The sequence below is a fragment of the Arthrobacter sp. BG5 genome, from assembly GCF_056680155.1.
Genome location: NZ_CM155268.1, coordinates 1927453 through 1983589 on the forward strand (window position 1 = coordinate 1927453; position 56137 = coordinate 1983589).

52 protein-coding genes (2 of these 52 running past the window's edge) are annotated in these 56137 nt (G+C 68.2%); 25 read left to right on the forward strand and 27 right to left on the reverse strand.

Features of this window, described 5'->3' with window-relative positions:
• The 7 genes from AC1MBE_RS08875 to AC1MBE_RS08905 form a co-directional block, all read left to right on the forward strand.
• Window positions 1-40, forward strand: partial view of a hypothetical protein gene (locus AC1MBE_RS08875; protein WP_479777420.1) — the final stretch only. The gene continues 458 nt to the left of window position 1, outside the view; the window shows 40 of its 498 coding nt (coding positions 459-498); its start codon lies off the left edge, out of view; its stop codon occupies window positions 38-40.
• A 115-nt stretch (window positions 41-155) separates the two neighbouring features.
• Window positions 156-767: a DUF305 domain-containing protein gene (locus AC1MBE_RS08880; protein WP_479777422.1), complete on the forward strand. Its 612-nt coding sequence runs from the start codon at window positions 156-158 to the stop codon at window positions 765-767.
• A gap of 133 nt (window positions 768-900) precedes the next feature.
• A complete protein-coding gene (locus tag AC1MBE_RS08885) occupies window positions 901-1608 on the forward strand; it encodes a FadR/GntR family transcriptional regulator (RefSeq protein ID WP_479777424.1) in 708 nt (235 codons plus the stop codon).
• A 70-nt stretch (window positions 1609-1678) separates the two neighbouring features.
• A complete protein-coding gene (locus tag AC1MBE_RS08890) occupies window positions 1679-2719 on the forward strand; it encodes an asparaginase (protein WP_479777426.1) in 1041 nt (346 codons plus the stop codon).
• Window positions 2720-2730: 11 nt separating this feature from the next.
• Window positions 2731-4146: an aspartate ammonia-lyase gene (locus AC1MBE_RS08895; RefSeq protein WP_479777428.1), complete on the forward strand. Its 1416-nt coding sequence runs from the start codon at window positions 2731-2733 to the stop codon at window positions 4144-4146.
• Between the two features lie 28 nt (window positions 4147-4174).
• Window positions 4175-5743: an amino acid permease gene (locus tag AC1MBE_RS08900; RefSeq protein ID WP_479777430.1), complete on the forward strand. Its 1569-nt coding sequence runs from the start codon at window positions 4175-4177 to the stop codon at window positions 5741-5743.
• A 157-nt stretch (window positions 5744-5900) separates the two neighbouring features.
• Window positions 5901-7229 carry an ATP-binding protein gene (locus AC1MBE_RS08905; protein ID WP_479777432.1) on the forward strand — a complete coding sequence of 443 codons (1329 nt, stop codon included), beginning with the start codon at window positions 5901-5903 and terminating at the stop codon, window positions 7227-7229.
• On the opposite strand, the gene AC1MBE_RS08910 is transcribed toward AC1MBE_RS08905, so the two are convergent.
• Both AC1MBE_RS08910 and gluQRS read right to left on the reverse strand, forming a co-directional pair.
• Complete coding sequence (locus AC1MBE_RS08910) at window positions 7226-7843, reverse strand: HD domain-containing protein (RefSeq protein WP_479777434.1); 618 nt, start codon at window positions 7841-7843, stop codon at window positions 7226-7228. The genes AC1MBE_RS08905 and AC1MBE_RS08910 overlap by 4 nt on opposite strands.
• Window positions 7844-7852: 9 nt before the next feature.
• Entirely contained in the window at window positions 7853-8749 is an 897-nt protein-coding gene (gene gluQRS, locus AC1MBE_RS08915) for a tRNA glutamyl-Q(34) synthetase GluQRS (protein ID WP_479777436.1), read from the reverse strand.
• Between the two features lie 330 nt (window positions 8750-9079).
• Between gluQRS and AC1MBE_RS08920 the strand changes: the two genes are divergently transcribed.
• The gene (locus tag AC1MBE_RS08920; protein ID WP_479782547.1) at window positions 9080-9538 is read left to right on the forward strand and encodes an Lrp/AsnC family transcriptional regulator; all 459 of its coding nucleotides are present in this window, start codon (window positions 9080-9082) and stop codon (window positions 9536-9538) included.
• 9 nt (window positions 9539-9547) lie between these two features.
• Here AC1MBE_RS08920 and AC1MBE_RS08925 read toward each other — a convergent pair whose 3' ends face one another.
• Window positions 9548-10003, reverse strand: a complete 456-nt coding sequence (locus tag AC1MBE_RS08925) for an Lrp/AsnC family transcriptional regulator (protein ID WP_479777438.1) — start codon at window positions 10001-10003, stop codon at window positions 9548-9550.
• Between the two features lie 105 nt (window positions 10004-10108).
• Here AC1MBE_RS08925 and AC1MBE_RS08930 point away from each other — a divergent pair, with 105 nt between their 5' ends.
• Window positions 10109-10765, forward strand: a complete 657-nt coding sequence (locus tag AC1MBE_RS08930; protein ID WP_479777440.1) for a LysE family translocator — start codon at window positions 10109-10111, stop codon at window positions 10763-10765.
• Window positions 10766-10790: 25 nt separating this feature from the next.
• Here the strand turns inward: AC1MBE_RS08930 and AC1MBE_RS08935 are convergent, their stop codons facing one another.
• From AC1MBE_RS08935 to AC1MBE_RS08955, 5 genes are all read right to left on the reverse strand, one after another.
• The gene (locus AC1MBE_RS08935) at window positions 10791-11756 is read right to left on the reverse strand and encodes a hypothetical protein (RefSeq protein ID WP_479777442.1); all 966 of its coding nucleotides are present in this window, start codon (window positions 11754-11756) and stop codon (window positions 10791-10793) included.
• 39 nt (window positions 11757-11795) lie between these two features.
• The gene (locus AC1MBE_RS08940; RefSeq protein ID WP_479777444.1) at window positions 11796-12296 is read right to left on the reverse strand and encodes a DUF456 domain-containing protein; all 501 of its coding nucleotides are present in this window, start codon (window positions 12294-12296) and stop codon (window positions 11796-11798) included.
• Window positions 12297-12390: 94 nt separating this feature from the next.
• Window positions 12391-13614: an NAD(P)-dependent malic enzyme gene (locus AC1MBE_RS08945; RefSeq protein WP_479777446.1), complete on the reverse strand. Its 1224-nt coding sequence runs from the start codon at window positions 13612-13614 to the stop codon at window positions 12391-12393.
• A 230-nt stretch (window positions 13615-13844) separates the two neighbouring features.
• Window positions 13845-14432 (reverse strand): TetR/AcrR family transcriptional regulator, encoded by a 588-nt coding sequence (locus AC1MBE_RS08950; RefSeq protein WP_479777447.1) that lies wholly within the window; start codon window positions 14430-14432, stop codon window positions 13845-13847.
• Window positions 14433-14560: 128 nt separating this feature from the next.
• Window positions 14561-15895, reverse strand: a complete 1335-nt coding sequence (locus AC1MBE_RS08955; RefSeq protein ID WP_479777449.1) for an MFS transporter — start codon at window positions 15893-15895, stop codon at window positions 14561-14563.
• A 103-nt stretch (window positions 15896-15998) separates the two neighbouring features.
• Between AC1MBE_RS08955 and rraA the strand changes: the two genes are divergently transcribed.
• The 3 genes from rraA to AC1MBE_RS08970 all read left to right on the forward strand — a co-directional run bounded on the left by rraA (window position 15999) and on the right by AC1MBE_RS08970 (window position 19866).
• Complete coding sequence (gene rraA, locus AC1MBE_RS08960; protein ID WP_479777451.1) at window positions 15999-16484, forward strand: ribonuclease E activity regulator RraA; 486 nt, start codon at window positions 15999-16001, stop codon at window positions 16482-16484.
• A gap of 155 nt (window positions 16485-16639) precedes the next feature.
• Window positions 16640-18292: an MDR family MFS transporter gene (locus AC1MBE_RS08965; protein ID WP_479777454.1), complete on the forward strand. Its 1653-nt coding sequence runs from the start codon at window positions 16640-16642 to the stop codon at window positions 18290-18292.
• Window positions 18293-18426: 134 nt separating this feature from the next.
• Window positions 18427-19866, forward strand: a complete 1440-nt coding sequence (locus AC1MBE_RS08970; protein ID WP_346958862.1) for a sugar porter family MFS transporter — start codon at window positions 18427-18429, stop codon at window positions 19864-19866.
• 84 nt (window positions 19867-19950) lie between these two features.
• Here the strand turns inward: AC1MBE_RS08970 and AC1MBE_RS08975 are convergent, their stop codons facing one another.
• A complete protein-coding gene (locus tag AC1MBE_RS08975; protein ID WP_479777456.1) occupies window positions 19951-21177 on the reverse strand; it encodes an MFS transporter in 1227 nt (408 codons plus the stop codon).
• A gap of 64 nt (window positions 21178-21241) precedes the next feature.
• On the reverse strand, window positions 21242-21739 hold the full coding sequence (locus AC1MBE_RS08980; protein ID WP_479777458.1) for a MarR family winged helix-turn-helix transcriptional regulator: 498 nt from the start codon (window positions 21737-21739) through the stop codon (window positions 21242-21244).
• Between the two features lie 256 nt (window positions 21740-21995).
• Between AC1MBE_RS08980 and AC1MBE_RS08985 the strand changes: the two genes are divergently transcribed.
• Window positions 21996-23462 (forward strand): amino acid permease, encoded by a 1467-nt coding sequence (locus AC1MBE_RS08985; protein ID WP_479777460.1) that lies wholly within the window; start codon window positions 21996-21998, stop codon window positions 23460-23462.
• Between the two features lie 159 nt (window positions 23463-23621).
• Here AC1MBE_RS08985 and AC1MBE_RS08990 read toward each other — a convergent pair whose 3' ends face one another.
• Genes AC1MBE_RS08990 through AC1MBE_RS09000 form a run of 3 tightly spaced genes read right to left on the reverse strand, consistent with a single transcriptional unit; the run spans window position 23622 to window position 27509 of the window.
• Window positions 23622-24770 (reverse strand): mannitol-1-phosphate 5-dehydrogenase, encoded by a 1149-nt coding sequence (locus AC1MBE_RS08990; RefSeq protein WP_479777462.1) that lies wholly within the window; start codon window positions 24768-24770, stop codon window positions 23622-23624.
• Window positions 24770-26722: a PTS mannitol transporter subunit IICBA gene (locus AC1MBE_RS08995; protein WP_479777464.1), complete on the reverse strand. Its 1953-nt coding sequence runs from the start codon at window positions 26720-26722 to the stop codon at window positions 24770-24772. Before AC1MBE_RS08995 ends, AC1MBE_RS08990 begins: the two co-directional genes overlap by 1 nt.
• Before the next feature lie 58 nt (window positions 26723-26780).
• Complete coding sequence (locus AC1MBE_RS09000; protein ID WP_479777466.1) at window positions 26781-27509, reverse strand: TetR/AcrR family transcriptional regulator; 729 nt, start codon at window positions 27507-27509, stop codon at window positions 26781-26783.
• Window positions 27510-27685: 176 nt separating this feature from the next.
• Here AC1MBE_RS09000 and ptsP point away from each other — a divergent pair, with 176 nt between their 5' ends.
• The 3 genes from ptsP (at window position 27686) to AC1MBE_RS09015 (ending at window position 30225) form a co-directional block, all read left to right on the forward strand.
• Window positions 27686-29371 carry a phosphoenolpyruvate--protein phosphotransferase gene (gene ptsP, locus AC1MBE_RS09005; RefSeq protein WP_479777468.1) on the forward strand — a complete coding sequence of 562 codons (1686 nt, stop codon included), beginning with the start codon at window positions 27686-27688 and terminating at the stop codon, window positions 29369-29371.
• A gap of 42 nt (window positions 29372-29413) precedes the next feature.
• Window positions 29414-29851 carry a helix-turn-helix domain-containing protein gene (locus AC1MBE_RS09010; protein WP_479777470.1) on the forward strand — a complete coding sequence of 146 codons (438 nt, stop codon included), beginning with the start codon at window positions 29414-29416 and terminating at the stop codon, window positions 29849-29851.
• Window positions 29852-29925: 74 nt separating this feature from the next.
• Window positions 29926-30225 (forward strand): hypothetical protein, encoded by a 300-nt coding sequence (locus AC1MBE_RS09015; RefSeq protein ID WP_479777472.1) that lies wholly within the window; start codon window positions 29926-29928, stop codon window positions 30223-30225.
• 24 nt (window positions 30226-30249) lie between these two features.
• Here AC1MBE_RS09015 and AC1MBE_RS09020 read toward each other — a convergent pair whose 3' ends face one another.
• Window positions 30250-31470, reverse strand: coding sequence for a PucR family transcriptional regulator (locus AC1MBE_RS09020; protein ID WP_479777474.1), 1221 nt, complete (start codon window positions 31468-31470; stop codon window positions 30250-30252).
• 244 nt (window positions 31471-31714) lie between these two features.
• Here AC1MBE_RS09020 and ald point away from each other — a divergent pair, with 244 nt between their 5' ends.
• Window positions 31715-32833, forward strand: a complete 1119-nt coding sequence (ald, locus tag AC1MBE_RS09025) for an alanine dehydrogenase (RefSeq protein ID WP_479777476.1) — start codon at window positions 31715-31717, stop codon at window positions 32831-32833.
• Window positions 32834-32909: 76 nt separating this feature from the next.
• Here the strand turns inward: ald and AC1MBE_RS09030 are convergent, their stop codons facing one another.
• The 6 genes from AC1MBE_RS09030 to AC1MBE_RS09055 all read right to left on the reverse strand — a co-directional run bounded on the left by AC1MBE_RS09030 (window position 32910) and on the right by AC1MBE_RS09055 (window position 41024).
• Window positions 32910-33992, reverse strand: coding sequence for a Gfo/Idh/MocA family protein (locus tag AC1MBE_RS09030; protein WP_479777478.1), 1083 nt, complete (start codon window positions 33990-33992; stop codon window positions 32910-32912).
• Window positions 33993-34120: 128 nt separating this feature from the next.
• Window positions 34121-35815, reverse strand: coding sequence for an ABC transporter family substrate-binding protein (locus AC1MBE_RS09035; RefSeq protein WP_479777480.1), 1695 nt, complete (start codon window positions 35813-35815; stop codon window positions 34121-34123).
• A 53-nt stretch (window positions 35816-35868) separates the two neighbouring features.
• Window positions 35869-38112: an ABC transporter ATP-binding protein gene (locus AC1MBE_RS09040; protein ID WP_479777482.1), complete on the reverse strand. Its 2244-nt coding sequence runs from the start codon at window positions 38110-38112 to the stop codon at window positions 35869-35871.
• Window positions 38109-39074 (reverse strand): ABC transporter permease, encoded by a 966-nt coding sequence (locus AC1MBE_RS09045; RefSeq protein ID WP_479777484.1) that lies wholly within the window; start codon window positions 39072-39074, stop codon window positions 38109-38111. Before AC1MBE_RS09045 ends, AC1MBE_RS09040 begins: the two co-directional genes overlap by 4 nt.
• 2 nt (window positions 39075-39076) lie before the next feature.
• Window positions 39077-40063 carry an ABC transporter permease gene (locus AC1MBE_RS09050; RefSeq protein WP_479777486.1) on the reverse strand — a complete coding sequence of 329 codons (987 nt, stop codon included), beginning with the start codon at window positions 40061-40063 and terminating at the stop codon, window positions 39077-39079.
• A 364-nt stretch (window positions 40064-40427) separates the two neighbouring features.
• The gene (locus AC1MBE_RS09055) at window positions 40428-41024 is read right to left on the reverse strand and encodes a TetR/AcrR family transcriptional regulator (protein WP_479782549.1); all 597 of its coding nucleotides are present in this window, start codon (window positions 41022-41024) and stop codon (window positions 40428-40430) included.
• Window positions 41025-41273: 249 nt separating this feature from the next.
• On the opposite strand from AC1MBE_RS09055, the gene AC1MBE_RS09060 reads away from it, so the two are divergent.
• The 3 genes from AC1MBE_RS09060 to AC1MBE_RS09070 all read left to right on the forward strand — a co-directional run bounded on the left by AC1MBE_RS09060 (window position 41274) and on the right by AC1MBE_RS09070 (window position 43756).
• Window positions 41274-41834: an NAD(P)H-dependent oxidoreductase gene (locus AC1MBE_RS09060; protein WP_479777488.1), complete on the forward strand. Its 561-nt coding sequence runs from the start codon at window positions 41274-41276 to the stop codon at window positions 41832-41834.
• Between the two features lie 132 nt (window positions 41835-41966).
• A complete protein-coding gene (locus AC1MBE_RS09065) occupies window positions 41967-43259 on the forward strand; it encodes an aminotransferase-like domain-containing protein (protein WP_479777490.1) in 1293 nt (430 codons plus the stop codon).
• A gap of 65 nt (window positions 43260-43324) precedes the next feature.
• Complete coding sequence (locus AC1MBE_RS09070; protein WP_479777492.1) at window positions 43325-43756, forward strand: universal stress protein; 432 nt, start codon at window positions 43325-43327, stop codon at window positions 43754-43756.
• A gap of 54 nt (window positions 43757-43810) precedes the next feature.
• Here AC1MBE_RS09070 and AC1MBE_RS09075 read toward each other — a convergent pair whose 3' ends face one another.
• The gene (locus AC1MBE_RS09075) at window positions 43811-45412 is read right to left on the reverse strand and encodes an AMP-binding protein (protein WP_479777494.1); all 1602 of its coding nucleotides are present in this window, start codon (window positions 45410-45412) and stop codon (window positions 43811-43813) included.
• 225 nt (window positions 45413-45637) lie between these two features.
• On the opposite strand from AC1MBE_RS09075, the gene AC1MBE_RS09080 reads away from it, so the two are divergent.
• The gene (locus AC1MBE_RS09080) at window positions 45638-45976 is read left to right on the forward strand and encodes a hypothetical protein (protein ID WP_479777496.1); all 339 of its coding nucleotides are present in this window, start codon (window positions 45638-45640) and stop codon (window positions 45974-45976) included.
• Window positions 45977-46030: 54 nt separating this feature from the next.
• Here the strand turns inward: AC1MBE_RS09080 and AC1MBE_RS09085 are convergent, their stop codons facing one another.
• The 4 genes from AC1MBE_RS09085 to AC1MBE_RS09100 form a co-directional block, all read right to left on the reverse strand.
• Entirely contained in the window at window positions 46031-47584 is a 1554-nt protein-coding gene (locus tag AC1MBE_RS09085; protein WP_479777498.1) for a dihydrolipoamide acetyltransferase family protein, read from the reverse strand.
• Between the two features lie 11 nt (window positions 47585-47595).
• The gene (locus AC1MBE_RS09090) at window positions 47596-48576 is read right to left on the reverse strand and encodes an alpha-ketoacid dehydrogenase subunit beta (RefSeq protein ID WP_479777500.1); all 981 of its coding nucleotides are present in this window, start codon (window positions 48574-48576) and stop codon (window positions 47596-47598) included.
• The gene (gene pdhA, locus AC1MBE_RS09095; RefSeq protein ID WP_479777502.1) at window positions 48573-49841 is read right to left on the reverse strand and encodes a pyruvate dehydrogenase (acetyl-transferring) E1 component subunit alpha; all 1269 of its coding nucleotides are present in this window, start codon (window positions 49839-49841) and stop codon (window positions 48573-48575) included. Before pdhA ends, AC1MBE_RS09090 begins: the two co-directional genes overlap by 4 nt.
• 148 nt (window positions 49842-49989) lie before the next feature.
• Window positions 49990-51108, reverse strand: a complete 1119-nt coding sequence (locus AC1MBE_RS09100; protein ID WP_479777504.1) for a histidinol-phosphate transaminase — start codon at window positions 51106-51108, stop codon at window positions 49990-49992.
• 59 nt (window positions 51109-51167) lie between these two features.
• On the opposite strand from AC1MBE_RS09100, the gene AC1MBE_RS09105 reads away from it, so the two are divergent.
• Window positions 51168-51596 carry a phage holin family protein gene (locus AC1MBE_RS09105; RefSeq protein WP_479777506.1) on the forward strand — a complete coding sequence of 143 codons (429 nt, stop codon included), beginning with the start codon at window positions 51168-51170 and terminating at the stop codon, window positions 51594-51596.
• Here the strand turns inward: AC1MBE_RS09105 and AC1MBE_RS09110 are convergent.
• Together AC1MBE_RS09110 and AC1MBE_RS09115 are read right to left on the reverse strand one after the other, a co-directional pair.
• Complete coding sequence (locus AC1MBE_RS09110) at window positions 51593-53062, reverse strand: hypothetical protein (protein WP_479777509.1); 1470 nt, start codon at window positions 53060-53062, stop codon at window positions 51593-51595. The two genes, AC1MBE_RS09105 and AC1MBE_RS09110, sit on opposite strands and share 4 nt — an antisense overlap.
• Complete coding sequence (locus tag AC1MBE_RS09115; RefSeq protein ID WP_479777511.1) at window positions 53062-53358, reverse strand: hypothetical protein; 297 nt, start codon at window positions 53356-53358, stop codon at window positions 53062-53064. The genes AC1MBE_RS09110 and AC1MBE_RS09115 overlap by 1 nt, the downstream gene beginning before the upstream one ends.
• Before the next feature lie 195 nt (window positions 53359-53553).
• On the opposite strand from AC1MBE_RS09115, the gene purB reads away from it, so the two are divergent.
• From purB to AC1MBE_RS09130, 3 genes are all read left to right on the forward strand, one after another.
• Window positions 53554-54996 carry an adenylosuccinate lyase gene (gene purB / locus AC1MBE_RS09120; RefSeq protein ID WP_479777513.1) on the forward strand — a complete coding sequence of 481 codons (1443 nt, stop codon included), beginning with the start codon at window positions 53554-53556 and terminating at the stop codon, window positions 54994-54996.
• Window positions 54997-55104: 108 nt separating this feature from the next.
• Window positions 55105-56001, forward strand: coding sequence for an endonuclease/exonuclease/phosphatase family protein (locus AC1MBE_RS09125; RefSeq protein ID WP_479777515.1), 897 nt, complete (start codon window positions 55105-55107; stop codon window positions 55999-56001).
• Between the two features lie 48 nt (window positions 56002-56049).
• A protein-coding gene (locus AC1MBE_RS09130; RefSeq protein WP_479777517.1) for a histidine phosphatase family protein crosses the window boundary here: on the forward strand, window positions 56050-56137 show its 5' end (the start). The gene runs 584 nt beyond the window's last position; the window shows 88 of its 672 coding nt (coding positions 1-88); its start codon is at window positions 56050-56052; its stop codon lies off the right edge, out of view.

Sequence of the window (56137 nt, forward strand, 5' to 3'; positions counted from 1 at the left end):
GACCCCGACGCCGAGTGAGCTGTCCATCAGCCGGACGTAAAGGGGACCCGTGCCGCGCTGAGGCGGCACCTCCGCCCCCCAACCGGGTGCGCGCATCTCATGCGGCGCACCGTCCGACGCCGGCGCCCGCCGGATTCCCAAAGGACTGATTCTTGATGAATAAAGCACTGTCATTTTCCGCCACCGCCCTTGCCGCCGTCATCGCCTTGAGCGGCTGCGCTGGCACCACGTCAGGCGCAGGCACCAGCTCCGGCGGCAGCATGCCCGGCATGGACCACAGCAGCACCGCCCCGAGCTCCGCGCCCGCAACCGCGGACCACAACGGCACAGACACCATGTTCGCCCAGGGGATGATCCCGCACCACGCCCAGGCCGTGGAGATGAGCGAGATGATGCTCAAGAAGCAGGGCATCGACGCCAAGGTGACCGCACTGGCCGGCCGGATCAAAGCTGCCCAGGGCCCGGAGATCGACCGGATGACCGGCTGGCTTCAGCGCTGGAATGAACCCACCCGAATGCCTGGCGGCCACGCCATGTCCGGCATGCTGAGCGACGACGAACTCAAGAAGCTCGACGCCGCCGCAGGCACCGAGGCGAGCAGGCTTTTCCTAACCCAGATGATCACCCACCACGAGGGTGCCGTCGAGATGGCCAACGCGGAGGTCCGCGGGGGCAAGGACCCGGAGGCGACCGGCCTGGCCAAGGACGTCGCGGCCTCGCAAACGGACGAAATCAAGGAAATGAAGGAACTGCTGGCCGGCCTCTAGACTCGCCGGCTGAGGCCGAACGGGCACTTGGGGCCCTCACCGCGCACTTTTTGGGCCCCAAGTGCCCGCTCGGGCGCCTTCCGACCGCGGGGGACGCTTGACAGTGCAATGTGACCTCTGCCATATTTGAAGTGTGAACCTGTCAGACAGCCGGACAGCCGGACAACCACTCGCCCGCCTGAGCGCGGCCGAAGCGGTCTTCAACGTCCTGCGCTCCGAGATCGAATCCGGCAAACTCGGCATCGGCGCCAAACTAAGCTCCGAGGCCACACTCGCCCAGCAGTACGGTGTCAGCCGCTCCGTGGTCCGCGAGGCCCTGCGTTCCTGCAACGCTCTGGGACTCACCGTCACCCGGACCGGGCGGGGCACATTCGTCGTCGCCGACCATGTGGCCAAAGACCTGGTCCTTGGCCAGTACTCCGCCTTGGATCTCACCGAGGCAAGGCCCCACATTGAGGTTCCTGCCGCCGGGCTCGCCGCGGAACGCCGCTCAGCCGAGGAACTGGACACCATGCGCGACATCGTCGCCGCCATGACCGCCGAGGACGACCCCGAAGTGTGGGTTGGCCTGGACTCGAATTTCCATGCCCTGATCGCGAAGGCCAGCCGGAACAAGGTCTTCGAGAACGTGGTCGCGGACATCCGCGAGGCCCTGGCCCATCAGTCAGAAACCCTGAATATGGTGGCGGACCGCCAGCACGCCTCCGATGAGGAGCACCGGCGCATCCTGGCCGCCATCGAAGCCGGCGACCCAGCAACGGCCCGCATCGCCATGAGCCAGCACCTGCACGCCGTTGGCCTTGCCCTCGCCTCGATTCTGCACCCCCGCGCCGAAGTGTGATCCCGGCCCCCGGGCCGGCTCCGCAACAGCAGCATGACCAGCAACGAACAACTCCACCGCTAAGGACGCAATGACTTCCCCTGCCGTCGCGCACATTCCGACTCCACCGGCCCCGGCGACGCTCCCGCAGCACGTCCCGCTCGCGGTCCAAACCCGCGACGGCCTCGCCGAGAGCGTCCACTACGGGTCGGCCATCGCCACCGCGGCGGACGGCCGGACCCTCCTGACCGCCGGCGAGCCGCTCGCCCCGTTCTACCCGCGCTCCGCCCTCAAGCCCCTGCAGGCCGTTGCCATGGTCCGCGCAGGCCTCGACCTCCCGAAGGACCTCCTCGCCCTCGCGGCCGCCAGCCACTCCGGCGCCGCCATCCACCGCGACGGCGCGCTGCGCATCCTCGAACTGCACGGCCTCAACCCCGGAGACCTCGAAAACAGCACCGACCTCCCCTACGGCGTCCGCGAACGCGAGGAATGGCTCGCCGGCGGCGGGCAGGCCACCCGGCTGGCGCAGAACTGCTCCGGAAAGCACGCCGCGATGGCCGCCACCTGCCTCGTCAACGGCTGGCCCGTCCGCGGCTACCTGGATCCGGCGCACCCGTTGCAGCAACTCGTGGCCCGGACCGTGGCGGAGCTGACCGGCGAGCAGCCGGAGCGCACCACCACCGACGGCTGCGGCACCCCGCTCTTCGCCCTCACCCTGCGCGGCATGGCCCGCGCCTTCGGCACGCTGGCCTCGGCCACGGGAACCGGCAGCGCGGAAGCCGCCGTCGCCAACGCCATGCGCCGCCACCCCGGGATGGTGGCGGGCGAGGACCGGGACGTCACCGCGCTGATGCGCCTGGTCCCGGGACTGCTCGCAAAGGACGGCTTCGAGGGCGTCCAGCTGGTGGGCCTGCCCGACGGCCGGGCCGCCGCCGTGAAAATCTCCGACGGTGGAGACCGCGCCCGGATGCCCGCCACCGTGCGGCTCCTGGCAGCGCTCGAAGTCGACACCTCTCCCCTGGCGCGCCTCGCCGCGGCCCCGGTGCTGGGCGGCGGCCGGCCCGTCGGGCTGGTGCAGGCCACCGACTTCCTCGCTTCCCCCGACACTTTCACCGCCCCCGACGCCCGCTAAGGACCACCGCCATGACCCCGCTCGACGATCCCGCCGCCTTCCGCTCCGAACATGACCTCCTGGGCGACCGGGACGTTCCCGCCGACGCCTACTGGGGTGTCCACACCCTCCGGGCCGTGGAGAACTTCCCCATCACCGGCCAGCCGCTGTCCTCCAACATGTACCTGGTCCGCGGGCTGGCCGCCGTGAAACTGGCCGCCGCCCGCACCAACCACGAGCTCGGACTGCTCGACGCCGAGCGCGCCCGGGCCATCGAGGACGCCTGCACCGACGTGATGAGCGGCAAACTCAGCGAGCAGTTCGTGGTGGACGTCATCCAGGGCGGCGCCGGAACGTCGTCGAACATGAACGCCAACGAGGTGATCGCCAACCGGGCCCTGGAAATCCTCGGACACCCGAAGGGCGACTACGCGCGGCTGCACCCCAACGACCACGTCAACCTCAGCCAGTCCACGAACGACGTCTACCCCACCGCGGTCAAGCTCGGCACGATTTTCGCCGCCCGGGAGCTGCTGGAAGCGCTGACCGAGCTGGAAGAGGCCTTCGCCGCCAAGGCGGTGGAATTCCGGACCGTGGTGAAGATGGGCCGCACCCAGCTGCAGGATGCCGTCCCCATGACGCTCGGCCAGGAGTTCGGCACCTACGCGGTGACGATCGGCGAGGACCGGCTCCGCCTGGCCGAAGCCGACCTGCTGATCCACGAGATCAACCTTGGCGCCACGGCGATCGGCACCGGCCTGAACGCCCCGCCGGGGTACGCGGAGGCCGCCTGCCGGCACCTGGCCGAGATCACGGGCCTGCCGCTCGTCACGGCGGTGGACCTGATCGAAGCCACCCAGGACGTCGGCGCCTTCGTGCACCTCTCCGGCGTGCTCAAGCGCGTCGCCGTGAAACTGTCCAAAATCTGCAACGACCTCCGGCTGCTCTCCTCCGGCCCGCGCGCCGGCCTCGGCGAAATCAACCTCCCCGCCGTGCAGTCCGGCTCCTCGATCATGCCCGGCAAGATCAACCCCGTCATCCCCGAGGTGGTCAGCCAGGTCGCCTACGAGGTGATCGGCAACGACGTCACCATCACCATGGCCGCCGAGGCCGGGCAGCTCCAGCTCAACGCCTTCGAACCAATCATTGTCCACAGCCTCCACAAGAGCATCTCCCACCTGGAAGCCGCCTGCCGCACCCTCACGGCACGCTGCGTCCGGGGCATCACCGCCAACACCGAACGGCTCCGCCTCACCGTGGAGCAGTCAATCGGCCTCGTCACCGCCCTCAACCCGCACCTGGGCTACGCCACCGCCACCGCAATCGCCCGGGAAGCCCTGGCCACGGGCAAGGGTGTCGCGGAGCTCGTGCTCGAACACGGGCTGCTCACCGCCGAGCAGCTCACCGAGCTACTTAGCCCGCAGCGTCTGGCCAACCTGAGCAAGTAGCGCACCCCCCAACCCCCAAAGGATCACCATGACTTATCCCGACACTGCCCGCGCCCAGAAACCGCCCGCCCCACAGGCCGCCGTCTCCGACCACACCATCCCGGCGCACGCCCACGCCTCCGAGGCCGCGCTGCACGCCGAGGACCAGGGCTACCACAAGGGCCTGAAACCCCGGCAGGTCCAGATGATCGCGATCGGCGGCGCCATCGGCACCGGCCTGTTCATGGGCGCCGGCGGCCGCCTGGCCGCCGCCGGCCCGGCCCTGATCATCAGCTACGCCCTCTGCGGCTTCTTCGCCTTCATGATCCTGCGCGCCCTCGGCGAACTGGTGATGCACCGGCCGTCCTCCGGTTCGTTCGTCTCCTACGCCCGCGAGTTCTTCGGTGAGAAGGCCGCATTCGTCACCGGCTGGCTGTACTGGCTGAACTGGGCCATGACCGCAATCGTGGACATCACCGCCGTCGCCCTCTACATGAACTTCTTCAAGAAGTACTGGGCGCCGATCGCGGACGTACCGCAGTGGACCTGGGCCCTGGCCGCCCTGATCCTGGTGCTGGGCCTGAACCTCATTAGCGTCAAGGTGTTCGGCGAGCTCGAATTCTGGTTCGCCCTGGTCAAGGTGGTGGCGCTGGTGTCCTTCCTGCTCATCGGCATCTACTTCGTCATCTTCGGCACCCCCGTCGCCGGCCAGCAGGTCGGCTTCAGCCTCATCGCGGACAACGGCGGCCTGTTCCCCAACGGCCTGCTGCCGGCCATCGTGGTGATGCAGGGCGTCGTGTTCGCCTACGCCTCGATCGAGCTGATCGGCACCGCGGCGGGCGAGACGGAAAACCCGGAAAAGATCATGCCACGGGCCATCAACACCGTAATCGTGCGCATCGCCGTGTTCTACGTCGGCTCCCTCGTGCTGCTCTCGCTGCTGCTTCCCTACAGCTCCTACAAGGCCGGCGAAAGCCCGTTCGTGACGTTCTTCGGCTCCATCGGGGTGGACGGCGTGGACGCCATCATGAACCTCGTGGTCCTGACCGCGGCATTGTCCTCGCTCAACGCCGGCCTCTACTCCACCGGCCGGATCATGCGCTCCATGTCCGTTTCGGGGTCCGCGCCGAAATTCGCCGCCCGGATGAACAAAGCCGGCGTCCCCTACGGCGGCATCGCCCTGACCGCCGGCGTGGCCGTGCTGGGCGTCATCCTCAACGCCATAGTCCCGGCCGAAGCCTTCGAGATCGTCCTGAACGTCGCATCGCTGGGCATCATCAGCACCTGGGCCATGATCGTCCTGTGCCAGATGCAGCTGGCCCGGCTTGCGGCCCGCGGGGAACTGCTCCGGCCCGCCTTCCGGATGCCCGGCGCACCTGTGACGGGCTGGATCACGCTGGCCTTCCTGCTGGCGGTGCTGGTCCTGATGGCGTTCGACTCGCCGGTGGGGACCTGGACCATCGCGTCCCTCGTCGTCATCATTCCGGCTCTGATGCTCGGCTGGCGCCTCTGCCGGCACCGCATCCTGGAGATCGCCGCGGTCCGAGACGGCTTCACCGGCCCGGCCCCGCTGGTGGCCAACCGCCCCGGCACCGGAGCCAGCGCGGACCCGCGCTAGCCCCCTGCCCTCCGGCGTCCGCGCCCCGCGGCCTGGCCCAACTGGCCGCGGGGCGGCGTAATGGAGGGCCCCGGGGCGCTCCGGTCCCGCCCGGTTCGCCTAAGCTCGGAGGAACAGTTCCACCTGGCTCAGCGACGAACCACCCGGGAGACACCACATGACCAACTGGCGCATCAGGGATTTCCATTCGGCCGACCTTGACGGGATCCTGCACCTGTGGGAATCCCTCAAGGCCACGAATGTCGAGCCGGTCTACGCCCTCTCCGAGGTCCTCGCCTCGTGCGAAAAGGACCACGCGGTCGTGGCGGTGCAGGGCGAGCAGGTGGTGGGTGCCGCCGTCGGCCGCGCCGCGCACGACCAGGGCTGGATCGTTTTCCTGGCCACGCTGCCGGAGTTCCGCGGCCGCGGAATCGGCACCTCGCTGCTGGCCTCGGTGGAAAGCCGGATGGCCCCGCACGGGCTGAACAAACTCTCCGCGCTGATGCCCGAGTCCGAAACCCGCGTCGAGGCGTTCCTGAGCCGCGGGTTCGTACTGAAGAAGAACCTGCGCTACTTCGAACGCAAAATCCCGGTCCAGCGCCAGGAACTGGAGCCGCTGAGCCAGCTGGGCGGCCGGATCCTGGCCCGCGACCTCTGGGAAAACGTCGCCGGCATGCGCAAAGAGAAGGAACTGCTGGAGCGCCGGCTCGTGCTGCCGCTGGCCGAAGCCGACCTCGCGGATGAGTACGGCGTGGTGCCGCCGCGCGCCGTCGTGCTGTTCGGGCCTCCCGGCACCGGCAAAACGACCTTCGCCAAGGCGATTGCATCCCGGCTGGAGTGGCCCTTCGTGGAGGTCTTCCCCTCCCGGCTCGCCGCTGATCCGATGGGCCTGGCCGGCGCGTTGCGCGAGACGTTCCTGGAAATCGCCGAGCTGGAACACGCCGTCGTCTTCATCGACGAGGTGGAGGAGATCGCCTCACAGCGCTCCGGCGAACCGCCGTCCCCGCTACAGGGCGTCACCAACGAGCTGCTGAAGATCATTCCGGCGTTCCGCGAACAGCCCGGCCGGCTGCTGGTCTGCGCCACCAATTTCATCCGTGCCCTGGACTCGGCGTTCCTGCGCCACGGCCGCTTCGACTACGTCATCCCGATCGGCCTGCCGGACCGCCTGGCCCGCGAGGCCATGTGGCAGCGCTTCATCCCCGCCACCGTGGTGGACGATGTGGACGTGGAGCTGCTGGTGGACCGCACCGAAGGCTTCTCCCCGGCGGACATTGAATACGCGGCCCGGAGCGCCTCCCAGCGCGCCTTGGAGAAAGCGGTGTACGACGACGGCGGGGCGGCTTCCGGGGGTGGGGCGTCCGACGGCGCTTCCCTCCGGGAGGCGGTCCGGAAGGGCCCGGCGACCCAGGACTACCTCGACGCGATCGCGGACACCCGGACCACCGTCAGCGCGGAAGTGCAGCAGGAGTTCCTGGAGGACATCGACCTGCTGGGCCGGGTCTAGCCCTCCGGGGTGCTGTCGTAGGAGAGGTTCTCGTAGTCGGTGTCGTCGGCCTCGTCGAGCATGTCATCGAGTTCCTCGAGCAGCCAGGGGTTGATCCGGGCCAGGATCTTGCGGGTCTCCTCGACCGGAACCGCGGCGTAAAGTACCGGCCGGGCGTCGTCATAGCGGGTGACCGGCGGCTTGTCCGGCCACTTTTCGGCCAGTGCCCTGACCCGTTCGGGCAGCGAGTTGTGCGCGTTGTCGGCGATCTTGACCAGGGTGGCGTCGTGGTCCTCGGCGATGTACCGGATGCCGGCCTGGTAGTCGTCCGGGTTCTCGTGCAGGCGCTTCGTGACGCGCTCGATGATGTCCACGGCCCGTTCGGAAACGCCCATCTCCAGCAGCGCCTGCCGGGTCATCGGGGTGTCCTCGGCGATGTCGTGCAGGTAGCCGGCAATCCGTATGTCGTCATCGAAGTCGGCCAGCGCATCACCGACGGCGATCACGTGCTCGCGGTACGGCCGCTTGAGCTTATCCTTCTGCCGGTTGTGGGCGACCTCGGCGAGGACCTTCGCGGTCTCGACGGTAAAGCCCGGCCGCGGGGCTTGCGCTTCCATAAATTCTGGTTCTGACATGATTCCAGCCTACGCGCCGTGTCCGCCCAGCCCGGGCCACACCCACGGCTCCCGCGGCAGAGCCGCCGGAGCAAACACCTTGAGCGCCCGGTCCAGGGAACCCGGCGGCAAACCCACCGAGACCAGCAGCGCGTCGCGCACCTGCTCAACGGTGACCCCCGCAACGGCGAGGTCCGCGAGCGTGATCGCGCCATCGCGCTTGGCCAGCCGGGCGCCGTCGGAGTTCAGCACCAGGGGCACGTGCGCATATTCCGGCACTGGAATATTCAGGAGCGAGGCGAGGTAGGCCTGCCGCGGGGTGGACGGCAACAGGTCGTCTCCGCGGACCACCTGGTCGATTCCCTGGGCGGCATCATCGACCACCACGGCCAGGTTGTATGCGGTGACCCCGTCGTTGCGGCGCAGGACAAAGTCGTCCACAACCCCGGTAAAGCTGCCGTGCAGCACATCCTGTACGGTGGCCGAGGTAACGGCGGCGCGGAGCCGGACCGCGGCCGGCCGCACGGCACGCCTGCTGGCACGCTCGGCGTCGCTGAGGTTCCGGCAGGTGCCCGGATAGGCGCCTTGCGGGGCATGCGGCGCCGACGGCGCCTCGTGGATCTCGCGGCGCGTACAGAAGCATTCGTAGGTCAGCCCTGCCGCGGTCAGGCGGTCGATCGCGGCGGCGTAGAGGTGCTCCCGGTCGGTCTGACGGACGACGCCGCCGTCCCAGTCCACGCCGATCGCCGCCAGATCGCGGAGCTGCTCCGCCTCGGCACCCGCGCGGGCGCGGTCCAGGTCCTCGACCCGCATCAGGAAGCGCCGGCCGGTGGACCGGGCAAAGAGCCACGCGAGGATGGCGGTGCGGAGATTGCCCACATGGAGTACGCCGGAGGGGCTGGGGGCGAAGCGTCCGGCTGATGTCATGGGACAAGCCTATGCCGGGGCAACACAAGAGCCCCTCAGCCACCGATGACTTCGGACAACCGACGTCGGGGGCTCAGGGGCTCTTGCCGTAATGGTGTGCGGAAAGACGATGCGTGAACAAGAGTCAATCAGCGGCGGGCTCCTGGCGGGGTGCCTCATCCAGAGTCCGGGAGGTGTTCCGGGGGATCTGTAGCCTTCGGGTGCCGGCGGTGGCCTGCATCCCTTGTTGCCACTATTTGAGCAGGAGTCATACAGTTGGTGCAACAGACACCGCGCCCACCGGTCAGACTGACCATTGCGCGCCTCGGGTATTGGCAGGAAGTGGTCAAATTGCAGCAGCTCGACGCGACGGATCGCCGGATCCTCCTGGCCCTGGACGCAGATCCCCGGGTTCCCATCATGGTGCTCGCCCAGAAACTCGGCCTGGCCCGCGGCACGGTGCAGTCCCGCCTCGAGCGGATGACGGCGTCGGGCGCGCTCCGCCCGAACAGCAGCCGGGTGCTGCCCTCCGCACTGGGTCGCGGAGTGGCCGCGGCGGTGAGCGCAGAACTGGACCAGAGCCACCTGGATGAGGCGATCGCCGCGCTGCGGAACATCCCGGAGGTGCTGGAGTGCCACGCGCCCGCCGGCGACACCGACCTGCTGATCCGGGTGGTGGCAACGAGCCCCGACGATCTCTACCGGGTTTCCGAGGAAATCCGGCTGTGCCCGGGGATTGTGCGGACGTCCACAAGCATGTTCCTGCGCGAGGTCATCCCGTACCGGACCACGGGCCTGCTGGAAGGCTAACCTCCCGGATCAGACCGGCGGACCGGTATTTGCCTTTAGGTTCTTCATGACCAGCGTCGAGGTCAGCCGCTCCACCCCGGGCAGCGAGGTCAGTTCGGCATCGTAGAAACGCTGGTACGCCGGCAGGTCCTCTGCAATGACCTTGAGCAGGTAGTCCGGTTCGCCGAACAGCCGCTGGGCTTCAACAATGTTCGGGTTCTCCGCCACGCGGTTCTCGAAGATCTCCATCGTGGCTCGGTCGACCTGCCGCAGCGTCACAAAGACGATCGCCTCGAAGCCAAGGCCGACGGCGGCGGGGTCAATGTCGGCTCGGTAGCCGCGGATCACGCCCGAGGCCTCCAGCTCGCGGAGCCTGCGGTGGCACGGGGCAACGGTCAGACCGACCTTTGCCGCGAGCGCCGTGGCAGTCATCCTGCCGTCCTCCCGGAGGTGGCGCAAGATATTTCTATCAACATGGTCGATCACGCAATAAGCTTACCGTCGACGCGGCTATCCGGGCGAAATCAGTAAACACTTATGGCCCGGAAATTCCTAGGCTTGCTTCTGTAGCCCCCGCGTCAGGAGACCGCCATGAACCCCCAGCTCTTTCTCGCTTTCGTCGGCGTCGCCGTGGCACTCGCCTGCACGCCGGGGGTGGACTGGGCCTACTCCATCGCCGCGGGGCTCAGGGACCGCAGCTTCGTGCCGGCCGTTGCCGGGTTGTGCGGCGGGTACGTGGTGCACACGGCGCTGCTGGCCGCCGGGCTGGCCGCCGTGATCACCGGCCTGCCCGGGCTCCTCGGGTGGCTCACCGTGGCGGGAGCGGCGTATCTGTTGTGGCTGGGCGTCAGTACAGTGCGTTCGTGGCGGGGCGCCAGCTTCGGCGGGCAGTCTGCCGCGGGGCCGCAACCGGCGGCCAATCAGTTCCGGGTGTTCCTGCAGGGCATGGGCACCAGCGGCATCAATCCGAAGGGGCTGCTCTTCTTCGTTGCCCTGGTCCCGCAGTTCGTCAGCCCGGACGCCGCTCTTCCGGTGCCCCTGCAGTCCGGCCTGCTCGGCCTCACCTTCGTCCTGCTGGTGGCCGTCATCTACAGCTGCGTGGCGCTGCTGTCCCGGAGGCTCCTGCACTCCCGGCCCGGCGCCGCCCGGCGGGTCACCTTGGCGAGCGGAATCATCATGGTGGCATTGGGCCTGGTGCTGCTGGCGGAGCAGCTGGCGCCGCTGGTCGCGCGGACCGCCTGGCAGTAGCCCCTAGGCGTCCGCCGGAACGGGTTCATTCCCCGTTCAACTGCTTCCATTCCTGTTCCCAGAGCCTGCGTTCTTCCACGTCCCTGCGGATGACTTCGAAGGTTTCGAGCTGGGCAGGCCGCCCGCGCAGCCAGTCGCGCGGATTAAGTGATTTGCGCCCGTTATCCAGGAGCAGCAAGGCGCGGTCAGTCAAGGCATCGTTACGGAGCGCCACGTGCCTCTTCCGCCGCCGGAGAACCTCCTTCAGCGCTGCCTGGGAGGCCGTCGCCGCACCAAGGCGGCGCAGTGACCGGGCGCGGATCAGCAGCAGCGCGGCCGAGAGGTCATCGGCATTCAGCAGCCCCTCCGTCCAGAGCATCACTTCTTTGTCCCGGCCCATCGAGAATGCCACAGAGCACCGGGCCAGGGCCGCGGGCAGCGACGGCGGAAGCGAGGTTGCGGTTTGCAGTGCTGCCTCGAGGTGGCCTGTCTCCCTAAGGGAGTGCGAAAGCGCCAGGAACACCGCTTCCTCGCTAAAGAGCACTGGAACCTCGATGCGCTCGGCTACTTCGACCCGGGTGACCACACGGGTCAGATAGCCGGACGCGAACTGATTGGCATCGTCGTCGTTCCCGGTGGTGAGTCCGCGCTGGAGGAGCTCCGAAGCCCGCAGGTAGCCGCCCTGCTTGTGCGCCAGCAGCCCGGCCAGCACATAGCAAACCCCAGCCCACCCGGGGTAAGCACGGCCCAAGGCGATCAGCCGGTTGGGGTCGGTGTTGTGGAAGGTCGCCTCATACACCGCCTTGGCCGCCTTCCCGGGCATCCGCTTAAGCCGGGGGGCGGCGCCGTCCACGCTGAGCAGCGCACCGTTCCGGCCGCCAAGGGCCGTGTGCAGGACGCCGCCGACGCCGTCCGCGATGTCCCGCACCGGGGTGCGGACCTGCGGGCCGCCGAACGGGGTGAGGTCGCGGGTGTCGCGATAGATGGGTCCTTGGGACTGTCCGGCGCTCATTCTTCCATGCTAATAGTGCGCCTTTGGCGGGTGGACGGGCTAACTGGCCGCCGCCACCCACACGCCGATCACCCAGGTACTCGCGGCCAGGCAGGCCAGCACGAACTCGGCGATCATCCCCAGGCCCGTGGCCTTCAGCGCGGCCCAGCTGGAGGCCACGGCCGTGTGCCAGACGCGGGTGCGGTGGATTTCGCTGAGCAGCAGGCCCGCCGCGAAGCCAAGAAACAACCCCACCACGGGGATGAGGAACATGCCCACGACGCCGAGGACCAGGCCGGTCACGACCGAACGGCCGGGGATGCTGTGCTGCTTGAGCTTCCGGCCGGTCAGCACGGCGGAGGCCGCCATCCCGGCCAGGACCAGCACCAGCCCGATCCCGAAGACCACCCAGCCGGTAGTTCCGGCACCTCCCCAGAGGGCCCACGCCAGCAGGCTGAGGCCGATCAGGATGCTTCCGGGCAGGACGGGGATGATGATGCCTGCCACGCCCACCAGGATTGCCAAGCCGCAGAGGATGGTCACGACGATTTCGGGGTTCATCGCCCCAGTCTATGGGCCGGGCGGCTGCCCGGCCCCGGGGCCGGGCCGGGCCGGGCGCCGTCGTTGGCACCCACCCGGCCCGGGCCGGGCGCCGTTACTCCGCCTCCACCGCTGCGGCGACGGCGGCCGAGACGGCTGGGGCGACGCGCGGGTCCAGCGGGCTCGGCACGATGTAGTCGGCCGAGAGGTCGTTCTCAGCCAGTTCGGCAATGGCGCGGGCCGCCGCGAGCTTCATCGCCGGAGTGATCCGGCGGGCGCCGGCGTCGAGGGCGCCGCGGAAGATGCCCGGGAACGCCAGCACGTTGTTGATCTGGTTCGGGAAGTCGCTGCGGCCGGTGGCGACGACGGCCGCGTACTTGGAGGCGACCTCCGGCAGGACTTCGGGGTCCGGGTTGGAGAGGGCAAAGACGATCGCGCTGTGGTTCATCAGTTTCAGGTGCTCCTCGTCCAGCCGGGAGGAGGAGACACCGATGAAGACGTCCGCGCCGAGCAGGGCCTCGCCGGGACCGCCAGCCACGCCGCGGGGGTTGCTGCGCGCGGCGAGCTGGGCCTTCTTGCTGGCCGGCTCCGCGGCAATGTCCGCGCGGTCCCGGTTGATGACACCGCGGGAGTCCAGCAGCACGACGTCGTCGATTCCGGCGGCCAGCAGGATTTCGGCGACGGCGATCCCGGCGGCGCCGGCGCCGGAAACCACCACGCGGAGCCCCTCGAGCTCGCGGGCCGTCACCTTCGCGGCACCGGTCAGTGCGGCGAGGACGACGACGGCGGTGCCGTGCTGGTCATCGTGCATGACCGGGCAGTCGAGGGCTTCGATCAGCTTTTCCTCGAGTTCGAAGCAGCGCGGCGCCGAAACGTCCTCGAGGTTGATCGCGCCGAAGCTGGGCCGCAGCCGGACCAGCGTCTCGACAATTTCGTCGACGTCGGTGGTGTTGAGGACCAGCGGGATGGAGTCAAGGTCGCCGAACGCCTTGAAGAGCGCGGACTTGCCTTCCATGACGGGCAGCGAGGCGCTGGCGCCGATGTCGCCCAGGCCCAGCACGGCGGTGCCGTCACTGACCACGACCACGAGGCGCTGTGCCCAGGTGAGCGTCTTGGCGAGTTCCGGGTTGGCGGCGATGGCGCGGCTGACCTGCGCGACTCCGGGCGTGTAGGCGATGGACAGGTCGCGCTTGCTGGCGAGCGGGACGGTGCTGGCGATTGAGAGCTTGCCGCCCTGGTGGGAGGCGAAGATCTCCTCGTCGCTGAGCGCTGTTACCGGCGCCTCTGCGGCTCCGCTGGCGGAAGTGGGATTGGCGGGAATGATCGTTTCAATGGACACGTCGTTGTCTCCTGGGGCTCACCGTGGGCGTACGGCACTTGGCTGCTGGGGCACAGGGGTGCCCAAGATGGTCTGGGAGGGAACTTCCGGGGCGGGCCCGGGGGTGGCGGGCCTGCGGTGAAGCTCCCGGAAGTGCTGGCGCTGGCGCCGCTCCGGTTCTGCCATCGTAAACAATGCCGTTCCCGCTACGGGATTCGGGCGGACATATTCGGGTAACTGGTCTAGACCGGCTACGCGGGTTCGCGCCCCCGGGCCAGCAGCGAGCAGGCCTTCTTCAGGTCTTCCTCGGCTTCGAAGAGTGACAGCCGGCGGCAGCGGACGGACTGAACCAGGCCGGTGACGGTCAGCAGCAGGACCCTGGCGACGGCGGTGTCGCCGCTGGCCTCCGTCACCGCTTTCTCCGCCGTCGCGTCGATGTCCCGGAGCAGGTGCGTGGTGTCCGTGTCCTTGGCATACACCGCGCGGTTCAGGCATTGCTCCACCCCGGGCTGCATGAGGCGCATGTGGAAGATTTCCATCACCACACCCACGAGGGCGTGCACCGGGATGCTGGCGCCGGCCGGCCGGTCGCCGCGATGCAGCTCGCCGAGCTGCTTGCGGTAGAGGGCCAGCATCAACTGCGTCGAGGAGGGGAAATAGCGGTACAGGGTGCCCAGCGGCACGTCCGCCTTGGCCGCCACCTCGGAGAGGACCACGGAGTCGATCCCCTTGCGGGCAAAGCCGGCTGCGGCGTCGAGAATCCGGGCATACCGCCGTCGCTGCCGGGGCAGCGTGGGCGGCGGGGCCATTGGCGGAAGATCCGAAGGGAATTCAGGCATCAGCAGCGTTCCGGGGTCGTTTTTCTCGGCAACCGGGGGGGTTAGTCCACAGCGCTGCCGCGGCAATCCCGTCCACTATACGGCACCGCACCGGGCGGTTTGCCAGTCAAACGGGTGCCCTGGACGGCCTAGTCCACGCCCTTGATCTTGACCACGAAAACCGCGCCCAGCAGGCCGATCACCGCGGCCGCGACGTACAGCGAAACGTACCCGCCCCACAGGGCCACGAAGGGGTAGGCGATGAGGGGCGCGATCACCTGCGGCAGCGAATTGGCGATGTTGATGACCCCCAGGTCTTTGCCCCGGCTCAGGGCGGTGGGCAGCACCTGGGTAATCAGGGCGAAGTCCACGGCCAGGTAGGAACCAAAGCCGATGCCCAGCACGGCTGCCCCCACCAGGGCGCCGGGCCAGGTCGGCGCGAAGGCCAGGATCAGTGCCGCCAGCGCGATGATGACCGAAGAAAGGATCACGAGGGGTTTGCGCCGGCCCATCCGGTCACTGATCGGGCCCCCGATCACACTGGTAATGATGACCATGACCGCGTACAGGCCGGTCAGGATCAGGACGCCGAACTCCGCCTTCATGCCCTGCGTCTCGGGCAGCCGCACGGCATCGGTGAGGAAGAACAGCAGATACAGCGTCACCATGTGGTTGCCGATGTTCACGAGCAGGCGGGTCAGCCACGCCCAGGCGAAATCCGGGTACCGGGCCGGGGAGATCCAGAAGCTGCGGGCAAACTCGCCCAGCCGGAACGGCGGCCGCCCGTGCCGCGGCAGCGCGACGTCGTCGTTCTTAAAGAAGTACAGCACGACGCCGGCCAGCAGCGCCGCGGCGCAGAACGCGTAGCCAAGCGCGAAGTTACCGGAGACGACGGCGGCGATGACCGCGCCGATCAGGATGCCCACGGTCTGGCCCATCGCTGCCAGTCCGCCGACGGTGCCGCGCTGCGGCACCGGCACCCGGTCCGGGATCGCGGCGGTGATGGCGGCATAGGCGCCGTTGCAGCCCGCCTGCACGAGGCACCAGAGAACGGTCATCACGGCGACGTTCGGGGCGCCGGCGAGGGCGGTCAGCGCGGCTGCGCCGAGGATGGCGCCGAAGAGCACCCACGGCACCCGGCGGCCGCGGCGCGCGGTGGTCCGGTCGCTGAACGCGCCGAACAGGGGGTTGGCCACCAGCGAGACGGCCGCTCCCGCCCCGGTCACGAGGGCCAGGATGGCTTCCTTTTCCCCCTCGTTGAAGGCTGCCGCCTGCTGGCCGAGCAGCACCTGGAGCGGGCCGAAGAACGCCGCGTTGATGCCCACGTTGACCAGGACCACTCCCGCGGCCCAGGCCGGGCCGACACGCCGCTCCGGCTCGGCGAACGCCCCCGCGGCGGGTGGCCCCGCGGCAGCGCGTTGGCCGGCAGCGCCGTCGCCGGCAGCGGAGGACGGAACGGCGCCGGGCAGATCGGACAGACTCATGTGGTTCCCCCCGGAACTGATGACTGAAGCTGATGATCAGTGTGGGCCCAGACTATCGTGGGCTTCAACGCTCATCAGCTATTTGCCATCAGGAGGAAAAACCATGCCAGATACCCCCTCAAACCCCGTCAACACCGCCGACCTCTACGACGAGCGGGGCGAAGAGCTGGACTCTCTCTCCCTGCAGTTCCAGTCGCTGGGCGGCCACACGCACTTCAGCGGCCCGGTCCGGACAGTCCGCTGCCTGGAGGACAACGCCCTGGTCAAGGCGACCCTGGCCACGCCGGGGAACGGCGCCGTCCTGGTGGTCGACGGCGGCGGTTCGCTGCGCACGGCGCTGATGGGTGACCTGATCGCGGCGAGCGCCGTGGACAACGGCTGGGCCGGCGTCGTGATTAACGGCGCAATCCGGGACCGGGTGGCGGTCGCCGGGCTGCCGCTCGGGGTGAAGGCCCTTGGCAGCAATCCGCGCAAGAGCGCCAAGGACGGTGCCGGGGAGACCGACGTGGAGCTGGAAATCGACGGTGTGGCCATCCGGCCGGGCCAGCTGATCTGGTGCGACCCGGACGGGATCCTGCTGGAACGCTGAACGGCGTCTGCCGCCGGCGCCGGTCCGCCGTCGGTCTGGCGCCGGGGGCGGCCGACGACGTGGGGCGGGCAGGGGCGGGGGAACAAAGCAGGCCGTAAGATAGTTACTGAAAGCAACCTTCCTGCTTGACCCCAAAACTTCCCCTCGGAGCAGTCATGTCCAAAACCACCTCCTCCCGCCTGCCCGGAGAGGTCTTGACCCACCGCCAGACCATCACCGTCATGGTGGGCCTCATGCTCGGCATGTTCCTGTCCTCGCTGGACCAGACCATTGTGTCCACGTCGATCTACACCATTGCGAACGATCTGGACGGCCTCTCGCTGCAGGCCTGGGCGACGACGGCGTACCTGATCACGTCCACGGTGAGCACGCCGCTCTACGGAAAGCTCAGCGACATCTTCGGCCGACGCCCGCTCTACCTCGCGGCGATCCTGATCTTCCTGGCCGGCTCGCTCTACGCCGGCTCGGTCCACTCGATGACCGAACTCGCGATTGCACGCGGCATCCAGGGCATGGGCGCCGGCGGCCTGCTGGCCCTCGCCTTGACCATCATCGGCGACATCGTGGCTTTGAAGGACCGGGCCAAGTTCCAGGGCTACTTCATGTCGGTCTTCGGCATCTCCTCCGTACTGGGACCGGTGATCGGCGGCGCGTTCGCCGGCTCCGCCAACATCCTGGGCTTCGACGGGTGGCGCTGGGTATTCTTCATCAACATCCCGATCGGCCTGGCCGCCCTCGCCGTCGTCTTCCTGTACCTGCACCTGCCGGCCAAGCACCTCAAGCAGAAGATCGACTACTGGGGTGCCGCCGCCATCACCCTGGCGATCGTGCCGCTGCTCCTCGTCGCCGAACAGGGCCGCACCTGGGGCTGGGCATCCACCGAAGCCTTCCTTTGCTACGGACTCGGCGTCGTTGGCATCGTGGCGTTCCTGCTCGCCGAAAAACGTGCCGGCGACTACGCCCTGATCCCCCTCCGGCTGTTCCAGAACATCACGTTCGGGCTGTCCTCGCTGCTGAACTTCATCATCGGCGTGGGCATGTTCGGCGCGATCGCGATGCTGCCGATGTACCTCCAGCTGGTCAAGGGCCTCACCCCCACCGAGGCGGGCCTGATGATGATCACCTTCACGGTGGGCATCCTGACCGGGTCCATCACGGCCGGCCGGACCATCTCGGCATCCGGCACGTACCGGATTTTCCCGATCTTGGGCACCGCCGTGCTGACCGCGGCCGCCGTCGTCATGGGCCTCTCACTCGGCGCGGACACGCCGCTCTGGGTTCCCGGCGCGATCGCCGTGTTCTTCGGCCTGGGTCTGGGTTTCTGCATGCAGCCGCTCACCCTGGCCATGCAGGTCTCCGTTCCGGCCAAGGACATGGGCGTGGGCACCTCCTCCGCCGCCTTCTTCCGCTCCATGGGCGGCGCCGTGGGCACCGCGGTGTTCATCTCGATGCTCTTCAGCCTCGCGGCGGACAAGATTGCCGCCGGCATGAAGGACGCGGCGCAGAACGCCGACTACCTCAAGGTCCTCAAGGACCCCGCCGTGGCGGCCGACCCGGCGAACGCCAAGCTGTACGAGTTCTTCAAGAACGGCGCCAGCAACGACTCGCTGAACGACACCAGCTGGCTGCACACCGCCAACGCCAGCCTGACCCGGCCGATCACCGAGGGCTTCGCCCAGTCGATCGACGCCGTGATGCTCACCGCCGCCGTCCTCACCGGCATCGCCTTCCTGATCAGCTTCGCGCTGCCGAACAAGAAGCTCACCGATCCGAAGGCCGCCGCAAAGGAGTCGGTCCCCGCACACTAGGCACACCCGACGGGGGGCCGGAATTGTAAGCTTGCTCTCATTTAGCTGGCCTGTGACGTGCGCCGCGGCGGGGGCGGTGTAAGACTGGGTAGTTGCGGCGTGAGCCGTGGACCACGAATTGCCGAGGGAGCCATATGACCACCACCCAGGACCAGACCGTCGCCAAGATCCCCAAGCGGGTCATTTGGCTGGCCGTGGCGGGCGCCGTTGGCGGCTTCCTCTTCGGCTTCGACTCCTCTGTTGTTAACGGCGCAGTCGACGCCATCAAGGACGAATTCGCCCTCAGCGAGGCCGTGACCGGCTTCGCCGTCGCCGTCGCCCTGCTCGGCTGCGCGGCCGGCGCCTACCTGGCCGGCAAGGTCGCGGACCGTTACGGCCGCATCCCGGCCATGAAGATCGGCGCCCTGCTGTTCCTGGTCAGCGCCTTCGGCACCGGTTTTGCCTTCGGGGTGTGGGATCTGATCTTCTGGCGCCTCGTCGGCGGCCTGGGCATCGGCCTCGCGTCGGTGATCGCCCCGGCCTACATTTCGGAGATTTCGCCGCGCCACGTGCGCGGCCGCCTGGCGTCGCTGCAGCAGCTCGCCATCACCACCGGTATCTTCGCCGCGCTGCTCTCCGACGCCGTGTTCGCCAACTTTGCCGGCGGCGCCGACCAGGACCTGTGGTTCGGCGTCGAAGCCTGGCGCTGGATGTTCATCGCCGGCGCCGTCCCCGCCGTCGTCTACGGCTGGATCGCCTTCACCCTTCCCGAATCGCCGCGGTTCCTGGTGTTCAAGGGCAAGGACGAGGAAGCCCTCAAGGTCTTCGCTTCGATCGCCCCGGACGAGGACACCGACCGCCACCTGCGCGACATCAAGAAGGCCATCGAAGAGGACAAGCTCGCCGGCCAGAAGGGGTCGCTGCGCGGCAAGGCCCTGGGCCTGCAGCCGGTGGTGTGGATCGGCATCATCCTGTCCGTGCTGCAGCAGTTCGTCGGCATCAACGTCATCTTCTACTACTCCACGACGCTCTGGAAGGCCGTGGGCTTCCAGGAGAAGGACTCGCTGACCATCTCCGTGGCCACCGCGATCACCAACATCCTGGTGACGCTCGTGGCCATTGCGCTGGTGGACCGGATCGGCCGCCGCCCGATCATGCTGGCCGGCTCCATCGGCATGGCCGTCTCGCTGGCGACCATGGCCTTCGCCTTCGGTTCGGCGACCGGCAGCGGCGACGCGATCACGCTGCCCGGCGCCTGGGGCCCGGCCGCCCTGGTGGCGGCCAACGTCTTCGTCATCAGCTTCGGCGCCTCCTGGGGTCCTCTGGTGTGGGTGCTGCTGGGCGAGATCTTCCCGTCCCGCATCCGCGCCCGCGCACTGGGCCTGGCCGCGGCCGCCCAGTGGATCGCGAACTTCGCCATCACGCTGAGCTTCCCGGTCATGGCGGCGGCCTCGCTGCCGCTGACCTACGCCATGTACGCCCTGTTCGCCGCAGCGTCGTTCTTCTTCGTGATGTTCAAGGTGCCGGAGACCAACGGCATGGCACTGGAGCACGCGGAGACGCTATTCGTCCCGAAGGGCTCCGCCAAGAAGTAGCGCCGCAGCACCGCACGAACCAACAGTTGAGGCCCATGTTCCGGCGGAACATGGGCCTCAACTGTCACCTGGTGGCTCGGAGGCTTAGACCAGGTGCGGCTCGTGCGAGCTCAGGTACCGGCGCCCGCCGAGGACCACCACGATCGCCAGCGCCATGGCGGCTGCCGCGGCAAAAAACGGTACCTGCGGCCCGAAGTGCTCACCCAGCTGCGCCGCTGCGAACGGAGCCAGCGCGCCGCCCATCCAGCGCACGAAGTTGTACCCGGCCGAGGCCACCGGCCGGGGCGAATTCGAAACGCCCATTGCCAGCTCGGTGTAGATGGTGTTGTTGATCCCCAGCAGCGCGCCGGAAGCCACCACCAGCACGACGACGGCGGGCACCGAGTGCCCCGCGGCCAGGCCAAGGCCGGCCAGGTCCAGCAGCAGCAGCGCCAGCGTGCCGGCCAGCACCCGGACCGCCCCGAAGCGGCGCTGCAGCGCGGGGGCCACGAAGACCGAGAAGACCGCGACGGCGACGCCCCAGCCGAAGAACACGCCGCCGATCCCGTAGGCGTCCATCCCGAGGATGAACGGCGTGAAGGCGAGGATGGTGAAGAAGCCGTAGTTGTAGAACAGCCCGCTGGCCGCCGTCGTCCGCAATCCCTTATGGCCCAGCGCCAGCAGCGGGTCCCGGAGCCGGACCTTCCGTTCCGGCAGCGGGGTCTTGGGCAGCAGCACGATGAGCGCGATGAAGGCCGAGGCCATCAACACCGCGGTGCCGAAAAAGGGTGCGCGCCACTGCCAGCCGCCCAGCAGGGCACCCAGCAGCGGGCCGAGCGAGATGCCTAGGCCCAACGCCGCCTCGTAGAGGATGATGGCGGTCCCGGCGCCGCCGCTGGCGACGCCGACGATCACGGCCAGGGCGGTAGCCACGAAAAGCGCGTTGCCCAGGCCCCAGCCGGCACGGAATCCGACCAGTTCGCTCACGCTGCCGGAGAGGCCGGACAGCGAGGCGAACACCACGATGATGGCCAGGCCGGCCAGCAGGGTGCGCTTGCCGCCGATCCGGGAGGAGACAAACCCGGTGATCAGCATCGCGATCGCGGTGACCATGAAGTAGCTGGTGAACAGCAGGGACACCTGGCTGGGGGTGGCGTCCAGGTTCTTGGCGATGGCGGGCAGGATGGGGTCCACCAGGCCGATTCCCATAAAGGCGAACACCGCCGCCAGGGCCGTGGCCCAGACCGCCTTGGGCTGCTTGAGTAATGAGGCTTTCTCGGCCTCGAGGGTTGATTCTGCTTCCGGCGCGGGCGCCGTGAGCTGGCCGTCCATGGAGGGCGCTCCTAAGGTTGTGGGTTCTTGCTGTTGTTATTCCTTGCAGGCAGGGGCCCGGCTGTCAGGGCTGCAGGGTCTCGTTGATCTTGCCGATCACCGGGATGGCGGCCGCGAGGGCCTGCCGTTCCTGGTCTGTGAGTGAGCCGAGGATCCCCGCCATTACCGCGTTGCGGCGGGCGTTGGCCGATTCGACGGCGGCGTGGCCCTCCGGCGTGAGCCTGACGCGGACCGCCCGCGAGTCAGCCGGGTCCGCCTCCCGGCGGACCAGCCCGGCCCGTTCCAGCTTGATGATCTGCTCGGTGGCGCTGGGCACCTTGACGCCGAGGTTGCGGGCAATCTCGCCAACCCGCACCCCGCCGGCCTCGGTATTGGCTTCGGAACTGTCTTCGGGACTGACTTCGGCGCTGTCCAGCAGCATCTTGAGCGTGCTGAGCTGCGCGGCACTGAGTTCGCCGTCGGCGTCCAGGCGCCGCACAAGGTAGATGCTGTGGCGCAGGGCTTCCCGGAAGTCGCGGGAGAGGGAAAGCAGGAAATCGTCCGGCAGCGGGTTTGCACTCATAGTTAGGTAGCCTAACAGTTAGGCGCCCTAAGAGTCAACGGCCAGTTACGCCGCGGGACGCAGCCGGAACGTCCCGCCGTCGACGCCGAACGTTAGCAGGGCGGCCGGGGCGGCTGAATTCGAAGTCACCCGTCCAGCCTGCCATGACGCAATGGTGAAGCACTCGACGCGGCAGCCTGACACCTGAGCCTGTACTTTAGAAAGGCTGATTTGTAACCGCCGTCACCTTCGGCGGACCACACTAAGGATTGTTGACATGCCCGAACAGACAACCGCGGAGCAGAGAACTGCCTCCAGCCGGGACACCGAGCCCCACCTCGCACGCTCGTTGAGCAACCGGCACATCCAGCTCCTGGCCATCGGCGGCGCCATTGGCACCGGCCTCTTTATGGGCTCCGGCAAGACCATCTCGGTGGCCGGACCCTCCGTGATCTTCGTGTACATGATCATCGGCTTCATGCTGTTCTTCGTAATGCGCGCGATGGGCCAGCTGCTGCTGTCCAACCTGAATTACAAGTCCTTCAGCGACTTTGCCGGCGACCTGCTGGGCCCCTGGGCGGGCTTCTTCACCGGCTGGACCTACTGGTTCTGCTGGGTAGTCACCGGCGTGGCCGACGTGATCGCCATCGCGGGCTACGCCGAGCAGCTCTGGCCCGGCATCCAGCTGTGGGTCCCGGGGATCGCCACCATCATCATCCTGCTGCTGCTGAACCTGCCCACCGTAAAGGCCTTCGGCGAGACGGAATTCTGGTTCGCCCTCATCAAGATCGTGGCCATCGTGGCACTGATTGCGGTGGGCCTGGTGATGATCTTCACCGGTTTCCAGTCCAACGCCGGCACCGCCAGCTTCAGCAACCTGTGGAGCCACGGCGGCCTGTTCCCCAAGGAATTCATGGGCTTCGTGGCCGGCTTCCAGATCGCCGTGTTCGCCTTCGTGGGCATCGAACTGGTGGGGACGGCCGCCGCCGAGACAAAGAACCCGGAGCACAACCTGCCCCGCGCCATCAACGCCATCCCGCTGCGCGTCATGCTCTTCTACGTGGGCGCGCTCATCATCCTGATGTCCGTCACGCCGTGGACCGGTTTCAAGGCCGGCGAGAGCCCGTTCATCGCCATGTTCTCCCTGGCCGGCCTGGGGATGGCCGCCACGGTGGTGAACCTGGTAGTGCTGACTTCCGCGATGTCCTCGGCCAACTCCGGCATCTACTCCACCTCCCGGATGGTCTACGGCCTGGCCAACGACGGCGACGCCCCCAAGCTCTTCGGCCGCCTCTCCAGCCGCAAGGTCCCGCAGAACGCCCTGTTCCTGTCCTGCGTGCTGCTGCTCGCCGGGGTTGCGCTGCTGTACGCCGGCAAGGACGTGGGCGTGGCCTTCGACATGGTCACCACCGTGTCCGCCGTCTGCTTCATGTTTGTCTGGAGCATCATCCTGGCCAGCTACCTGGTGTTCCGGAAGCGCCGGCCGGAGCTGCACGCGGCGTCGACGTTCAAGATGCCCGGCGGGATCCCGATGGTGTGGGTGGTCTTCGCCTTCTTCGCGTTCCTTATCTGGGCGCTGACCACCCAGCCGGACACCCTCGTGGCCCTGCTGGTCACCCCGCTCTGGTTCGCGGTCCTGGGTGGCGCGTTCGCACTCATCCGCCGCTCGCCGCTGCACCAGGCGCGCGTGGCCGAATGGAAGGCGATGTCCGACGCCGAGACGGCCGCGGCCAGCCGCGCCTGACGCTCCCTCAGATCCTGCCGATCCGGGGCCGACGCTCCCGCAGATTCGCGGCTTAAATGACGGGCCCTCCCTCACATGATGTGAGGGAGGGCCTGTCGCTTTTCCGTCACAGGTGAGGGAGCGTCGAGCGGAAGCTCGCCAAAGGTGAGGGAGCGTCCGCTAGACGGCGGCCTTGGCCTCCTCGACGAGGGCGCAGACGGCCGGGAACAGCGGGTGCTCGGCGTCCAGGCCGGTGATCTTCGTCGTCGCGTCCGCCGGGGTGGAGGAGTTCAGGATCTGCGCCAGCTCCACGGCCTCGGCGTCGGCCGGGTCGTTGAAACGCAGCGCGGCGGCGATCGCGCCGAGCAGCGCCTCGGGGACGATCCCGCGCTCGGCCAACTCCGCCGCGGGTCCGATGAAGCGTTCGTGCCGGCTAAGCTTCCGCAGCGGCGCCCGCCCCACCCGGTTCACGGTGTCCGGAAGGTGCGGGTTGGAGAACCGGCCGAGGATCTTCTGCACGTAGGCTTCCTGCTCCTCGCGGTTGAAGCCATGCTTGGCCACCAGCAGTTGCTTGGTCTCATCCAGGACGGCCCGCACATCCGCGGCGACGTCCTGGTCCGCCATGGCCTCGGAAATCTTGGCCAGTCCGGCCTCGAACCCGAAATAGGCGGCCGAGGCGTGCCCGGTGTTCACGGTGAACAACTTCCGCTCGATGTAGGGCGCCAGGTCGTCCACGAAGGTTGCCCCCGGGATGACCGGTTCCCTGCCCAGGAACGGGGTGCGGTCGATGACCCATTCGTAGAACGTCTCCACCGTGACGTCCAGGCCCTGCCCGGCCTCCTGGTTGGGCACAATCCGGTCCACCGCCGTGTTGGCGAACACGGCGGCGTCGTCCAGGGAACCGGCGGCCGGATCCCACTGGGCAGCAATTTCGGATTTCAGGATGTCGGTCGCGTTAATGGCGTTCTCGCAGGCCATCACCTGCAGCGGCGCCAGCCCCGCCGCCCGCGCCGCAATCCCCTTGGCGATCACGGGCGCCACGAACTTGAGGATGTGCGGGCCCACGGCGGTGGTGACGATGTCCGCCGACGCGATTTCCGCGACGACGTCGGCCTCCTGGGTGCCGGAGTTCAGCGCGCGGAAATTGTCCACCGTCCGCACGGCGGGGCTGTCCCCCACCTCGTGGACCTGGTAGCTGTCCGCCGCGGCGAGCTGGGTAATGAGGGCGTCCGCGACATCCGCGAACACCACCTCATACCCGGCATCGTGCAGCAGCAGACCGACAAACCCGCGGCCGATGTTTCCGGCTCCGAAATGAACAGCCTTCACTAGGAATTAACCTTTCCGAACAGGTCGAGCACTTCGTCGACGGTGGTGGCCGCCTCCAGCTGCGCGACCTGTGCCTTGTTGGTGAAGACCTTGGCGATCGAGGACAGGATCTGGAGGTGTTCGTTGTTGATGCCGGCCACGCCGACGACGAACTTGACCTCTTTGCCGTTCCAGTCGATGCCGTTCGGGTAACGGATCACCGACACCGCGGACTTCATGATGTGGTCCTTGGCGGCGTTCGTGCCGTGCGGGATTGCGAGGTAGCTGCCCATGTAGGTGGAGACGGATTCCTCGCGCTCGTGCATGGCGTCCAGGTAGCCGGCGTCGACGGCGCCGCGGTCCAGCAGCAGCCGGCCCGCCTCGTCGATCGCGGCGTCACGGGTGGTTGCCGTGCCACTGAGGACCACGCTGTCAGCCACCAGGATCCCGGACGGGCCGGACCCGGCGTCGGGCGCGGCCACGGTTTCCGACGCGCCCACGGCACCGGAGGCGTCCGCCGGCGCGTTGCTGGTGCGGACCAGTTCCACGATCTCGTCGTACCGCGGCGAGTTCATGAAGTTGTCCACCGAGACGTGGACCGCGCTGGACGTCGCGGGTTTGGCCCGTTCGGTCAGGTCCTGGTGCGTGATGACGACGTCGTAGGTGTCGCTGAGGTTCGCGATGGCGGAGTTGGTGACCTTGACATCCGGGTAGCCGGCCGCCTTGATCTTGTTCCGCAGCACCGAGGCGCCCATGGCGCTGGAGCCCATGCCGGCGTCGCAGGCGAAAACGATGTTCTTGACCGGACCGGCCAGCACCGCGACGCCGCCGGAACCGGCTCCGGCACCAACGAGGGCGGAGGAGACGGAGCTCTTCTTGCCCTTCATGGTTTCCATCCGGGTGGTTGCGGCGCCGAGCTCGTCACCCTCGACGTCCTTGCTGGACTTGAGGATGACCGAGGCAATCAGGAAGGACACGGTCGCGGCCAGCAGCACGGACAGGGCCACGCCGAAATAGCTGTCCGGCGGGGTCGCGGCGAACACCGCGAGGATGCTGCCCGGGGCGGCCGGGGAACGCAGGCCCGCGCCGGTCAGGACGAGGGTGAAGATGCCGGTCATGCCGCCGCCGATCGCGGCGAGGATGATAATCGGCTTCATCAGCACGTACGGGAAGTAGATTTCGTGGATGCCGCCGACGAACTGGATCAGCGCGGCGCCGGGGGCCGAAGCCTTGGCCATGCCCTTGCCGAAGATCATGTAGGCGAGCAGGACGCCAACGCCCGGTCCGGGGTTGGCCTCCAGCAGGAACAGGATGGATTTGCCCTGGGCGAGCGCCTGCTCGGTGCCCAGCGGGGTCAGGATGCCGTGGTTGACGGCGTTGTTCAGGAACAGGACCTTCGCGGGCTCAATGAAGATGCTCGTGAACGGCAGCAGGCCGTTGTTGACCAGGAATTCGACGACGGCGCTGGCGCCGTTGCTGAAGGCCTTCACCACCGGGCCGATCACCAGCATGCCGAAGATGGCCATGACGGCGGCGACGATGCCTGCGGTGAAGTTGTCGATCAGCATCTCGAAGCCGGGCTTAACCTTGTTCTCCCAGAGGCTCTCGAGCTTCTTCAGGAGCCATGCCGTCAGCGGGCCCATGATCATGGCGCCAATGAACATCGGAATGTCAGTTCCGACGATCACGCCCATCGTGGCGGCCGCGCCGACCACGCCGCCGCGCACGCCGTAAACCATGCGGCCGCCGGTGTAGCCGATCAGCAGCGGCAGCAGGTAGGAGATCATCGGGCCGACCAGCTTGGCCAGTTCCTCGTTCGGGGTGAAGCCTGCCGGGATGAAGAAGGCGGTAATGATGCCCCAGGCGATGAAGGCGCCGATGTTGGGCATGATCATGCCGGACAGGAAGGTGCCAAATTTCTGGACGCCGACCCGCACGCTGGTCCGGGGTTTCGCAACTGTCTCTGTTGCCATGTGATTTCCTAACCGTGATTCCTGCTGCACCGCAGGATTGTCCGATATTTTCGACGAGCTAGCTGGTGGAACTGATGGAGATCCGGTGAAGCCATTCGAGAAAGAGCTTGAGTTCAGAGCTGGACAGCTGGTCCGAGTGCGAGGCCTGCAGCGCCGCATTCAGGGCGATCGCCGCCACCACCACCGGGGATTTCCCGGAGTCCTCCGGGCCGTTTTCCCGGGCCTGGTCGGTGGCGACGGCAAAAATCATCGCGTCGCGGGTCATGGCGGAGAGCTCAAGGTTGCGCTCCGGCGCCTTCTCCGTGATGAGCATGAGAGTCACGCCCACGTTGGCGGCCAGGATGCTCCGGGCCGCCTCCCTCGGCGGGACGTTGAGCTGGCCGGCGACGGCGGCCTTGTTCAGCATCTCCTCCATGAGCGCCTCGGCGTCGGCGACGACGGAGGGACGGCTCTCGGGGCGGATGTTGCCGAACATGACGAGATACAGTTCCGGCTGCTTCAGCCCGAACTGCACGTGCTGGTCCCACATCCGCCGGATGTCCTCCAGCGGCTGCCCGGACGGCGCAATGTCGCGTTCGCCGGCCACGTATTCCTCGAAGCCTGCCGCCACGACGGCGTCGAACAGCCCTTCCTTGTCACCGAAGTGGTGATAGAGGGTGGGGGCGGTGACGCCCGCCAGCTGCGTGATCTGGCGGGTGGAGACCGCCGCTCCCCCGGACTTGGCCAGCAATCCTGCCGCTGCACGCAGCAGCCGCGTTTTGGGTGGTAGCTGGCCATCGATACTCATAACCGCTACCCTAGCACCTATAGCAACGCTATATGAAGTGCATCACATACACTTTTTTCAGGTACCGCACCCTGCCGGTTGACGTAGCGGACAGCCGCAGGAAATCTAGGATCTAGGCGTTTAGTGGCGGCACCTGAAGTGACTTACTGGCTCACGGCAGAGAATGAGGACTTTCAGTGCAGAACTTCCAAGGAGTAGGCGTCAGCCCCGGCCGGATCATCGGCACCATCCGCCAGATGCCGAAACCGGTCAGTGAGCCGCCGGCGGGCGAGCAGTTGCCGGCCGGTGTCTCCGCCGAGGAGGCGACGGCGGCGCTGAAGGCGGCGGCAAAGGCCGTGCACGATGAGCTCAAGGCCCGGTCCGAGACGGTCAGCGGCGATGGCAAGGCGGTGCTGGAAGCCACCGCGCTGATGGCCACGGACACCATGTTGCTCAAGTCCGCCGCCAAACTGATCGGCCGCGGCACGTCCAACCAGCGCGCCATCTGGGAGGCCGGTGCCTCCGTCTCGGAAATGCTGCATAATCTCGGCGGCTACATGGCCGAGCGCGCCACCGACGTGCTGGACGTGCGGGCCCGGATCGTGGCCGAGCTGCGCGGTGTGCCCGCCCCGGGCATCCCGTCTTCCACCAGCCCGTTCATCCTGATTGCCGAAGACCTTGCCCCGGCGGACACCGCAACGCTCGATCCGGAGAAGGTGCTGGCACTGCTCACCGCCGGCGGCGGCCCGCAGTCCCACACCGCGATCATCGCCCGCTCGCTCGGCCTGCCCGCCGTCGTCGCCGCGGCCGGCGTCGACGCCCTGCCGGACGGCACAGAGGTCTACGTCGACGGCGCCGCCGGCACCATCACGGCGGAGCCGGACGAGACCCAGCGCGCCGCCGCGGAACACTGGGCCGCCACCGCGTCGCTGCTGGCGGACTTTGACGGTACCGGCGCGACGGCGGACGGCCACCTGGTGCCGCTGCTGGCCAACGTCGGCGGCGCGAAGGACGCGGTGGCCGCCGCCGGTCTCAACGCCCAGGGCGTGGGCCTCTTCCGGACCGAGTTCTGCTTCCTCGAGCGGGACACCGAGCCCTCCGTCGAGGAGCAGGCCGCCGCCTACAAGGGTGTCTTCGACGCCTTTCCCGGCAAGAAGGTGGTGCTCCGCACCCTGGACGCCGGCGCGGACAAGCCGCTGCCGTTCCTGACCGATGCCACCGAGCCGAACCCGGCCCTTGGCGTCCGCGGCTACCGGACCGACTTCACCACGCCGGGGGTGCTGGAGCGCCAGCTGCAGGCGATCGCCCGGGCCGAGCAGGAATCCGAGGCGGACGTCTGGGTGATGGCGCCAATGATCTCGACGGCAGAGGAAGCCGCCCGGTTTGCGTCCCTGTGCGCCGCGGCCGGCATCAAGACCCCCGGTGTCATGGTCGAAGTGCCCTCCGCCGCGCTCACGGCGGAGGCCATCTTGCGGGAGGTGTCCTTCGCGAGCCTGGGCACCAACGACCTCACCCAGTACGCCATGGCCGCGGACCGGCAGCTGGGCCCGCTGGCCGCGCTGAACACCCCGTGGCAGCCAGCCGTGCTGCGGCTCGTGGGCCTCACCGTGGAGGGTTCTGCCGCGGAGGGCCACGGCAAGCCGGTCGGCGTGTGCGGCGAGGCCGCGGCGGATCCGGCCCTCGCCGTCGTACTGACCGGGCTGGGCGTCACCACCCTGTCCATGACCGCACGATCCATCGCGGCCGTGGCAGCGGTGCTGAAGACCGTGACCCTGGCCGAGGCGCAGGAGCTCGCCAAGCTGGCCCTGTCCGCGCCGAGTGCCACCGAGGCGCGGGCCTGGGTCCGGGCCAAGCTGCCGGTGCTGGAAGAACTGGGCCTCTAAGCGGAGGGCGTGGCCCCCACCCGGGGCGCTAGGATGCACTCCATGACACTGATTGCTCCCCGGGTGACGGCCGGGCTCCCGGCCGAGGACGCACAAAAACTCCAGTATGCGCTCAACGGCAGCAACGACATCACGGTCTTTGTGGACGGCACCGTGCACCGCCTACCGCCCGCGGCGAGGGACGCCGTCGTGGACCTGCTGGACCGTTTCAGCCGGGGCGAATCGGTCACGGTCAGCAGCGTGGAGGAAATGCTCACCACCTCGAAGGCGGCCGAGCTGGCGGGCATCTCGCATACCTACCTGCGGAACATGACGGACCGGGGCGAGATCCCGGTCGAATACCGCGGCACGCACCGCCGGATCCGGCTGGCCGACATCATGGCCTGGCTGGAAACCCAGAAGAAGAAAACGGCCGCGGAAAGCGCCTCCCCCGCAGCCGGCGGCGGCGGTGAAGATGACGGCGGCGCGGATGCTTCGTGACGGCGTGATAAGGATCAAACAACGATCCCGGCCCGGCGCGGAAACGCGGCAGAGGCCGGGGTTACGCTTGAATTGTGGGTAAGTTCAGAGGGTGGCACATCCTGGCCGGCATTGCCGCCATGGTGCTCACGGGCATCCTCGGAACCGTGATGGGGCTGAACAACACGGCGGCTTTTATGGCCAGCTGCGTCGCGTTCGTGGCCGTGGCCCTGTGGACCGACAGCCGGATGTCGCGGCGCCGGCGGGAGGCGGAGCGGGAATCAGCGCGGGACGCCCGTCGCGAATCAGCGCGCGACACAGCGCGGGACACGGCGCGGCCGCCAGCCACCCGCCCGGACAGCGAGCAGGACTCCGCCGTCCGCGACGACCGCTAGGCCCGCGGCCACCTGAATCCGCGGCTAGATCCTCGGCCGTTCGGCCCAGCGGCGCGCCTTCAGCGCCGCGTGCAGTTCCAGCCGGACCATTCCCTTGAGCGGATCAACGCCCAGCACCTGCCGGATCCGGCCCAGCCGGTTGTAGATGCTGCTGCGGTGCAGGTGCAGTTTGGCCGCCACCTCCTGGACCGAGCTGTCGTTGTCGTAGAAAAGCTCCAGCACCGGCAGCAGTTCACCGTTGCGGTCATGGTCCTCCAGCATCCGGAAGTACACGGAACCCGCGTCCGCCCAGGCGCCCGCGCCGCCGCCCGCCGAGGCCAGCAGCTGGTAGAGGCCGGTGGCGCGGCAGTCCACCAGTTCGCCGAGCTGGGGGTCCACGGCCGCGGCCTGCGCCGCCTGGCGGGACTGCCGGTACGCCTCGGCCAGCTCGCGGGGCCGGGAGAAGCCCTCGGAAGTGCCCAGGATGATCCGGCGGACCGGTCGGCCGGCGCGTTTGGCCAGTTCCAGCTGGTAGTGGACCAGCACTTGGGCGTGGTCGGCCCGTCCGGTGGATTCCGTGAACAGCACCACCGCGTGCGTCTCGGTCCCGGCGCTGAACAGGGCGGCGTCCACGCCGATGGTTGCCTGCAGGGCGGCGGAACGGTGGATCAGCGTGGACGCGATCGGGTCCGAGCCCTCAGCCCAGCCGTCGGCGTCGAGGACGGTGACCAGCTGCCACGGCCCGCGGCCCTGCACTTCCTTCCAGCCCGCGACGGCGGCCACCGCGTTCGGTTCGCCGCGGCAGGCAGCCAGAAACTCCTGCTCGCGCCGGCGGCGGAACTCGGATTCGGCGGTGTTGGAGTCCAGGAGCAGGGCGGAGAGCTCCTCCAACTCGCGCGCCACGTCCGGCAGCTGGGCCAGGACGGTGCCCGCGGTGGGTTCCTCGGCGTCGAGCTGCACCCAGAGGTAGCCCACCCGGAAGCCGCGGACCAGCAGCGGGACGCACACCCGTCCGAACATTCCCAGCTCCTCGTTGGCCGGCACGACGACGGGGCGCACCGCCGTCGCGATGCCGTGCGAGAGCTGCCAGGCGCTGACGTCCGCTGCAACGCGCTTGCTGAGCAGGAAGTTCACCCGGACGCGGTCCGCGTGGGACTGGTTGGAGCTGTAGGCGAGCAGGACGCCGTCGAGGTCTTCGAGCGAGAGGCCGCGGCCGAGCCTGAGGGCCACGCGCTCCACGAGCTGCTCCACGTCCTGCTGCTGCATGCTGCCACATTACTGCCCGGACGGCCGCGGCGACGAAAAGGACCGCAACGGACATCAGGCGACACCTGACGTTTCCGTGCTCGACATTTGTCGCACCGCTGTTTTGCAGAACCCCGGAAACACGCGGGCAGGCGCCCCGCCCGGCCCGCCGGCGCTGTCGCCTGCCTCACAGCCGGTTCTATTCTGGAATCACGACTTCCCCGCACACCCCGGCCCGCACGGCCGCCACTCCTGGAGCCAAAAAATGATCATCGGTGTCCCCAAAGAGATCAAGAACAACGAATTCCGCGTCGCCATCACGGCCGCCGGCGTGCACGAATTCCGCCACCACGGCCACACCGTCCTGGTGGAGCGCGGCGCAGGCCTCGGCTCCGGCATCACGGACGAGGAATACGCCATTGCCGGCGCCGAGATCGTCGCCGAGGCCGACGACGTCTGGTCCCGCGCGGACATGGTCATGAAGGTCAAGGAACCGGTCAAGGCCGAATACCACCGCTTCCGCAAGGGCCTGATCCTCTTCACCTACCTGCACCTCGCGGCCGAGCCGGAACTGACCCAGGAGCTCATTAACTCCGGCGTCACGGCCATCGCCTACGAGACCGTGCAGGAAGGCCGCTCGCTGCCGCTGCTGGCCCCGATGTCCGAGGTTGCCGGCCGCTTGTCCGTCCAGGTCGGCGCCACCTCGCTGATGGCTCCGGCCGGCGGCAAGGGTGTGCTGCTCGGCGGCGTCCCGGGCGTCCGCCCGGCCAAGGTCGTTGTCCTGGGCGCCGGTGTGGCCGGCACGAACGCCGCCGCCATGGCCCTGGGCCTCGGCGCCGACGTCACCATCCTGGACATCAACATCAACCGGCTGCGCGAACTCGATGCCCAGTACCAGGGCCGCCTGAAGACGGTTGCCTCCAACGCCTACGAGATCGAGAAGTCAGTCGTCGACGCCGACCTCGTGATCGGCTCCGTGCTGATCCCCGGCGCCAAGGCCCCGAAGCTGGTCACCAACGAGCTCGTCTCCCGGATGAAGCCCGGCTCCGTGCTTGTGGACATCGCTGTGGACCAGGGCGGCTGCTTCGAGGACACCCACCCCACCACCCACCAGGAACCGACGTACAAGGTCCACAACACGATCTTCTACTGCGTCGCCAACATGCCCGGCGCCGTGCCGAACACGTCCACGTACGCCCTGACCAACGTCACGCTGCGCTACGCGGTGTCGCTGGCAAACCTGGGCGTCAAGGCCGCCTTTGAGCGCGACGCCGCCCTCGCCGCCGGCCTCAACATCGCCGCCGGCCAGGTCGCCCACCGCTCGGTCTCCGAGGCGCACAACCTGCCCCTCGTCGCCGACTGGCACGAGCTGGTCTCCGCGTAAGTCTCTCCGGCGTCGGCTGCTCCGTAGCCGCCCTTTTGGACCCCCAAAACGGCGGCTACGGAGCAGCCGACGCTGTTTAAGCCAGCTCCCGGGCCTGTTCGATCAGCCGCAGCACCTCCACCGGGCCGGAGGGATCCACGGGAACTGGCAGCCCGGAGGTCGCGCCGCCGTCGGTGATTTTTTCGGCCAGGATTCGGTAGAACTCGGGGTAGGCGCCGCGTTCGGTGGGCAGGCGGTCCAGGTGGCCGTCGCGGCCCAGCAGCCCGGCCCAGTCCGGGTCCTCCACGCCGTATTCTTCGTCCAGCGGGCTCCCGCCGGCCGCGATGTAGGGCTCCTGCGGGTCGACGCCGTGTTTGGTGAAGCCGCCTTCGCTGCCGAGCACCCGGAAGCGCGGCCCCTGCTGGGCGCAGAGCAGGTTCATCGAGAGGTGGCTCGTGATACCGGAGTCGTGCCGCAGGACCAGGAACGCGTCGTCGTCCGCCGGCTCGCCGGGCCGGCGGGCGGCCAGTTCGGCGTGGACCACGGTGGCGCGTCCGAAGAGTTGCAGGGCCTGGTCCAGCAGATGGGTGCCGAGGTCGAACAGCACCCCGCCGCCGTCGTCGGGGGTGGCCGCCGCCTTCCAGGCTTTTGTGACCGTCGGCGCCCAGCGCTCAAAGCGTGATTCGAACCGCGTGACAGCGCCCAGCGCGCCGCCGTCCAGCAAAGCCCGGACGGTCAGGAAGTCCCCGTCCCAGCGCCGGTTCTGGAAGACCGTGAGCACCCGGCCCAGCCGCGCGGCGAGTTCCACCAGTTCCACACCCTCGGCGCTGCGCACCGTAAAGGGCTTGTCCACGACGACGTCGAGGCCTGCCTCCAGCGCGGCCCTGGCGAGCCGGTAGTGGGTGGCCGGCGGGGTTCCCAGCACCAGCAGGTCCAGTTCCCCGGCGAGTTCCAGGACGGCTGCCGGCGTGTCGACGATCCTGGCCGACGGGTAGCGGGCGGCAGCGGCCGCCTTCCGGCCGGCGTCGGAGGTGGCAATGACGTCGAGCGAAAAGGCCGGGTTGGCGGCAATCAGCGGCGCATGGAACACACTGCCGGAGAGGCCGAAGCCGGCAACCGCGGTGCGGATCGGCGCCGGCGCGGTGCGGCTGGGGGCAGAGCGGGCGGGTTCGGAGGTCATGGCTCCACGCTACCCGTCCGCCCGACGCTCCCTCAGGTCCGGCACCAAATGAGGCGACCCTCCCCCACATAGTGAGGGAGGGTCGCCTGGATTGCTGCCAAAGGTGAGGGAGCGTCGGAAAGGGAGGCTTACTTCTGCCAGCCGACGAGGCTCCAGTCCGGGGTCTGGAACAGGGACGCGCCGTAGTTGGCGAGGCCCGTGCGGGCAAAGTAGATCTGCGGGCCGTTCATGATGACGCCCATGGAGTAGTACTTCGCCATGTGCTTCTTCTCGACCTCCATGGCCGCCTTGTTGCGCTCGGCGTCGTCCTGGATGGACGCGAGGTCCTTGATGGCCTTGTCCAGCTCGGCATCGCCCAGGCCGTTTTCGTTGGTCTTGGAATCGTAGAACTGCTTCACGCCGGAGGTTGCGTCCGCGCCAACGGTGTAGCCGCTGATGGTCAGCTGGAAGTCGCGGCTGCCCAGGACCTTGCCGAAGTCGGCGTCGCCGCGCTGATCGATGCCGACCTCCATGCCGGCGGCCTGGAGCTGCTTCTGAAGGGTCTGCACGGTGGCGAGCGAGGTCGGGTCATCACCGAAGTTGGTGATCTTGAAGGAGACCGGCTTGCCGTCCTTCTCCATGGTGCCCTTGGCGTTGGCCTTGTAGCCGGCGTCGGTCAGGACCTTCTTGGCCGCGTCAGCGCCGGCTTCCTTGACCGGGTAGTTGTCCTGGTAGTACTTGGAGAACGGCATCAGCATCATCGATCCCGAGCTTTCCTCTTCCCAGTTCAGGCCGCCGAAGCGCACGGCGCGGACCGCGGGGCGGTCGACCGCGGTGAAGATGGCCTGGCGGACCGCAACGTCGGTCAGCGGGGCCTTCTGGGCGTTGAGGTTCAAGCCGCCGGCGAACAGGCGCTGGCCGCGGCGGACCTCGGAGTTCTTGGTGCCTTCAAGCTGCTTGTACTTGGTCAGCGTACGGCCGTCGGCCATATCGACCTCGCCGTTCTTGAACGCGGCGATCTCGGCGCTGGCCTCAAGCTGGCGGAAGACCACCTTGTCCAGGACCGGCTTCTCACCCCACCACTTGTCGTTCGGAACCATGGTGACGGTCTTCGCGGCCGAGTCGAACTTGTCGACCTTGAACGGGCCGGCCATCCACTCCGGGTGCAGCTCGCCGGAGAACCCGGTGTTGAAGATTTCCGGGGTGTTGACGGCCTGCGGAATGAAGCCGCCGAAGATGTCGCTCAGCGGGTAGACCGGCTGGGTGGTGGTGGCAATGACTTCCTTGTCGCTGCTGCCGGCCTTGACGGAGTCGATGAACTCGTAGGCGCCGGACGAGACGATGTCGATGTCCTTGTTCTTGCCGTTGAGCATCTTCCAGGTGTTGACGAAGGTTGCGGCGTTGATGGGGGTGCCATCGTTGTACACGGCCTTCGGGTTGATCTTGACCGTGATCGTCTGCTTGCCGTCCTTGACCTCGCTCTTGAAGTCTTCGCAGAAGTTCTTGTTCAGGTTGGCGGTGCCGTCGAAGTCGAGCTTCCAGCAGCCCACGTAGCCGGCTTCGTCGATCGGGTAGTGCAGTTCGGTGTTGTCCGCGGAGTTGCCGGCGTTGGAGAAGCCGTTGAAGTCCGGGCCGATGTTGCCCACGGGCAGCGTCACGGTGCCGCCCTGCTTCAGCTCGTCCGCCTTCTTTGCGTTGACGCTGATGAGCTTGTTGATGTCGCCGGACGCATCCTGCGCCTTGGCGCTTTCGGCGGTCGTGGTGGCGCCGCCTCCGCCGCAGCCGGTCAGCGCGAGGGCTGCCGCGACGGCGGCCACCCCGCCGATCTTGGTCAGATTCTTCATAATGATCCCCTTCATTTTTGGTGCGAGTTGTGGTTCAGGTGCGGTTTGGTGCGTCAGAGGGACTCGTGGACAACCAACATGTCCGCGTCCAGTTCGCCGTCCGGGTAGAAGCAGGCGAATTGCTGGTCTGTGGGGGCCGACGGCGTCCCGGCGGTCCGGGGGCCGGTGACCTGGGCGGGTGCCGCGGTTTCCAGCGGCGGTTCCTGGGTCAGGCACTTTTCCTGCTTGGCGGCCGGGAGTGCGGCAAAGACAGGGCAGCGCGTGGCGAAGTTGCAGCCCTTGGGCGCATCCAGCGGCGACGGCAGGTCGCCCTGCAGGATGATGCGTTCGCGGCTGCGCTCCAGCTGCGGGTCCGGTACCGGGATCGCGGAGAGCAGGGCCCGGGTGTAGGGGTGGCGGGGGTTGTCGAAGACGCTGTCGACGTCCCCGATTTCCACGATCTTGCCCAGGTACATCACGGCCACGCGGTTGGAGATGTGGCGCACCACGGACAGGTCATGGGCCACCATCAGGTAGCTCAGGCCCAGCTCGGCGCGCAGCTTATCCAGGAGGTTGATGACGCCGGCCTGGACGGAGACGTCCAGCGCGGACACCGGCTCGTCCAGGACCACGAGTTTGGGGTTCACCGCCAGGGCGCGGGCGATGCCGATGCGCTGGCGCTGGCCGCCGGAGAACTGGTTCGGGAAGCGGTTGACGTGGTCCGGCTGCAGGCCCACGAGCTCCATCAGTTCCATGATCCGCTTCCGGATGGCCGGCTTGGCCATCCCGGAGTTCTCCAGCGGCTCGGCCAGCACCTCGTAGACGGTGAAGCGCGGGTCCAGCGCACCGGTGGGGTCCTGGAAGACCATCTGGAGTTCCTTGCGCATGGCGGACTTGGTCCTGGCATCGGAGGCGGCCTTGTTGCTCAGCCCGCCGATTTTCACCTCGCCGTCCTGGTCGCGGTGGAATTCCATGATTTCCAACAGCGTGGTGGTCTTGCCACAGCCGGACTCGCCCACGATCGAGAAGCACTCGCCTTCACGGATGTCGAAGCTCAGGCCGTCCACGGCCTTGACCGTGCCGATCCGGCGCTTGATCAGCGCCCCCTTCATCAGCGGGAAGTGTTTCTTGACGTCCGTGAGCTCCAGGACCGCCTTGCGTTCGGCGCGCGGGACCGCGTCGAACCGGGATACGGGGACCTCAGGGGCGTGGAAGATCTCGTGCACGTCCACGTCGGCGCCGAGGGACTCCGCCTTGATGCAGGCGGCCTTGTGCTCCAGGGTGCCGTCACCGCTTCCGCTGACCGGCCGGAGGCTGGGTTCGCCCTGCAGGCACGCCTCGCTGACCAGCGGGCAGCGCGGCGCGAACGAGCAACCGGTGGGCGCGTGGATGAGGTTCGGCGGAATGCCCTCGATCGGCACCAGCGAGGTCTTTTCGGCCATGTCTACGCGGGGCACGGCGCCCAGCAGGCCCATGGTGTACGGCATCCGGGCGTTGTAGTAGATGTCGTCGACGCTGCCGGTTTCCACCGGCTTGCCGGCGTACATCACCATGATGTCGTCGGCCATGCCGGCCACCACACCCAGGTCGTGCGTGATCATGACGACGGCGGCGCCGGTTTCCTCCTGCGCGGTGTGCAGCACCTCGAGGACCTGCGCCTGGATGGTGACGTCGAGCGCCGTCGTCGGCTCATCCGCGATCAGCACGCGCGGGTTGTTGGCGATCGCAATGGCGATCATCACGCGCTGCCGCATGCCGCCGGAGAATTCGTGCGGGAAGGCCTTGAGCCGGTCCTTGGGGCTGGGAATGCCCACCATGCCCAGGAGCTCGACGGCGCGCGCCTCCTTGGCCTGCTTGCTCATGGTGGGGTTGTGCACCGTGAGCGCCTCGATGATCTGGTTGCCCACGGTGTAGACCGGGGTCAGCGAGGACAGCGGGTCCTGGAAGACCATTGCCATCTCGTTGCCGCGGAAGCGGCACATGGCCTTGTCGCTGAGCCCCAGCAGTTCCTGGCCCTTGAGCCGGACCGAGCCGGTGACCTGGGCCGTTTCCGGCAGCAGGCCCATGATGGCCATCGAGGTGACGGACTTGCCGGAACCGGATTCGCCGACGATTCCGAGGGTCTTGCCGGGCATCAGGTCGAAGTCGATGCCGCGGACCGCGTGCACCACGCCGTTCTCGGTGTTGAAGCGGACGTTGAGGTCGCGGACGGAGAGCACGGCACCCGCCGGGGCATCGCTGTAGTGCCCGCGGGCGTGCAGCCCGGCGACGTGCAGCCGTTCGGCGGGGCTCAGGTCGGTGGCGGTGGTGTCGCTCATGGGGTCTTCTTCTTCTTTTTGGCGCTGCCAATGGAACTGGAGCTGGGATCGAACGCGTCACGCAGGCCGTCGTTCATCATGGCGAGCGATCCGGTCAGCAGGAACATCACGGTCAGCGGCACCCAGAACATCCACGGGAAGGTGGAGACCTGGGAGGTGGCCTGGCCGATCAGCACGCCCAGGCTCACGTCCGGAAGCTTGATCCCGATGCCGATGAAGGAGAACGCGACCTCGGCCAGGATGGCGCCGGTCACGCCCCGGGTGATGTCCAGGACCAGCAGCGAGCCGATGTTCGGCACCAGGTGGCGCCAGACGATGCGCCGCGGGGGAACGCCCATGTACTGCGCGGCTTTCACGAAGTCGCGCTGCATGAGCGACATCGAGAGCGAGCGGATCAGGCGGGCGGTTCCCATCCAGTTGAAGATCAGCAGGACGATGATCAGCAGCAGCCAGCTGGGGAGGTTCTGCTGCAGCCCGTTGCCGCCGCCGCTCGTGGCCACGGCGACGACCAGGAGGGCGGGCATCATGATCAGGGCTTCCAGGATGAAGAGCATCACCTTGTCGACCTTGCCGCCGAAGTAGGCCATGGTGCAGCCGTACACGGCCGCGATCAACACGGACACGAGGCCGACGACGAGGCCGATCAGGATGGAGACCCGGGTGCCTTCCACGGTCAGGGCGTACAGGTCGATGCCGGCCTGGGAGGTGCCGAGAAGGTGCTCGGAGGAGGGCCCCATGCCGATGTTGAACGGGTCGATGGTCTCCTTGTCCCAGCTGGAGAAGATCCCGCCGATCAGGGAGAGTACGGTGAGCAGCACGAAAATCACCAGGCCGGTCACCGCGGTCTTGTTGCGCAGGAAGCGCCGCACGATGATCCTCGACTTCGCGATGACGACGTCGTTGTTCTCGATCTTGGCTTCTTCCGCGACGGCGGCCGGATCGATGGCGTTCAGGTTCGTCACGGCTACTGCACCCGCACTCTCGGGTCGACAAGGGTGGTGGCGAAATCGGCGAGGATAGCCCCGATCGCGAATATCACCGAGCCGTAGGCGAGCGTCGCCGTGGCCGCGTTGACGTCCTGGAGCGCGATCGCGTCGATGCTCCAGGAGCCGACGCCGTGCCAGGCGAAGATCTTCTCGGCGAAGAACCCGCCGGCGAAGATGGCCGGGATGGTGAAGGCAATGCTCTGCGCCACCGGAATGAAGGACACGCGCAGGGCGTGCCGGCTGATGGCCTGGTTGCGGGTGAGTCCCTTGGCCCGGGCGGTGCGGACGAAGTCCGCGTTCACGTTGTCCAGCAGGTACTGCCGCTGGGCGATTTGGTACGCGCCCCAGCCCACGATGGTGATCGCGAAGGTGGGCACCGCGTAGTGCGCCAGCATGTCGAGGAATTGGACCCAGCCGTCACCGTCCAGCCCGGGCGTCGAGATCCCGGTGACAAACAGGACCCGTTCGCCCACGGTCTCGTTGATGTTGATGGCGCCGAGTTGGACCAGGAAGTAGGCGATCGGGGCCGGCACGATGTAGACGAGGTAGCTGTAGGAGGTGATCGCGCGGTCGGAGAACTTGTACTGCCGGGCCGCGGTGTAGACACCCAGGGCGACGCCGATGATCAGCGTCAGGATGATCGATGCCAGGAACAGCCGGGTGGAGATCCAGACGCGGTCGCCGAACTCGGCATTGACGAACGCGCCATTGGGGCTGCGTCCCCAGTCCCAGCGGGTGACGATCCCGGTGAGCCAGTCCACGTAGCGTTCCCAGGGGCTCAGGGCCGGGTCCAGGCCTTTGAGCCGGAAGGAGTTGGCGATCTGTTCGGGCGTGGGACGCGGGATTTTTTCCTGCTCCAGCAGCGCAGGCTGGAGGCTGGTGACCGCCAGGAAGTACCCGGCGCTGGTGGTCAGGAAGATCATGAACGCATACGTGACGGCACGTTTGGCAAGGTATCGGAGCATGGGGCTAGTTCAGGATCGCCGTGGCCTGCGCGGTTCCGGACGCGGCCGGACGGGCTGGACCAGCCTGTCCGCAGGCCGGGGTCATTACAACATTCACAGCGTGGATCCTTCCGTCGTCCCCCCATGAGGCAGCGGGGTGTCCGCTGCCGCTCCGGGATCTCGGCCAGCGGGTGCCTGGCCGCCCGCAGGCCTTGCGGCCAGCCCAGTCGGGCTATGTTGCGGGTCACATTCCAGAGGAAACTACCACATAGATATTGCGGGGAGACGCGTCAAAGGGGGCGAAACGGTACGCCCACTACCAGATCGTTATGAATAACTCAGTTGAATTGATTTGACTTGGCGCTCTCCGCGCCGGTCGGTTAACCTACGCGCCGCGGACCACGCGTGTCGCCAGCTCCCGCCAGGACTCGATCAGCCGGTCCGGGGAGACGCCATGGACCCGGACCGAATGCAGGATCCGTTCCGGCTCGAGGGTCACGCTCAGCGCGCCCGCCATCAGCCAGGGATCCGCGGTCACCCCGGCCTCACGCAGCAGCAGCTCCAGGTGTCGGTGCCAGAGCACCGCGGCGGGAACATCGAACCGGTTGTAGGCCGCCACGTCCGCCGCCCGGGCAAGTTCACCGTATTCCAGCACCCAGGCGATCCGCTCCGCACCGAAGGCAATGAGCCGGTCAAGCGGCGGGGCGCCCGGTCCCAGCGGTGGCGGCCCGAACATAAAGCGGCCCTGGAACTGGGCCTCGGCGTCGCTGAGCAGGGTCATCATCAGGCCCGCGCGGCTGCCGAACCGCCGGAAGACGGTCCCCTTGCCCACGCCGGCACGCCCGGCGAGGCTCGCCATGGTGAGGCCATCGGCCCCGCACTCCTCGACCAGCTCCCGGGCGGCCCGGAGCAGCAGCTCGCGGTTGCGGGCCGCGTCACGGCGCTCGGACTCGCCGGCCCGGCCGGCAGGCTCACCGGCCAGGCCCGTAGGGCTGGCGGTCGGGCCGGCCAGGCCCGTAGGGCTGGCGGTCGGGCCGGCGGAAGGGCCTGCGGGAAGGCCTGCGGGACCGGGAGAAGTCCCCGCGGGGCGGATTGGGATGAGGCTCACAGCGCTCATTCTAGTACCGGGGAATAATAACCGGACCGCAGTCCGTTTAGATCGATGAAGGCCTCCAAGCCTCCATGACCATCCAGCCGCCGGAACCTGCGCGGCGCGATACGAGGAGTCCCCATGACTACCAACACCGTTCTCACCCTGGTCGGCAGCCTGCGCGCCGGCTCGACCAACGCCCAGCTCGCCGAAGCCATCCAGCTCAACGCTCCCGAGCAGGTAGAGGTCGTCATCCACGAAAGCCTCGGCAACATCCCGTTCTACAACGAGGACATCGACGTCGAGGGCCAGGTTCCCGCCGCCGCGGCCGCGCTGCGCGCCGCCGCCAACGAGGCCGACACGCTCCTGCTGGTCACCCCGGAATACAACGGCACCGTTCCCGCACCGCTGAAGAACGCCATCGACTGGCTGTCCCGCCCGTTCGGCGCCGGCGCCCTGAGCGGCAAGCCGACCGCCGTCGTCGGCACCGCGTTCGGCCAGTACGGCGGCGTCTGGGCCCAGGACGAGGCCCGCAAGGCCGTAGGCATCGCCGGCGCCCAGGTGCTGGAGGACGTCAAGCTCGCCGTCCCCGGCTCGATGGTCCGCTTCGCGGAGGTCCACCCGAAGGACGACGCCGAGATCGTGGAGCAGATCAAGGGTGTCTTCGACGCCCTGGCCGAAGGCCGCACCGCCGCGGCCTGATCCAAGCCCCGGCAAGACCGACACCCCCGGCAGCGATCTCCGCTGCCGGGGGTGTCCTGCGTCCCGGCACTCCCGGCCGGATTTGTGAACAAAAGTTTTCCCTGTGACAACGATGCCCTGTATTCTAGGACTGTGACCCACGAAACACTTGATGCCGCCGCAGAGTTCCTTCCGGCCGAGGCAATTGACGCAATCGAACGTGCGGCTACGTCCGCCCACCGCCACGAGAGGCTTTTCTCGGAGCGCGCAGCCAATATCAAGCAATCCGCCGTCCGGGACGTCTTCGACATCTCCCTGCGCCCGGGCCTCGTCTCCCTGGCCGGCGGCAGCCCGTACCTCCAGTCCCTCCCGCTTGAGCGGCTCGGACAGTCTGCCGCGAAGATCATCGCCGAGCAGGGCATGACGGCGCTGCAGTACGGCGGCGGGCAGGGCACCGAGGAGCTCCGCACGCAGATCTGCGAGGTCATGGCGGCCGAAGGCATCCTCGACGCGAAGCCCGAGAACGTCGTCATCACGGCGGGCTCACAGTCCGCGCAGGACGTCGCCACCAAGGTGTTCTGCAACCCGGGCGACGTCGTCCTCGTCGAGGATCCCACCTACGTCGGTGCACTTAACACCTTCGAGGCCTACCAGGTCGAGGTGGGCACCGTCCCGATGGATGAGAACGGGATCATCCCTGACCTCCTCGAGGCCAAGATCGCCGCCCTGCAGACGGCGGGCAAGAACATAAAGTTCCTCTACACGATCCCGAGCTTCAACAATCCCTCGGGCATCACCCTGGCCGCCGAGCGCCGGCAGCAGGTGGTGGATATATGCCGTAACGCGAATATTCTGGTGCTTGAGGACAACCCGTACGGGCTGTTGCGCTTCGACGGCCAGCCGCTGACCCCGCTGCGGGCCGGGAACCCGGACGATGTCATTTATATGGGATCGTTCTCCAAGATCTTCGCCCCCGGCCTGCGGATCGGCTGGGCGCTGGTTCCGGCGCACCTGCAGCGCCGCTACTACCTTGCCTCCGAGGCCGTCACGCTGTGCCCGCCGACACTCAACCAGATGCTGGTCTCCGCCTACCTGCGCGACTACGACTGGCGGGGCCAGATCGCCACCTACCGCGGGCTGTACCAGGAACGCTGCGAGGCCATGCTCGCCGCCCTGGCGAAGTTCATGCCGGAGGGGCTGAGCTGGACCCGACCGGAAGGAGGCTTCTTCGTCTGGGTCACCCTGCCCGAGGGCGTGGACACCTACCCGCTGTTGCAGAAGGCCATCGATGCGGGCGTCGTGTTCATTCCCGGCGCAGCATTTACGCACTCAGACGAGCCCTCCAACAAGCTGCGGCTCGCCTTCAGCGCGGTGCCGCCGGACGCCATCGAGGAAGGCGTGCGCCGCTTGGCACCGGTACTGCGGGAAGCCGTCGCGGCGTTGTAGCCTGAATCATTGCCGTGGACTGAACCGCGCCTGACCATATTCATGCCTGACCAGAGGAGTCTCATATGACCGGAATCATCGTTGTCGGCGTCGATGGCAGTGAAACAGCCCTGAAGGCGGCCCAGACGGCCCGGGACCTTGCCGTTTCCCTCGGCGCCACCCTGCACGTGGTCAGTGCTTTCGACAGCGACCGGACCGAGGTGTTCGGCAGCGGCAGCGACCGCTGGATCGTGTCCGACGCCGACGACGCCGAGAAGGTCGCCAAGGGCGTCGCTGAGAGCCTGCGCACGGCCGACATCAACGTCACGTACTCCGCCGCCCGGGGCAAGCCTGCGGAGGCGCTGATCCAGGAAGCGGAGCGCTCCGGCGCGCAGATGATCGTAGTGGGAAACCGCAGGATGCGGGGCCTGGGGCGCGTCCTGGGGAGCGTTGCGAACAGCGTGGCCCACAACTCCCCCTGCGACGTCTACATCGCCAAGACCGACAGCCCCGATTAGCAAGCACTCCGCAGGGGCGCACCCGGGAGCCGGCGCGCAGTCAGGGCAGTACGCCTAGGGCTGGGGCGCCGGCTCTGCCGTTTTAAGCATCCGGCGCAGGATCTTGCCGGAGGAGGACTTCGGCACGGCCTCGATGAACTCCACCCGCCGGATCTTCTTGAACGGTGCCACGCGTGCGGCGACGAATTCCTCCACGGCGGCCGCGTCCAGCTGATCGCCGGCTGCGCCGGGCTGGCGCACGACAAAGGCCATCGGCACTTCCTGGCCGTCGGCGTCGGCGGTTCCGACCACTGCAGCGTCGGCGATGCCGGGGTGGGTGAGCAGCAGGGCCTCAAGCTCGGCCGGCGCGATCTGGTAGCCCTTGTACTTGATCAGCTCCTTGAGCCGGTCCACGATCGAGACCACCCCGTCCGCCCGCACCGTGGCGACGTCCCCGGTGTGCAGGAAGCCGTCCGGGTCGAGAGTGTCCGCCGTTTCCTCTGGCCGGTTCAGGTACCCCAGCATCACGTTCGGCCCCCGGCACAGCAGGTGGCCCGGCGCGCTGGTTCCCTCCGCGGGGACCTCGATTTCTTCCCCCGTGGCCGGGTCCACCAGCCGGCAGTCCATATTCGGGACGGTGTAGCCCACCGAGCTGACCGGAACGTCCGTCGCGTCGACCGGGATCAGGTGCGAGACGGGGCTCATCTCCGTCATGCCGTAGCCCTGGAGCACCCGGCAACCCAGCCGCTCGCCCAGCCGCGCCCCCAGTTCGCCGTCCAGCGGTGCCGCGCCGGAAAGTGTGGTGTGCACCGAGCTGAGGTCATAGTCCGCCACCAGCGGGTGCTTGGACAGCGCCACTGCCACCGGCGGGGCGATAAAGAGATAGCTGCATTTGTGGTCCTGGACCATGCGCAGGAATTCCGCGAGGTCGAACTTCGGCATGGTGACCAGGCAGGCGCGCTCCCGGAGGGCCAGGTTCAGCAGCACTGTCAGTCCGTAGATGTGGAAAAACGGCAGCAGTGCCAGTAACCGGTCGTCCGGCCGCACCTTGAGTAGCCCGCGGGACTGTTCCACGTTCGCGACCAGGTTGCGGTGGCTGAGCATCACGCCCTTGGGCCGTCCGGTGGTCCCCGAGGAGTAGGGCAGCACGGCGACGTGGGTGGCAGGGTCGAAACTGACGTCCGGGGCCGGGGCGCCGCTGCTGAGCAGATCCGCCAACGAGGGGTGGCCCTCGGCGCCGTCGAGCACCACCAGCCGCTCTGCGGGGATGCCGGCCTTGCCGGCCGCTTCCCGGGCGGCCGGCAACAGCGCGGAGACCGTAAAGAGCCAGCTGGCGCCGGCGTCGGTGAGCTGCTTGGCGATCTCGTCGGCCGTGTACAGCGAATTGACGGGCGTGACGGTGGCTCCGGCCCGAAGCAGCCCGTGGAACGCAACCGTGAACGCCGGGATGTTCGGGCACAGGATGGCGGCGACGCCGTGGAGGCCCAGCCCCTGCGCGGCGACAGCACCAGCGAGCGCGTTGACCCGGTCGCGCAGCTCGCGGTAGCTGGTTTCCGCGCCGCTGGTGCCGTCGACGACGGCGACCCGGTCCAGGTCCGCCTCCTGCAGACCGCCGAAAAGGTACTCGTAGAGACTGACGTCGGGAATATCTACAGCGGGGAACGGGCTCGAGAACACGCAAAATCTCCTTTGATCGGCGTTCGCCGGCTCGGCGGCGGCTGGTGCCACTCTAATCCCGCCGCACAGCTTCCGGACAGGATTCCGCCGACTTGTCCCCCGTCACCACCCCTCGTGGGCAGTCTCACCCCGTTTTTGCCGGCCCGGCCCGCGGCGCGCCGGTAAAATTGGGGGTGCCCCCGATGGTGCGGACAGTCCCATCCGCCCACTTCCTCCGGAGGCACCATGCCCACTCTTCAGCGCCGCCAGCTCGTCGGCCACGACATCCTCCTGGCCCGGCACGGCAACCACATCAGCACCATGCGCGTCGACCGTGCCGCCGGCCGGGTGGTCGCCTACCTCGACGACGGCTCCGTGGACAGCGCCCCGAACCTGATCTCCCCCGCCCTCCGGATGCCCGCCACCGTCCGGAGCGTGCTGCGCGAGGACTGGAAATTCCTCGGGGCCGTCACCGCCGCCAGTTTCGGTTTTGCCGGCGTGGTGTTTGCCGCCGCCGTTGCCGTGGCCGCCGGGGGCAGCGACCCGGCCATGAGCCAGCTGCTCGCCTCTTTCGCCGGCAGCTAGGCCGGACCGGGCTTCCCCCGGCGACGTTCCCGCCCGGCGCGCCCCCACCGCACCTCAGTCCAGCAGCAGGGCGGGCTCTTCCAGGATGGACGCGACGTCGGCCATAAAGCGGGCCGAGAGGTCCCCGTCAACCACCCGGTGGTCGAAGGAGCCGCCCAGCGTGGTGATCCAGCGCGGGATCACTTCGCCGTCGAGCACCCAGGGCTTTTGCTTGATGGTGCCGAAGGCCACGATCGCGACCTCGCCCGGGTTGATGATCGGCGTGCCGGTGTCGATGCCCAGGGCGCCGATGTTGGTGACTGTGAGGGTTCCGCCCTGCATCTGCGCCGGCTGGGTCTTGCCCGCCCGGGCGGTGGTGGCCAGCTCGTTGAGTGCCAGGGCAAGTTCCTTGAGCGACAGGTCCTGGGCGTTCTTGATGTTCGGCACCATCAGGCCGCGGGGGGTCGCGGCGGCGATGCCGAGGTTCATGAAGTGCTTGACGTGGATCTCCGCCGTGTCGCTGCCGTCTTGGGCATCCACCCAGCTCGCGTTGACGCTGGGGTTGCGCGCCGCGGCCCAGATCACGGCCTTGGCGAGGATCAGCAGCGGCGATACTTTGATGCCCTCGAAGTCGCGGGAGGCCTTGAGCCGCTTGACGAACTCCATGGTGCGGCTGGCGTCGACGTCCACGAAGATGCTCACGTGCGGGGCCGCGAAGGCCGACTCGACCATGGCCCGGGCGGTGGCCTTCCGGACGCCCTTCACCGGGATGCGCTCGATCCGCTGTTCCTGCGGACGGCCGGTCGTGCCCCAGAACGAGTCCGCCTGGTCCAGCTCGGCGTCGCGCTGTGCCTGGTAGCTGACCAGGTCCTCCCGGGTAACCTCGCCGCGCGCGCCGGTGGGCACGACGTCGGCCAGGTCGATGCCGAGGTCGCGGGCGATTTTCCGGACCGGGGGCTTGGCCAGGACCCGGTTGACCAGGCCGGTGATGGCCCCGCCCAGTGTCGGGCGCTGGTCGATGGTCCCGGCAGCGGCGGCGTTCCGTTCGGCGTGGGAGAGGGCGTCCGGGCTGATCCAGATGTCGTGGGCCTCGACGGCGGGGGCGGGGTTGGCCGCCGAGGCGGGGGCCGCCCTGGGGGCGGCTGGGACTGCGGGGGTGGCGGCCGACGGCGCGGCGATCCGGCGGCGACGCTTGACGGCGTCGGCCTTGGGCCCCGAACCGACCAGCGGGCCGCCGGCCGGGGGCCCTGCCGGCTCTTCGGCGTCGGACGCCTCCAGCTTTCCGTACATCGGCGCCGCGGGAGCCGGCGCAGCAGGGGTGGCGGCCGGGGCGGGGGCAGCCACGGCCGGCACCACCGGGTTAGCGGCCGGGGCAGCCGTCGGCGCGTCGGCGTCGGAGACGCTGATGATCGGCGTCCCGACGTCGACGGTCACGCCTTCCGGGACGAGCAGCTCGGCGACGGTGCCTGCGTACGGCGAGGGAAGCTCCACGAGGGACTTGGCGGTCTCGATTTCGCACAGCACGTCGTTGACGGCGACGGTGTCGCCGGCCTTGACCTTCCAGGACACGATTTCTGCCTCGGTCAGGCCCTCGCCCACGTCGGGAAGGTTGAACTTGTTTACGGTCATGGAGATCCCCGTCAGTAGGCGAGGGCGCGTTCCAGCGCCTCAAGGATGCGGTCGATGTCCGGCAGGTAGTCTTCTTCCACCTTCGCCACCGGGTAGGGCATGTGGAAGCCGCCGACGCGGATGACCGGGGCTTCGAGGGAGTGGAAGGCCCGCTCGCTGACGCGGGCGGCGATTTCGCCGCCGATGCCGCCGAACGTCGGCGCCTCGTGCGCCACGACCAGCCGGCCCGTTTTCCGGACCGAGGCCGTGACTGTGTCGAAGTCGATCGGCGAAATGGAGCGCAGGTCGATCACCTCGACGCTGTGGCCGTCCTCGGCCGCAGCCGAGGCAGCGGCGAGGGCCACGGGGACCAGCGGGCCGTAGGCCACCACGGTGGCGTCGGTCCCGGCGCGCAGCACGTGGGCTTTGAACGGGTCCGCGGACTGGCCCGGGGAGTCGGTGTCGACGTCGCCCTTGAGCCAGTAGCGCCGCTTCGGCTCAAAGACGATCACCGGGTCCAGGCAGTCGACGGCCTGCTGGATCATCCAGTAGGCGTCATGCGGGTTGGACGGGGTGATGATGCGCAGTCCGGCGGTGTGGGCGAACAGTGCTTCCGGGGATTCCGAGTGGTGTTCGATCGAGCCGATGCCGCCGCCGTAGGGGATGCGGATGACGACCGGGACGGTGAGGTTGCCGTTGCTGCGCGAATGCATCTTCGCCAGCTGCGTGGTGATCTGGTTGAAGCCCGGAAAAACGAACCCGTCGAACTGGATCTCGCAGACCGGCACGTAGCCGCTGAGCGCCAGCCCGATTGCGGTACCGATGATGCCGGACTCCGCCAGCGGGGTGTCCACCACGCGGTCTGCGCCGAACTCGCCAATCAGGCCGTCGGTGACGCGGTAGACGCCGCCCAGCGGCCCGATGTCCTCGCCCATCAGCAGGGTGCGGGGGTTGTTGGCCAGGGTGGCGCGGAGGCCTTCGTTGATGGCCTTGGCAATGGTCATGGTGGTCATCGGCGCACCGCTCCGTCTGCATCTGCCGCGCTGTCCGGCCCGGGCGCTTCCGCCTCGTCGGCGAAGCCCGCGCTGTATTGCTCAAACCACGCCAGCTCTTCGGCCACCAGGGGGTGCGCCTCGGCGTAGGTGTTGGCGAAGGCCGTCCGGATATCCGGGCTGCCCAGGTCATGGATGGTCCTGCGGACGTAGGCCGCGAGTTCGTCGCCGTCCGCCTTGACCTGTTCGAAGAAGGCGTCGTCGGCGAAGCCTTCGGCGCGGAGGTACTTCTCCAGCCGGTCCAGCGGATCCTTCGCCCGCCACTGCGCCTCCTCCTCCGAACCGCGGTACTTCGTCGGATCGTCGGCGGTGGTGTGCGCGCCGACGCGGTAGGTAAAGGCCTCGATCAGCACCGGGCTCTTGCCTTCGCGGGCGCGCTCAAGGGCCCACTCGGTGACGGCGTGCACCGCGATTACGTCGTTTCCGTCCACCCGGATGCCGGGGAAACCGTAGCCCTTGGCGCGGTTGGAGAGCGGAATGCGGGTCTGGACGGCGGTGGGCACGGAGATGGCCCAGTGGTTGTTCTGGCAGAAGAACACCACGGGCGCGTTGTACGAGGAGGCGAACACCATGGACTCGTGGACATCGCCCTCGGAGCTGGCGCCGTCACCGAAGTAGACCATGACGGCGGCCTTGGGCTCCTGCGCTCCGGCCGCGTCCCCTTCGGTAGCGTTGGCCGCAGCCAGCTTCTGGTCCCGCTGGATGCCCATGGCGTAGCCGACGGCGTGAGGCGTCTGGGCGGCGAGGACCAGGGTGTAGAGGTGGAAGTTGGTGTCCTTGGGGTTCCAGCCGCCGTTGGAGACACCGCGGAACTGGCGCAGCAGCTCGGCGAGGTCGACGTTGCGGGTCAGTGCGACGCCGTGCTCCCGGTAGGTGGGGAAGATGTAGTCCTGCGGCTGGCTCGCCCGGCCGGACCCGATTTGCGCCGCCTCCTGGCCGGTGAGCGGGACCCACAGGGCCAGCTGGCCCTGCCGCTGGAGCGCGGTTGCCTCGACGTCAAAGCGGCGGATCTTCGCCATGTCGGCGTAGAAGCCGCGGAGTTTTTCGGCGTCGAGCCGTGCGGCGTACTCGGAGAACACCGGATCGGTGCCCATGCTGCCGTCCGGGCTTAGCAGCTGGACCATCGGGACATCCGGATCGCCCAGCACGGCCTCGGCCTGCGCCTCGAGCTGGTCATCCACTTCGGTTCCGTCGAACTCGGTAGCGGGCAGATGTGTGGCGCCCATACCGTCTCCTTGCCTGCCGCACCCGAATGCGCCGCAATCGCTGGGATATATGCCGGACCGGGCATGCATTCCTGGCCCGGCATATATGTTGGCTTACTCGTCCCCTACTTTATCCGCAGGCCGCTGCCGGCGGGTTTCGTGTTAAGCGCTAGGAACGCTGCGGGGGTTTTGTATAGATCGCACACAACTCCAGGAATCGGGTGTTGGCTTCGACTTCGCCGATGCTCACCCGCACCCCCTCGTTGCCGAAGGCGCGGACAGACAGTGCCCGCTCCCCCGCCAGCGCCGCGAATTCGGCACTGTTGTCGCCCAGATTGAGCCAGACGAAGTTACCTTGGGCGTCCGGCACAAACCAGCCCAATTCGCGCAGCCCGGCGGTCACGCGGTCCCGTTCGTCGACCAGGCTTTGTACCCTTTCTACAACCTTGCCAAAGTGCTGGAGCGAGGTGGCGGCCGCTACCTCGGCGATCTGGGAAACCGCGAACGGTGTGGCGGTGACACGCAGGTGCTGCGTGAGGTCCGGCTGGGACACGCTGTAGCCCACGCGCAGGCCGGCCAGCCCGTGCGCCTTGGAGAAGGTCCTCAGCACGACGACGTTGGGGTACTTGCGGTACATCTCGATGCCGTCGACGGCGTCCTCGGCCCGGACGAACTCCTGGTAGGCCTCGTCGATGACCACCACAATGTCCGACGGGACCGTCCTGAGGAACCGCTCGGTCTCCTCTGTGGTGAGGATGGGGCCGGTGGGATTATTCGGGGTGCACAGCAGGATCATCCGGGTACGGGCCGTCACGGCGGCCGCCATCGCGTCCAGGTCGTGCCGGCCGTCCGAAGTCAGCGGGACCTGCACGCTCTGTGCGCCGGCGAGGCCCACGCTGATGGGGTACGCCTCGAAGGAGCGCCACGCGTAGATGACCTCGTCGGCCTTGCCGTCGTCGTTCTGGCCGGCGAAGGTGGCCAGCAGCTGGTTGAGGGCGCCGAGGCTGCCGGCGCCGGTAACGATGTCCTCAGCCGGAACGTCCAGGAAGTCGGCGAGCGCCCCGCGCAGTTTGCTGCTCAGCGGGTCCGGGTAGCGGTTGAAGTCGGTCTGCGCGGCGATGGCCTGCTGCACTGCAGGAATCGGGGGCAGGGGGTTCTCGTTGGAGGACAGCTTGTAGCTCACGAGTCCGTCGACGGGCACCGGCGGTTTGCCGGCGGCGTAACGGGGGAGCAGGTCTACCACCGGCCGCGGGCGGATCCCGCCGGCCGGGTTGTCTGATGAAGTCATGCCCCTTAGCCTACTTCGCCCTCCTGCCGGAAGGTCGGGCGATGTGACAGCATGGGGCCATGCGCTCACTCTTCGTGCGGGTCATCGTCAATGCACTGGCCCTATGGATTGCCAGCTGGATCCTTCCGGGGCTGGATATCTCCACTTCCGCCACGACCGGGGCCGTGGCCAACAGCGGCGTTACGCAGGGCACGGATGCGATCGGGATCATCCTGGCCTACCTGTTCATCGGGCTCATCTTCGGGATCGTCAACGCCCTCGTCAAGCCGCTGGTGAGCCTGCTGTCGCTGCCGCTCACCATCCTCACGCTGGGGCTGTTCACCATCATCATCAACGCCGCGATGCTCTACCTCACCTCCTGGCTGAGCGCTTACACGCCGGTGCACTTCACCATCGATTCCTTCTTCTGGACCGCGGTCTTCGCCGCCATCATCATTACCGTGGTGTCCCTGGTTGCCGGCAGGCTGCCGGGCGGCCGCCGGCGCTAGCCGGCCACGCCCAGCGGCACCGGTTGCGCGGCCGGTCCTGTCCGCGGCGCGGACCGGACCGAGGGCGGCTGGCCGGCCCGGCGGTCCGGTCCCGGAGCCGTGACCACGCCCTGCGCGGGCAGCGCCTCGCGGCGCAAGGAAAATCTGGTCACCGTCGCAGTGCCGCCCGCGCCGACTACTGCCGCCAGCGCCGCGGTGGACGCCTGCAGCGAGGGATCCCGGCTCGCCGAGACGGCCTCCGCTCCATCCGCGTAGTTTTCCAGCCGGTGGCCGGGACCGAGGCCAAAATCCTGCGGCGGCGGCATGACCAGCTCATTGGTCAAGGTGACGGTCACCCGGTCCTTGGTGTCCGCGTTGGCCAGCCCGTCGGCTCCGGGCACCCAGTCGTGCTGGTGCTCCAGGTGCAGGCTCCCGATCCCCGGCTCCGGGATGATGCCGCCGACCGGGGAACCGGCGGTCAGCACGAACTTGAGGTCGAACTCGGCCAGAAGGGCTTTGTCCCTGCTGAGGTTCATGGCATGGATGCCTCCCTGGCTGTAGCCGACGACGGCGAGCTGTTCGCCCGTCTCCGCGCCGGCCTGCCGCAGGGCCTGCCGGATGGCACCGGCCGTCGCCTGCGAGTCGTAGCCGAGTCCTTCGGCGATGCCCGCCGCATCGAACGGGTTCGTTCCCTCGGGCAGGCCGCCGAGCTGGGTTCCCGGCAGGATGACCGTCCAGGCGCGCCGGTTGCCGCCGTCGACCCGGATGACTTCAATGTCGCCGCTGGTCCGGCCAACCGCTTCCGCGCGCCGCAGCAGGCCCGCCGGGGACAGGTCAACGTTCGCGACGGCCGTTTCGCTGCCGACAATGGTGACCGGCCGCGGCTTCAGGAACTCCAGCCCGGGCGTTGTCGAGAGCCCCCGGATCGCGTGGCGGACCTCGGCAGGGCCGCTGAGTATGCCGACGGCCCCGGCCAGCGGAACGGGCAGCCCCAGCAACAGGGCCAGGCCACCGGGAGCCATGGCCATCCCGTGTTCGACCTGGTCGCGGACGCCGGGGAGTTCGAAGGGCCGCAGGGCGGATCCGTACTCCGGGCCGGAGACCCCTATCCGGAGCAGCAGGGCGTTCCGGGCTTCGGTGAATTCGTACTCCCGGTGGCAGGCGCGGACCTGGGCCGCGATGTGTTCCAATTCGGCCCGGACACGGCCGACGTCCCGGCCGGCCTCCCCGACCGCGATGATGGCGTTGCTGCCGCTGCGGTAGGAGTCGGACTGGTAGTCGAACAGCGCCCGGCGGACGCCGTCGGCCTCTGCCTCCAGGGCGTACAGCTCGCGCACCACACCGTCCAGCGCCGCCGCGCCGGCGAGCAGTTCCTCGAACTGGAAGCTGAGGCCGCCGATCCCGCCGCGGATCCGCAGCATCCCGTCCGGAGGCGGCGCGGACGGGCGGGGGACTTCTCCGGAGCCCGCCGGGGTGATTTCCGGCATCAGTATCCCGGGCGGCCGGACGACAGCGTCACGTTCTGGGCGTGCCGCAGGACCACTGCCGTCGCGTCCTGCAGCCCGTCCCGGCCCCGCCGCAACGAGGCGGCCTGTAGCGACAGCGTGGTCCGGTAGGCGCGGCCGGCGGGGGACTGCCAGGTCTGGAGTTCCAACCGGCTCAGCGTGGCGAGCACGGCGCCTGCCTGCTCGGCGCACACCGCAACCCTGGCAGCCAACTGCTGGACCTCGTAGCTGCGTGAGGCGCAAGCCGCCGCCTCCGCTGCCGTCACCGTGCCGCTCATGGACGGGGCTCCCTTCGCTCGTGGTTCTGTCCCGGTTCGACGCTAGGCACCGGCGGCCGGCGCCGGAAGCGGCCGGGACGGCTATGTGGACAACCGGCGGGCCCGCGCCGGCGGCGCATCCGCACGGCCGGGACGCAATGTCATACGGGGATGGCCCACTTAAGGCCCGGCGGCACTTCGTGAAAGAATCGGACTATGCCTGAAACTGCCGCCACAGCTGAGACCCGCACGCCGTCCGGACGCCTGGCCCTCGCCGCGTCCGACCACCAGATCGCGCTCGGCCCGCTCGACGGCCGCTACCAGTCGGCGGTCGCGCCGCTGGTCGATTACCTCTCCGAGGCCGCCCTCAACCGTGACCGGGTCGCCGTCGAGGTTGAGTGGCTGATCCACCTGACCAGCAACAACGTGCTGCCGGGCGCCGGACCGTTGAGCGCCGAGCAGCAGGAGCAGCTGCGCGCCGTCGTCACCGAGTTCGACGCCGCGTCGGTTGCCGAACTGGCCGAAATCGAGGCCGTGACGGTGCACGACGTCAAGGCCGTGGAGTACTACATTGGCCGCCGGCTCCCCGGCATCGGGATCGAGCACCTGACCGCGCTGGTGCACTTCGGCTGCACCTCCGAGGACATTAACAACCTCTCCTACGCGCTGGGCATCAAGGGCGCCGTGGAGGACGTCTGGCTACCGGCAGCCCGGAAGCTCGTCGCTCAGATCAGCGCGATGGCCGAGGCCAACCGTGCGGTGCCGATGCTCTCGCGCACGCACGGCCAGCCCGCCACGCCCACCACGCTCGGCAAGGAACTGGCCGTAATCGCGCACCGGCTGACCCGCCAGCTGGACCGCATCGCCCGGACCGAATACCTCGGCAAGATCAACGGCGCCACCGGCACCTACGCCGCCCACGTCGCTTCCGTCCCGGGCGCCGATTGGGAGCAGGTCGCCAAGAGCTTCGTGGAGGGCCTGGGCCTGGCCTGGAACCCGCTCACGACCCAGATCGAGAGCCACGACTGGCAGGCGGAGCTGTACGCCGACGTCGCGCGCTTCAACCGGATCCTGCACAACGTGTGCACCGACATCTGGAGCTACATCTCGATCGGCTATTTCGCGCAGGTCCCGGTGGCCGGCGCCACGGGCTCCTCCACGATGCCGCACAAGGTCAACCCGATCCGCTTCGAAAACGCGGAGGCCAACCTGGAGATCTCCTCCGGCCTGCTGGACGTGCTGGGCTCCACCCTGGTCACCTCCCGCTGGCAGCGGGACCTCACGGACTCCTCCTCGCAGCGCAACATCGGCGTGGCCTTTGGCCACTCGCTGCTGGCCATCTCCAATGTGGCCAAGGGCCTGGACCGCCTGGACGTCGCGGAAGACGTCCTTGCCAGGGACCTGGACACCAACTGGGAGGTCCTTGGCGAGGCGATCCAGATGGTCATGCGCGCGGAGGCCATCGCCGGCGTCGCCGGTATGGAAAACCCGTACGAACGGCTCAAGGACCTGACCCGCGGGCAGCGGGTGGACGCCGCGCGGATGCAGGAATTCGTCCAGGGCCTGGGCCTGTCCGCGGACGCCGAGGCGCGGCTCCTGGCCCTGACCCCGGGCAAGTACACCGGCATCGCGGACAAGCTGGTCGACCACCTGGCGTAGCCGGGAGGTCCTGAATTCACCTTCCGGCAGGCCGCCGTTTACGCAGCCGTCGAAGACTGGCCAGCTTTCGCCAGGAAGCTGGGACTGTTACCGACCCGAGGAGACCCCTTGCCGAGCGACTCTCCGTCGACAGCACGGACTGTTCTGACCGACCCCGGCCCCGCCGACGCGGCCGCCGCCCCCGTCTCAACCGACGCGGCCGCCGACGCGGCGGCGTTGAGCCTGATGAGCTTCAACATCCGCTGTGACATCGCGGCGACCCTGCCGGGGCAAGCCGACTACTGGCCCGAGCGCGTTCCGGCACTGCGGGCCGTCCTGGCGGAGGAACTGCCGGAGGTGCTGGGCATCCAGGAAGGCTTGGAGCACCAGCTGGCGGTGATCGGCGGGGCCCTTCCGGAGCGCTACCGGATGATCGGCCACGGCCGCGAAGGCGGCAGCCGGGGCGAGCACTCCTGCATTTTCTACGACTCCCGCCGCCTGAAACTGCGGACCTGGGATCAGTTCTGGCTCTCCGACACGCCCAATATCCCCGGCTCGGCGACGTGGGGCAACGACGTCACCCGGATCGCCACCTGGGGCCGGTTCGAAGACAACTGCACCGGACGCGAGCTGATGGTGGTCAACACCCACTTCGACCACGAGTCCGAATACGCGCAGCTGCGCAGCGCGGATGCCATCGTCGAGCACACCACCAAGGTCGGCTCCGGCCTGCCGACCGTCCTGATGGGCGATTTCAACGCCGACGCCGGCGCCTCCGGGGCCTACAGCACCCTGGTGGGCAGCGGCACCTTCCGGGACTCCTGGGCCGTGGCGAAGCAGCGGCTGACCCCGGAGTACGGGACGTTCCCGAACTACAAGGACCCGGTCATCGGCGAAAGCCGGATCGACTGGATCGCCGTCACGCCGGACATCCAGGTTGCCGAGGCAGCGGTTAACACCTTCCGGCTGGATGACCGGTACCCCAGCGACCACGCCCCGATCCAGGCCACGGTCAGGATCCCCTGAGCTCGGACAGCGCCGGCAGGGCAGAGCGCAGCCGGTAAAATCGCTGCCATGAGGCTTCTGCTGATCCGCCACGGCCAGACCCCGGGCAACGTCCTCGGCCAGCTGGACACCGCACATCCGGGACCGGGCCTGACCG

Bases quoted from the DNA above. Each gene is read 5' to 3' on its own strand.
- AC1MBE_RS08965 (WP_479777454.1), top strand. From the start codon at position 16,640: ATGTCCAAAACCACCTCCTCCCGCCTGCCCGGAGAGGTCTTGACCCAC.
- AC1MBE_RS08985 (WP_479777460.1), top strand. From the start codon at position 21,996: ATGCCCGAACAGACAACCGCGGAGCAGAGAACTGCCTCCAGCCGGGAC.
- AC1MBE_RS08890 (WP_479777426.1), top strand. From the start codon at position 1,679: ATGACTTCCCCTGCCGTCGCGCACATTCCGACTCCACCGGCCCCGGCG.
- rraA (WP_479777451.1), top strand. From the start codon at position 15,999: ATGCCAGATACCCCCTCAAACCCCGTCAACACCGCCGACCTCTACGAC.
- AC1MBE_RS08900 (WP_479777430.1), top strand. From the start codon at position 4,175: ATGACTTATCCCGACACTGCCCGCGCCCAGAAACCGCCCGCCCCACAG.
- AC1MBE_RS08935 (WP_479777442.1), bottom strand. From the start codon at position 11,756: ATGAGCGCCGGACAGTCCCAAGGACCCATCTATCGCGACACCCGCGAC.
- AC1MBE_RS09000 (WP_479777466.1), bottom strand. From the start codon at position 27,509: ATGAGTATCGATGGCCAGCTACCACCCAAAACGCGGCTGCTGCGTGCA.
- AC1MBE_RS09035 (WP_479777480.1), bottom strand. From the start codon at position 35,815: ATGAAGAATCTGACCAAGATCGGCGGGGTGGCCGCCGTCGCGGCAGCC.
- AC1MBE_RS09050 (WP_479777486.1), bottom strand. From the start codon at position 40,063: ATGCTCCGATACCTTGCCAAACGTGCCGTCACGTATGCGTTCATGATC.
- AC1MBE_RS08895 (WP_479777428.1), top strand. From the start codon at position 2,731: ATGACCCCGCTCGACGATCCCGCCGCCTTCCGCTCCGAACATGACCTC.
- AC1MBE_RS08980 (WP_479777458.1), bottom strand. From the start codon at position 21,739: ATGAGTGCAAACCCGCTGCCGGACGATTTCCTGCTTTCCCTCTCCCGC.
- AC1MBE_RS09070 (WP_479777492.1), top strand. From the start codon at position 43,325: ATGACCGGAATCATCGTTGTCGGCGTCGATGGCAGTGAAACAGCCCTG.
- ald (WP_479777476.1), top strand. From the start codon at position 31,715: ATGATCATCGGTGTCCCCAAAGAGATCAAGAACAACGAATTCCGCGTC.
- AC1MBE_RS09010 (WP_479777470.1), top strand. From the start codon at position 29,414: ATGACACTGATTGCTCCCCGGGTGACGGCCGGGCTCCCGGCCGAGGAC.
- AC1MBE_RS09100 (WP_479777504.1), bottom strand. From the start codon at position 51,108: ATGACTTCATCAGACAACCCGGCCGGCGGGATCCGCCCGCGGCCGGTG.
- AC1MBE_RS08910 (WP_479777434.1), bottom strand. From the start codon at position 7,843: ATGTCAGAACCAGAATTTATGGAAGCGCAAGCCCCGCGGCCGGGCTTT.
- AC1MBE_RS08940 (WP_479777444.1), bottom strand. From the start codon at position 12,296: ATGAACCCCGAAATCGTCGTGACCATCCTCTGCGGCTTGGCAATCCTG.
- AC1MBE_RS08970 (WP_346958862.1), top strand. From the start codon at position 18,427: ATGACCACCACCCAGGACCAGACCGTCGCCAAGATCCCCAAGCGGGTC.
- AC1MBE_RS09115 (WP_479777511.1), bottom strand. From the start codon at position 53,358: ATGAGCGGCACGGTGACGGCAGCGGAGGCGGCGGCTTGCGCCTCACGC.
- AC1MBE_RS09105 (WP_479777506.1), top strand. From the start codon at position 51,168: ATGCGCTCACTCTTCGTGCGGGTCATCGTCAATGCACTGGCCCTATGG.
- AC1MBE_RS09080 (WP_479777496.1), top strand. From the start codon at position 45,638: ATGCCCACTCTTCAGCGCCGCCAGCTCGTCGGCCACGACATCCTCCTG.
- AC1MBE_RS08880 (WP_479777422.1), top strand. From the start codon at position 156: ATGAATAAAGCACTGTCATTTTCCGCCACCGCCCTTGCCGCCGTCATC.
- AC1MBE_RS08975 (WP_479777456.1), bottom strand. From the start codon at position 21,177: ATGGACGGCCAGCTCACGGCGCCCGCGCCGGAAGCAGAATCAACCCTC.
- purB (WP_479777513.1), top strand. From the start codon at position 53,554: ATGCCTGAAACTGCCGCCACAGCTGAGACCCGCACGCCGTCCGGACGC.
- AC1MBE_RS08950 (WP_479777447.1), bottom strand. From the start codon at position 14,432: ATGCCTGAATTCCCTTCGGATCTTCCGCCAATGGCCCCGCCGCCCACG.
- AC1MBE_RS08905 (WP_479777432.1), top strand. From the start codon at position 5,901: ATGACCAACTGGCGCATCAGGGATTTCCATTCGGCCGACCTTGACGGG.
- AC1MBE_RS09030 (WP_479777478.1), bottom strand. From the start codon at position 33,992: ATGACCTCCGAACCCGCCCGCTCTGCCCCCAGCCGCACCGCGCCGGCG.
- AC1MBE_RS08955 (WP_479777449.1), bottom strand. From the start codon at position 15,895: ATGAGTCTGTCCGATCTGCCCGGCGCCGTTCCGTCCTCCGCTGCCGGC.
- AC1MBE_RS09085 (WP_479777498.1), bottom strand. From the start codon at position 47,584: ATGACCGTAAACAAGTTCAACCTTCCCGACGTGGGCGAGGGCCTGACC.
- AC1MBE_RS09060 (WP_479777488.1), top strand. From the start codon at position 41,274: ATGACTACCAACACCGTTCTCACCCTGGTCGGCAGCCTGCGCGCCGGC.
- AC1MBE_RS09020 (WP_479777474.1), bottom strand. From the start codon at position 31,470: ATGCAGCAGCAGGACGTGGAGCAGCTCGTGGAGCGCGTGGCCCTCAGG.
- pdhA (WP_479777502.1), bottom strand. From the start codon at position 49,841: ATGGGCGCCACACATCTGCCCGCTACCGAGTTCGACGGAACCGAAGTG.
- AC1MBE_RS08995 (WP_479777464.1), bottom strand. From the start codon at position 26,722: ATGGCAACAGAGACAGTTGCGAAACCCCGGACCAGCGTGCGGGTCGGC.
- AC1MBE_RS09090 (WP_479777500.1), bottom strand. From the start codon at position 48,576: ATGACCACCATGACCATTGCCAAGGCCATCAACGAAGGCCTCCGCGCC.
- AC1MBE_RS09040 (WP_479777482.1), bottom strand. From the start codon at position 38,112: ATGAGCGACACCACCGCCACCGACCTGAGCCCCGCCGAACGGCTGCAC.
- AC1MBE_RS08930 (WP_479777440.1), top strand. From the start codon at position 10,109: ATGAACCCCCAGCTCTTTCTCGCTTTCGTCGGCGTCGCCGTGGCACTC.
- AC1MBE_RS09110 (WP_479777509.1), bottom strand. From the start codon at position 53,062: ATGCCGGAAATCACCCCGGCGGGCTCCGGAGAAGTCCCCCGCCCGTCC.
- gluQRS (WP_479777436.1), bottom strand. From the start codon at position 8,749: ATGACATCAGCCGGACGCTTCGCCCCCAGCCCCTCCGGCGTACTCCAT.